The following is a 55,453-nucleotide window of genomic DNA, read 5'->3' as shown; positions in this document are numbered from 1 at the left end:
TGTCCGCCGAACGCGAGCGGCGAAAGCGGCGTGGTCCCCCAGTTCTGGGTGGTCGCCGAACCACATCGCTGCGGGTTCGCGCAAGGTTCAAAGCTGACTCGATCTCTGCGGTGCAACGGAGTCCGGACCGGTTGTAACGTTTGCTCGCCTTTGCTGATCCTCAGAACGTCCGGAGAACCCGACATGCCCGAGACCACCCCCACCGAGCAGCCTCCTGCCTACGTTCCCGCGGCCCCCGAGCCGCGTCCGGCACGAGGCCGCCTCGGCACCGCAGCGGTCGTCCTCGGGATCCTCGGCATCCTCTTCGCCGTGATCCCGCCGACCAACACGTTCGGCATCTTCCTCGGCGTCGTCGCGGTGGTGCTCGGCATCATCGGCATCCGTCGCAAGGGGCGCCGTGCCGTCGCGGGGACCGTCCTCGGCGCTGTCGCAGTGATCCTCGGCAGCATGCTCGCGGGCGTCTACAGCGGCTCCTCCGACGACTCTGCTGCCCCTGACGCTCCCGCCGCCACCGAGGTCGCCGCTGCCAGCCCGGCCGCTGCGACCGAGGAGTCGAAGAAGGCGGCGAAGCCGAAGACCCCCGAGAAGGCCGCCGCAGAGAAGCCTGCCGAGGCATCCGGCACCGTCGGACAGCTCCAGGCAGCTGCCGCTGCGAAGAGCTACCTCGACTCCGGCATGGGCTTCTCCGCCGCCAGCCTGCTCCAGCAGCTGACCTCGAGCGCGGGCAACGGGTTCGCCCAGGCGGACGCACAGTGGGCCATCGACCACTCCGGTGCCGACTGGAACGCGCAGGCACTCGCCGCAGCCAAGGGGTACCTCGACTCGGGCATGGGGTTCTCCGAGGCCAGCCTGAACGGCCAGCTGACGTCGAGCGCCGGCAACCAGTTCACCCCCGAGCAGGCGCAGGACGCCGTCGCGAAGGCCGGGGCCGACTGGAACGCACAGGCGGTCACCGCCGCGGAGGGCTACATGTCCTCGGGCATGGGCTTCTCGCGCGCGAGCCTCATCGCGCAACTCACGTCGTCCGCAGGGAACCAGTTCACGCAGCCGCAGGCCGAGTACGCGGCGACGCAGGTCGGGCTGAACTGACCTGACGACCGCCGCGGATCAGCGCGATCCGCCGAGCAGTTCCAACCAGTCCCCGGGAAGGCGATCCGCCGGCCCGGGGACTGCCTGCGTCACGGGGTGGCTGGTGGGGGCTGCGAGCTCGAGCCCCTCGGAGCGGGTGTCGTCGCGGTAGTCCCAGGCCCAGGTCTCGCCGGGCTCGTAGCTCTGGATGACCGCGTGCCCGGTCTCCTCCCAGTGCCGCGTCGCGTGCGTGTTGAGGGAGTCGTCGCAGCAGCCGACGTGGCCGCACGCCGCGCAGCGGCGCAGGTGCACCCACCACGAACCGGTCGCGTCGCACTCGACGCACCCGTCTCCGCTCGGTGCGATCTCGGGGTGGATCATCTCGGCCTGGTCCGTCATGGCCCCATCATGCCTGTGAAGGGCCACATGCGGTCGGGAGGCACGGGGCGGGCCCGCACCGCGCCTCCCGGCCGTCATCGGGTCGCGTCCAGGGCGAGGCGTGGGGCGGTCGTGCGGGTGGCCGGGCCAGGATGGCCCTGGGGCCGACAGCCGATCGGCTCGCAGAGGGAGGACACCGTGGACACAGCGCCGTACTCGCAGCCGTTGCGGGAGTACATCGAACAGCTGCGGACCGAGGGGTACAGCGTCGCGGACGGTCAGACGGCCGACCCGGAGCTGATCGACCCGCACGGCAACCCGGTGCTCACCTGGCAGGACGACTACCCGTACTCGGAGCGCCTGCCGCGGGACGAGTACGAGTACCAGAAGTACCTGCTGCAGATCGAGCTGCTGAAGTGCCAGTACTGGCTCGAGGACACCGGCCAGAAGGTCGTGGTGCTCTTCGAGGGTCGTGACGCCGCGGGCAAGGGCGGCACGATCAAGCGGTTCACGGAGCACCTCAACCCCCGGACCTCGCGGGTCGTCGCGCTGAGCAAGCCGACCGAGCGCGAGCGTGGTGAGTGGTACTTCCAGCGGTACGTGCAGCACCTGCCGGCCGCGGGTGAGATGGTCCTGTTCGACCGCTCCTGGTACAACCGTGCCGGCGTCGAACGGGTGATGGGCTTCTGCAGCGACGACGAGTACGAGTCGTTCATGACCCAGGTGCCGCAGTTCGAGCGGATGCTCGTCGACTCCGGCATCCACCTGACGAAGTTCTGGTTCTCGGTGACCCGGCGCGAGCAGCGGACCCGGTTCGCGATGCGCCAGCTCGACCCGGTGCGACGGTGGAAGCTGTCCGACATCGACCTGCTGTCGCTCGACCGGTGGGAGGACTACACCGAGGCGAAGACGGCGATGTTCACCCGGACGAGCAAGCGCTACGCGCCGTGGACGATCGTGCGGTCGAACGACAAGAAGCGCGCCCGGCTCAACGCGATGCGGTACTTCCTGACGCAGTTCGACTACCCGGACAAGGCCGCCGACGTCATCGGCAAGCCGGACCCGCTCATCGTGCGCCGCGGCAAGCGGGACGTGGACGTCGAGTGATTGCCCCGCTCACCCGTGATCCCTCGCCGGTGATCCCCCGCCGCTGATCCGCCCGCCGACTCGGAACGTTTACACGCCGGGGCCTGCCGTCACGCACTCGAAACAGACGGGCAACGGCGCCGACACAGGGCCGCAAGACACTTGTCGCACTACCTGTCACCCGACAGGTACTCCGCGAAAGGTCTGCAGTCATGCGTTCTCCGCAAGCACCGCTCCACGCACCGCGCGCCACGTCCGACGTCGACACCCAGGGGCTCGCCCGCCTCGGCTACGAGCAGGAACTCCACCGCGGGGTCGGCTCGTTCTCCTCCTTCGCGGCGGGCTTCTCCTTCGTCTCGATCCTCACCACGGTCTTCCAGCTGTTCGGACTCGGCTTCGGGCTCGGCGGTGCTGCGTTCTTCTGGGCGTGGCCGCTCGTCTTCGGTGGCCAGCTGCTCGTCGCGCTGAACTTCGCGCAGCTCGCGGCCCGCTGGCCCATCTCCGGCGCGATCTTCCAGTGGTCGAGCCGCCTGGCCGGAGCCCGGTTCGGGTGGTTCACCGGCTGGACGATGATCATCGGCCAGATCCTCACCGTCGCGGTGGCGGCCATCGCCGTGCAGGCCGTGCTCCCCGCGATCTGGGACGGGTTCCAGGTCGTCGGCGGTCCGGGCGCGGACCCGTCCGTCGCGTCGCCGACCGGTGCCGCGAACGCGGTGGTCCTCGGGCTGGTGATGCTCGCCGTGACGACGATCGTGAACATCACGAGCGTCCGGCTGATGGCCCGCGTGACGAGCTTCGGCGTGCTCATCGAGATCATCGGCGTGATCGTGCTCATCGGCGCCCTGTTCCTCCTGCCGCACCGCAGCGCCTCCGTGGTGTTCACGACCGCCGGTTCGACGAGCACCGAGCCCTACGTGTGGGCGTTCCTCGCGTCCTCGCTGATGGCCGCGTACGTGATGGTCGGCTTCGACTCGGCCGGTGAGCTCGCGGAGGAGACCCACAACCCGCGCCGGACCACCCCGAAGACGATCGTCCGGGCGCTCACGGTCTCCGGCCTCGGCGGCGGGCTGCTCATCATCGGTGCCCTCGTCGCCGCCCCGAGCCTGACCGACGGCAAGCTCGCCACGCAGGGCCTCGCCTGGGTGATCACCTCGACCCTCGGCGACGTGTTCGGTCGCCTCCTGCTCTGCACCGTCGCCGTCGCGGTCTTCGCCTGCACCCTCGCCGTGCAGACCGCCGGAGCCCGGATGGTCTACTCGATGGCCCGCGAGAAGGCGCTGCCCTTCCACCGCACCCTCGCCCGGGTCTCGCCCCGCACCGGCACCCCGATCGCCGCGTCGATCGTCGTCGGGGTCGGCGCCGGGCTGGCCCTCGCCGTCAACATCGGGCAGTCCGCGATCTTCACCGCCCTGTCGAGCCTGTGCATCGCGATGCTCTACCTGGCGTACCTCGGCGTCACCGGGCCGCTGCTGGTCCAGCGGATCAAGCTCCGTCGTACCGGGCTGCCGACCGGGGTGGACGAGGACGGCAAGCCGCTGTTCACCCTCGGTCGCTGGGGCATCCCGCTCAACGCCCTGGCCGTGGCGTTCCAGATCGGCATGGCGATCAACCTCATCTGGCCCCGGCCGGAGATCTACGACCTGACCGGCACCTCGTGGTGGCTGCAGTACAGCGCCCTGCTCTTCATCGGCGGCGTGCTGCTCGTCGGCTGGGCGTGGTCGAGCTGGCGGCACCGCACACACGGGCCGATCACCCTGGCCGAGGTCCCCACCACCGCGGCGGTGCCCGTCCCCGCAGCCGCGACTGCGGCGAGCCCGACCGCCGCCTCCGTCGAAGCCTGATCCGGAAGGAACCCCATGCGCGACCTCCACCAGACCGACAGCGTGCTCGCCTCCCGGTCCGACGCACGCGCCCAGGCCGGCTCGCAGTCCGAGTACATGCCGTACCTGCCGGCGTCGTCGTCACCGTTCGCCCCCGAGGGCGTCGACCCCGCTCAGCTCGTCTGGGCCGAGACGGTGCCGCCGGGCGGGTACACGCACAAGGTGCTGGCCCGCGGGTCACGGCTGCGGTTCGACGACCCGACAGGTCAGGCCTGCGCCAACGTCCTGGTGTTCAACGCGCTCGAACCGTGGGAGCGGCTCAACGTCGCCGACACCCAGAAGATCCCGTGGCAGGCGTACCTGGGCCAGGGTTCCCCCCTGCTGAGCGGGGACGGCCGGGCACTCGCGACCGTGCTCGAGGACACCTCGGGGCACCACGACGCGTTCTGCGGCACCTCGACCGACGCCTGGAACGAGCGGAAGTACGGTGACGCTGCACCCGAGGGGCGCACCCCGAGCGGTCGGTCGCTGTTCGCGAAGGCCGCCGCGAAGCACGGGCTCACCAAGCGGGACCTGCCGCCGAGCATCTCGTTCTTCCAGGGCGTGCGGATCGACGCCGAGGGGGCGATGACCTTCACCGGTTCGGCGGGCGCGGGCACCCACGTCACGCTCGTCGCCGAGCTGCCGCTGCTCGTGCTGGTCGCGAACGTCGCGCACCCGATCGACCCGCGCCCGGACTACCTGGTCGGACCACTGCGGGTGCACGCCTGGCGCGGGGCCCCGACGACCGCGGCCGACGAGCGGTTCACCGCGACGCCGGAGCTCACCCGCGCCTACCTGAACTCGACCGACCACGCGGAAGCCCGAGGCCTGTGATGACCGACACGACGACCCACACCCCCACCTCCACCGTCCCGGTCGGAGCCGTCCACGACCCGGACGTCGCCCTCGACTGGAGCGAGTCCCTGGTGCCGGGCACCGTGGTCCGCGACGACCGGGTCGCCCCGCTGGCGCCGTGGTCCGCCGTGGTCCGCGCGGGCGAGGTACTCACCATCGTCGACGTCGGCGGCAACCAGAGCGCCGACTGCCTGCTCTACGACGCCCACGACCCCGACGAGCGGTACAGCGTGCCGGACACCCTCGCCGCACAGGGCAACGCGTACGTCCGCACCGGCACCGTGCTGATGTCGAACGAGGGCCACCCGCTGATGACCGTCGTCGCGAACGAGATCGACCGGCAGGACACCATCGGCGGCGCGTGCTCGAAGGAGTCGAACACCCTGCGGTACGGGCACCACACCCAGTACCAGCACGGCTGCCGCGAGAACTTCCTGGCCGAGGCCGGCCGCCACGGACTCGGTGCCCGCGACATCGTGTCGAACCTCAACTGGTTCATGAACGTGCCGGTCGAGGCCGACGGCGCCCTCGGGATCGTCGACGGCATGAGCGCCCCCGGCAAGCGGGTCGCGATCCGGGCCGAGCGGGACGTGCTCGTCGTCGTCTCGAACTGCCCGCAGATGAACAACCCCTGCAACGACTTCTCCTGCACACCGCTGCGCATGATCGTGGTCCAGCCGTGACCGCCGCGCCCGACCCCACCGGGACCGCCACCGTGAACCAGACCCCTGCCCTCAGCACCGACACCGTCCTCGTCGCGAACCGCGGTGAGATCGCCCGTCGCATCATCCGGTCCGCCAAGGCACTCGGCATGCGCACCGTCGCCGTCTACTCCGACGCCGACCGCGCGGCACCCCACGTCCGCGAGGCCGACACCGCCGTCCGGCTCGGACCCGCACCCGCCCGCGACTCCTACCTGCGCATCGACGCGGTGGTGCAGGCCGCGAAGGACACCGGCGCCGGACTCGTGCACCCCGGCTACGGGTTCCTGTCCGAGAACACCGAGTTCGCCCAGGCCTGCGAAGACGCCGGCATCCGGTTCGTCGGGCCGACCGCCGACCAGATCGTCCGGTTCGGCGCGAAGCACACCGCCCGCGAGCTCGCCGCCGCAGCCGGGGTCCCGATGCTCGCCGGCACCGGGCTGCTCGCCAGCGTCGACGACGCCGTGGCCGAGGCCGAGCGCATCGGGCTGCCCGTCATGCTCAAGGCCACCGGGGGCGGCGGCGGGATCGGCATGCAGGCGTGCTCGACCCTCGACGAGGTCCGCGAGGCCTACACGAGCGTCGTGCGCCTGGCGACCGCGAACTTCGGGTCGGCCGGCATCTTCCTCGAGCGCCTCGTGCGGCCCGCACGGCACGTCGAGGTCCAGCTCTTCGGTGACGGCGAAGGCCGCGTCGCGGTGATCGGCGACCGCGACTGCTCCCTGCAGCGCCGCAACCAGAAGGTCATCGAGGAAGCCCCGGCACCGGCGCTCCCCGAGCACGTCCGCGCCGAGCTGCACGAGTCCGCCCGCCGCCTCGCCGAGAGCGTCGGGTACCGCAGCGCCGGCACCGTCGAGTTCGTCTACGACCCGGTGCGCGAGGAGGCGTCGTTCCTCGAGGTGAACACCCGCCTGCAGGTCGAGCACCCGGTCACGGAAGAGGTCTTCGGTGTCGACCTCGTCGAGCTCATGCTCCGCCTGGCCCGCGACGGTGCCGCCGGCATCGACCCCGACGTGTTCGACCGCACCTGGACCCCGAACGGCCACGCCGTCGAGGCCCGCGTCTACGCCGAGGACCCGGCGAAGGGCTCGCTGCCCTCCAGCGGCCTCGTCACCCAGGCCGTGTTCCCGAGCGCGACCACGGCATCCGGCGAGCGCACCGGCATCCGCGTCGACGGCTGGGTCGAGACCGGCTCCGAGGTGTCCGCGTTCTACGACCCGATGCTCGCCAAGGTGATCGCCACCGGGGAGACCCGCGACGACGCCCTCGACCTGCTGCGCGACGGACTCGCGGCCACCCGCATCGACGGCATCGTCACGAACGCCGGGCTGCTCCGCGCGCTGACCGACGACCTCGAGCTCCGCACCGCCACGCACTCCACCTCGACGCTCGACGCGACCGAGGACCCGGACCCGCGCATCGACGTCGTCGCCCCGGGCACCATGACGATGATCCAGGACCTGCCCGGCCGGGTCGGGTACTGGCAGGTGGGCGTCCCGCCGAGCGGCCCGTTCGACGCGGCGTCCTTCGCCGAGGCGAACCGCGCCGTGGGGAACCCGGACGGCGCCCCCGCGCTCGAGGTCACCGCCACCGGCCCGACGCTCCGGTTCTCGGCCGCCGCGGTGGTCGCGCTCACGGGTGCGCCGGCGCCGGTCACCCTCGACGGCGAACCCGTGGCGCTGTGGGAGCCGGTCGAGGTCGGCGCCGGGCAGACCCTGGCGATCGGCACGGCCCCCGGTCCGGGCCTCCGCACCTACCTGGCGGTCCGCGGCGGCTTCGACGTGCCGACCTACCTCGGCTCGACCGCGACCTTCACGCTCGGTGGCTTCGGCGGTCACGCCGGTCGGGCCCTGCTCGCCGGCGACGTCCTGCGCCCGGGCTCCCCGGACTCGGACGCCCCGCACCCGGCGTTCCCGTCCGGGACCCGTCTGGGCCTGGTGGGCGGTCCGACCCCGGCCGACCGCCGCACCGCGCTGACCGACGCGTGGGAGATCGCCGTCACCGAGGGGCCGCACGCCGCACCGGACTTCTTCACCCGCGCCGACCTCGACGTCTTCTACGCCACCGACTACGCCGTGCACCACAACTCGGCACGCACCGGCATCCGGCTCATCGGGCCGCGGCCGGAGTGGGCGCGGACCGACGGCGGCGAGGCCGGTCTGCACCCGTCGAACATCCACGACACCCCCTACGCGGTCGGTGCGATCGACTTCACCGGGGACACCCCGATCATCCTCGGACCGGACGGGCCGTCGCTCGGCGGCTTCGTCTGCCCCGCCGTGGTCGCCAGCGGCGACCTGTGGAAGCTGGGCCAGCTCCGACCGGGTGACACGGTCCGGTTCGTCCCCGTCCGCGAAGCCGACGCCGCCGCGCTCGACGCGCACCGGGCCTCCAGGACGGTGCCGCGCACCGGAGGCGACGGCGACGACGGCGTGATCGCCCGCCTGGACGCGACCGACGTGCGGCCGAGCGTCGCGTACCGACGCGACGGCGACGACAACGTGCTCGTCGAGTACGGCGACATGACCCTCGACATCGCGCTGCGGATGCGCGTGCACGCGCTCATGACGAAGCTGCAGGAGCACACGCCGAAGGGGATCCTCGACATCACGCCGGGCATCCGCTCGCTGCAGGTGCACACCGACGCGTCCGTGCTCAAGGCGCGCGACGTGGCGGGGCTGCTCCGCGAGCTCGAGGACGAGATCCCGCCGACCGACCAGCTCGTCGTGCCGTCGCGCACCGTCAAGCTGCCGCTGTCGTGGGACGACCCGGCCACCCGCCTGGCGATCGAGCGGTACATGAACGGCGTCCGGAACGACGCCCCGTGGACCCCGTGGAACATCGAGTTCATCCGACGCATCAACGGGCTCGAGAGCGTCGACGACGTCTTCCGCACCGTGTTCGACGCAAGCTACCTGGTGCTCGGCCTGGGCGACGTGTACCTCGGTGCCCCGGTCGCGACCCCGCTCGACCCCCGGCACCGCCTGGTCACGACGAAGTACAACCCGGCCCGCACCTGGACCGCCGAGAACTCCGTCGGCATCGGCGGCGCGTACCTGTGCATCTACGGCATGGAGGGTCCGGGCGGCTACCAGTTCGTCGGCCGCACGGTCCAGATCTGGAACCGGTTCCGCCGCGGCGGGCTGTTCCAGGAGAACCCGTGGGCGCTGCGGTTCTTCGACCGGATCGAGTGGTACCCGGTCGGTGCGGACGAGCTGCTCGAGCTGCGCGCCGAGACGGACGCCGGACGGGGCTCGTTCGAGACCGTCGAGGGCGAGTTCTCGATCGCGTCGTACAACCGGTTCCTGGCCGACAACGCCGGGTCCATCGCGGACTTCCGGGCGCAGCAGGCACAGGCGTTCGGCGAGGAGAAGGAGCGGTGGCGGGCATCGGGCGAGTTCGACGTCCGGGACGAACCGGCTGCCGTGGTGGCCGACGCCGTGACCGTGCCCGAGGGGTCGACCGCCGTGTACGCCCCCTTCACCTCGACCGTGTGGCAGGTGGACGTCCGACCGGGTGACCGCGTGGACGAGGGGCAGAAGCTGCTGGCCGTGGAGGCGATGAAGATGGAGTCGATGGTGCACGCACCGGTGCCGGGCCACGTGCTCGAGGTGTACATCAAGCCGGGCGACCAGGTCGCGCCGGGCCAGGTCCTCGCCGCGATCGGAGCGGCAGCGTGAGCGGGACGAGCGCCCCCGCCGGCGGGACCGCCGCCACCGCGGCGAGCGCCCGCGTCCGCGACGCCTTCGCCCGCATCGACGCCGTCGACCGCCCCGAGGTCTGGATCACCCTGCGCGAGCGCGCCGACGTGCTGGCCGATGCCGATGCCGTCGACCCGTCCCTGCCCCTGGCCGGCCTGCTGTTCGCCGTGAAGGACAACATCGACGTCGCCGGCCTGCCCACCACCGCAGCCGCACGCTCCTACGCCCACGACCCCGCCGCCGACGCCACCGCCGTCGCCCGGCTCCGTGCCGCCGGCGCCGTTGTCGTCGGCAAGACGAACCTCGACCAGTTCGCCACCGGCCTGGTCGGCACCCGCTCGCCGTTCGGTGCGGTCCGGAACGCCTGGGACCCGACGCGGATCTCCGGCGGCTCGTCGAGCGGTTCCGCCACGGCGGTCGCCCTGGGCATCGTCGACTTCGCGCTCGGCACCGACACCGCCGGGTCCGGCCGGGTGCCCGCCGCGCTCGGCAACCTGGTCGGGGTGAAGCCGACGAAGGGGCTCGTGCCGAACACCGGGGTCGTCCCCGCCTGCCGCTCGCAGGACTGCGTCACGGTGTTCGCCCGGTCGCTCGACCTGGCGCGCACGGCGGCCGAGCTGATGGCCGGTCCGGACGGCGTCGACCCGCTCGCGCGGCCCGACCTCGCCCTCGCCGACCTGCCGGCCGTCCCGCGCATCGCGGTGCCGCTGCCGTCGCAGCTCGAGTGGCTCGCACCCGGCTGGGCCGAGGCGTTCACCGCGGCCGTCGACCGGTTCCGTGCGCTCGGACACCAGGTGGTCGAGGTCGACATCGCACCCCTGCTCGACGCCGCGTCGCTGCTCTACGACGGCGCGTTCGTCGCGGAGCGGTACGCGGCCGTCGGCGCCCACATCGAGACCCACCGCGACGAGGTCGGTGCCGACCTCGACCCGTCGGTCGCCGCGATCGTGCTCGGTGGCGCACGACCGACCGCCGCGGAGCTCTTCGCCGACCAGGAACGGCTCGACGCGTTCGGGGCAGCGGGTCGCGCTGCACTCGAGGGCACGACCGCCCTGCTCACCCCGACGACGACGTGGCACCCGACACTCGAGCAGGTCGCGGCCGATCCGATCGGCGCGAACAGCCGGATGGGTCGGTACACGAACTTCGCGAACCTGCTCGACATGGCCTCGCTCGCCGTGCCCGCCGGCTTCGTCGACGGCCTGCCGTTCGGCGTCATGCTCACCGGCCCGGCGTTCAGCGACCGGCGCCTGGCGGCGTTGGCGTCCGCGTTCGCCGCCCCGACCGTCGACCTGCTGGTCGTCGGGGCGCACCTGCGCGGTCAGCCGCTGAACGGACAGCTGGTCGCGTCCGGCGGATCGTTCGTCCGGGAGGCCCGCACCGCGTCCGACTACCGGCTGTACGCCCTCGACACGGTGCCGCCCAAGCCCGGGCTGGTCCGCGTGGGTCCGGTCGCGTCCGGCGCTGCTGCGCCGGGGTCGGGCTCGGGCATCGTCGGGGAGGTCTGGCGCCTGCCCGCCGCCGGCTTCGGCACCTTCGTCGCGGCCCTGCCGGCACCGATGGCGATCGGCACCGTGGCACTCGACGACGGCACCGAGGTCACCGGGTTCCTGGTCGAGCCGTTCGCGGTCGAGGGGGCCGAGGACATCACCCACCACGGCGGCTGGCGCGCGTACCGGGAGCAGTCGTGACGGACACCGGCTGTCAGGATGGGGGCATGACCCCCGACGACCGGCCCGTGCGCCCCGGCCGACCGCGGGTCGTGCCGAACGCCGACTCCGCGCTGAGCCCGCGCGACCAGATCCTCGACGCCGCCGCCGCGCTGTTCGTCGAGAACGGCATCAGCGCGACCTCGACCCGGGCGATCGCCGAACGGGTCGGGATCCGGCAAGCCTCGCTGTACTACCACTTCGCCGGCAAGGACGACATGCTCGTCGAGCTGCTCACGACCTCGGTGCGCCCGAGCCTCGAGCTGGTCCGCGGCCTCGAGCAGCTCGTGCCGGAGTCCGCCTCGGCAGCCGGTGCCCTCGCCGCGCTGGTCGTCGCCGACGTGGACACCCTCGCCCGCACGCCGCACAACATCGGCACGCTGTACCTGCTGCCCGAGGTGCAGGGCGAGCGCTACGACGGGTTCCGGGCCGAGCGCGTCGAACTGCAGGAGGCCTACGGGCGCCTCGGCTCGCGCGCTGCCACCCCGGACGTCGCCGCCGGTGTCTCGCCGTCGCGCCTCGGTGCGGTGCTCATCCAGATCACCGAGACCGTCATCCAGCTCCGCCGGTCCGGCCCCGTGCAGGACGCCGACCGCGACGCCCTCGTCGCGACCTGCCTGCGCGCCTGCGGCCTCGACACCGCCGCCGTGGCCGAGGCCCGGCGCGACGCCGAGTCGCTGCTGGCCGCCGTCGCGGTCTGACCCCTCCGTCTCCCCAGCTCCGTCTCCGCCAGCTCCTTCCCCCACAGCGAGGAACACCATGACCACGATCACCCCCGCCGCACACCGTCCGCTCGCCGACGCCCTGCTCCCCCGCACCGCCGTCGTCAGCACCGCCCTGGTCCTCGGCGGCGCACTGCTGACCGCCGGTGCCGCGCAGGTGTCCGTGCCGATCTGGCCCGTCCCGATCACCGGGCAGACCCTGGCCGTGCTGCTCGTCGGCAGTGCCCTCGGTGCCCGTCGCGGTGCCCTGTCGATGCTCGTCTACGCGCTGCTCGGCGTCGTCGGGCTGCCGGTCTTCGCGGACGGTTCGGCCGGGGTCGGCGTGCTCGTCGGCCCCTCTGGCGGGTACATCGCCGGCTTCGTCGCCGCCGCGGCCCTGGTCGGCTGGGTCGCCGAGCGCTTCGGCGACCGCCCGCTGCGGAACGCGCTGCTGTCCTTCGCCCTCGGCACCGTCGTCACCTTCGTCGCCGGGATGGCCTGGCTCGCGGTGGCACTCGGCCTCGACCTGCAGCAGACCCTGCAGTACGGGCTGTACCCGTTCGTCCTCGGTGGTGTGGTGAAGACCCTGATCGGCGCCGGCGTGATCTCGCTCGGGTGGACCGCGGCACTCCGCTCGGCCACCCGCCGGTGAGCGCTCCGTCAGGACTCCGCCGCCGACCGTAGGGGTTCCGTCAGGAGGCCTTCCGCGCTGCTCGAGCCCGCGAGAGCGTGTGGTCGTGACACTGACTGCGATCATGCCGACGCTCCGCGCGTCGCTCCCCGATCCGATGGACCCGTTCCTCTGGCCGGCCCACACCGTCGCGACCACCGACGACCTGCTGGTCTCGGCGATCTCGATGGTCCGGCTCGCCGACCTCACCGGCACCCCGACCGTGCACACCGCCGAGCAGTCCCCGCCCCGGTACCGCCCGCGCGGCTGGACGCCCCGCGACGTGAGCGTCGCCGTCGCGTCGGTCACCCGTGTGCGGCGACCGCGCACCGGGGTGGTGCTCCTGGAACTGGACGCGGTCCTGCCGACCTGCGCCGTGCTCGACCAGGTGCGCCTGATCGGACGCCGGAGCACCGCTCCCCTCGCCCCGATGTACGTCGTCACCCGCTGTGACGGTCAGGCCGACGGTCCGTTCCACCGCCTCCCGGCTCCGTTGCCGGCTGACGTCCGCGAAGGCGACCTGGTCTGCTTCCCGTGCCTGGCGACCGTCCGGCACCGCGACGTCGTCGAGCCGGTCCGGGCGGAACTCGAGCCGGTCCGGGCCGAACTCGCGCCGGTCCGCACCGAACTCGCGCCGGCTGATCGATGACCGTCGCGCTGCCGGTCCGCACCCGGCTGCTCGACGGCACCCACCTGTGGGGCCGGTACACGATCCGCCCCGTCGGGCGGACGCTGTGGAGCTCGCGGACCCTCGTCGTGTTCCCGCCCGGCACGACCACCGGCGAGCGCCTGCTGCTGCGTGCCTGGCATGTCTGGCCGGCCGTCGGGGCGGTCGTCGCCCTCGCCGCCCTGGTGCTCGCCGTCTCGGTCCCCGCCGTCGGCACGACCACCGCGCTGCTCCTCTACGGCGGCGGCTTCGCGGTCCTCGCCCGCGCCACCCGGTCGCTGCGACCACGGGTGCGGTCCGTCACCGTGACGACGTTCCTGGGCGACGGCCGCCGCGAGGTCCACGGCGACGAGCGTCTGCTCACCGGCTCCCTGGACGCGCTGTCGATCCTGGAGCAGGCGCTCCGGGCCGACCGCATCCGCCCCGTCGACTTCGAGCTGATCTGGGCCGACGTGTGGAACGCTCTGGAGTCCCCGGACCCGGACCACCGCGTGCAGCGGTCATCCTGAAGCCGGTTCCCGCGCCGCGCGTTTGTATGGGTCCGGGAAGGAGTACGCGATGAAGCACATCCACTACGACGCCACCACGATCCTGGTCGGTGACGACGTCGCCGACGCCGTGATCGAGTACGCCGCGGCCCTCGCAGGCGGGGACCGAGCGGACACCGTCGACGTGCCCGCCGTCGCCGACGACGGGACGATGACCACCACGAAGATCCTCATCGGACCCTCGAGCGAGATCGTCATCGAGGACGCGGAAGAGGACGAACTCGAGATGGACAACGGGGAGTTCGTCGGGCGGCTGCGCGCCGCCGCGAAGACCTTCGGGCACAGCGAGCCGATCCACGCGAACACGCGGTCGGACCTGGCGGACGCGGCGGAGGCTGCCGAGGAGTCCTGACGCCCGGGCGTCGCGCTTCCGCGACGAAACGGAGAGGGCCTCCTGTACTGTGGTGATTCCGGAGAGCCTCTCCGGTACTCGACACCACAGCCTGGAGGCCCGCCATGCCCGAGCAGACCGCTCCCGCCGGGCGCGCGCCGCGTGCTGACGCGCTGCGGAACCGGGACCACATCCTGCGGGTCGCGGAGCGCGCGTTCGCCGAGCACGGCGTGACCGGCTCGCTCGACGCGATCGCCAAGCAGGCCGGCGTCGGCGCCGGCACCCTGTACCGGCACTTCCCCACGCGCGAGGCCCTGCTCGCCGAGCTCCTCGCCGCGCGCGACGAGCACCTGGTGGCCCGTCGCGAAGCACTGCGTGACGGCTCCGTGGGCGCCGCCGATGCCCTGCACGGCTGGCTCGACGCGGTCACCGAGTGGGCCGGCACGTTCGACGGGCTGCCCGAACCGCTCCGCGCCGCCGCCTCGTCCGACTCGTCGCCGCTCGCCCTGACGTGCCAGGGGTTCATCACCACCACGCACGAGTTCCTCCGCGCCGCCCAGCGTTCCGGTCGTGCGCGTGCCGACGTCCGCGCGCGGGACCTGTTCCTCGCCGCCCTGGCGACCAGCTGGGTCCGGGGTGCCGCGATGGCCGACGGCTCGTCGTCCGCGGCACTCTCCGCCCTGTCTCGGCGGGGCTGGGAAGCCCCGCTACTTCCTTGAGATCCACCTCCCTGAAAGGGCACACCATGAACCGCATCGGCATCATCGGCAGCGGCGCCATCGGCACCGCGATCGCACGCCTGGCCGTCGCCGCCGACCTCGACGTCCTCATCGCGAACTCGCGCGGCCCCGAGTCGCTGCAGGACCTCGTCGCCGAGCTCGGCCCGCACGCCCAGGCCGGCACCGTGCGACAGGCCGTCGAGTTCGGCGACGTGCCCGTGCTCGCGATCCCGCTCACCGCCTACCCGGCACTCGCCCCCGACCTCGACACCTTCGCCGGGCGGACCGTGCTGTCGACGGGCAACTACTACCCCGGTCGCGACGGCCGGATCGAGCAGCTCGACACCCTCGCGACGACGACGGCGGAGTACGAGCAGACGCTCCTGCCCGGCACGCGGATCGTCAAGGCGTTCAACAACATCGTCGCGCACCACATCCCGAACCTCGCCGGTTCCACGCCCCGCACCGCACTGCCGATCGCGGGCGACGACGAGCAGGCCAAGGCCGTGGTCGCCGAGCTCGTGCAGCTGCTCGGGTTCGACACCGTGGACGCCGGGACACTGGCCGACTCGTGGCGCTTCGAGCCGGAGTCCGGGGCGTACACGGGGATCTACGCGGCGAGTGCCGAGGGGTTCGTGGCGGACTACCTGGCGGATCAGGGAGCACCGTTGCCCGCCGCGCGGCTGCGGGACGTACTGGCGGTGTCGCACCGGGCGGATGTGGCGAACCGGCAGTTCTGACGATCGCAGCTCCAGGGGGACACTTGCGACGACGAAACCATCAGCTCCTCACCGCAGCGGCGGGCGTGGTCTGCATCGCAGTGGTCACCGGGTTGTCCGCATGTGCCACGCCTGGGGCTACCTCCGGGCCGGAGCCCGATGCGCTGAGCGCAGCGCGAGCGGAGACCATCCTCGACGCGAATGCCGACCAGGCGTGGCAGCTGGTCGAGTCACGCCATCCAGGGCTCGAGCGGCCGGCGGTCGACCGAGTCCGGACCGTCTCGCACGCCGACTGGGCCCCGACGCAGGAACGCTGCATGAGCGCCGCGGGGTTCCCGCAGGCGAAGGCGATGCCCGACGCGAGCCTCGTCTCCGGGCAGGTGCGGAAGGCGCAGTCCGAGCCGTTCGCGGTCGCCGAGTACACGTGCGGTGTCGAGTACCCCATGGCCGCGAAGTACCAGACTGCCTTCAACGAGTCACAGCTGGAGTGGCTCTACCGCTACTCCACGGGCGAGCTCACGAAGTGCTTGCAGGACCACGGCATCTCGGTGGAGCGTGGCCCGAGCGAGCAGGAGTTCGTCGACAGCGACGGGGCGTGGTCGCCGTACCGGTCGGTCGATCTGCCGCAGTCCCAGTACTACGAGCTCGTCACCGCCTGCCCGGAGATCCCGGACTCGATCTACGGCTGAGTGACTCGGGAGGAAGGCCCCCGAGACCCCGCTTGTCCGAGCTGCCCACCCAGGGAGCCGAGGAGCGCGACGACGAAGCCGACGATCTGCAGCGGCGACAGCGCCTGGCCGAGGACGACCCACCCGAGCACCGCAGCGGTCAACGGACTGAGAACGCCCAACAACGCGATCCGGGCCGACGGCAGCGCCCGTGCGCCTCGGAACCAGACGCTGTAGGCCAGGGCCCCACCGACCAGCGTGAGCCTGGCGTACGCACTCGGAGCCGACCTGACGCGCTCCGCCTCAGGCGGCGCCGTGGCCCCGGCCGTGGCCGGGCTTCGTCGCGTTGGCGTTGACGAGGTGCAGTTCGTTGCCGTGGCGCTGCACCACGGGCTCGTACCCGGCGGGCAGGCCTGCGACGCGGACCCTGCTGAAGCTCGAACCCTTCGCGATCCGCTCCGCCGTGATCAGGACCACGTCGTTCGCCACGGCCGTGCCCTTGGCGACGTGCACCCGCAGCGTCCCACCGAACGACGCCGTGCCCTCGACGCGCAGGGCAGGACGGGGTCCGGAGACACTCAGCGACAGTGCGGCGCGCGAGCGCTGCGTCAGGTTGCCGCCGATGCGGATCACCCTCGTGCTGGCCTCGGCGAGCGTGCCGGAGACAGTGGTCACCGACCCCTTGCCCAGGGCAGCAGCGGAGTTGGCGGCCAGCGTCCCACCGCGGACGACGGTGCCGCCGGTGTAGCGGTTCGAGCCGGCGAGGGTGAGGGTGCCGGTCCCCCGCTTGGTCAGTGACCCGTTCCCGCCGATGTCGTTGCGCCAGGTGTCGGCGGCGTCCAGCCCCTTCTCGGCGGCGTCCATCGAGACCGTCACCGCGCTGTCGAACGCTCCGTAGCCGGACGCTGCCGAGAAGAGGTCGAGGCGCCCCCACCCTTCCGCGTCGTCCAGCAGGGGGTAGCCCGACGGCAGCGCGGTCGTCCGGAGCACCTCTCGGATCTGGTCGTCGCTGAGGTACGGCAGGCGGGTCCGCAGGAGCGCCTCGGCACCCTTCGGCACCGTGGCGGGGATCGTCTTCGTGCCGGTCCGCGTGAACCCGTACGTCAGACGCCCGCGGTAGTCCTTCTTGTCCGCTGCGTAGTCCGCGTACCGATCGACCGCGCTCGAGCTGGTAGCGGCGAGCACCTTCTCCGCCTGCTGGTGCGCCTGCTGTTCGAGCTGCGTGTTGGCCGGGTCGTCCAGGACGGCCGCCGCCAGCGCAGTCGCCAGGACTCGTCCCCCCATGACGTCGAGCGGCGAGTGCATCCCTGCGACGATCCGACTGTTGCCGATCTCCGAGCCGTTGGCGAGGAGCTCGGTGTACTTCTCCGGGTACGCGTACGCGAACGCCAGGGAGGCCAGGTAGCCGGCGTTGGTGTGTCCGCTCGGGAACCCGCCGTCGGTGGCGGGCGTCGGGGACTTCTCGGGGACGAGCTGCGGCAGGACCTGCACGTCCTGGCTCTGCCGGTACGGCCGCGCGTACTGGTAGTACTTCTTCGCGTTGCTGGCAGAGGAGTAGTCGCCACGCAGCGTGTTCACCAGCTGGACGACGTCGCCGAGCTCCGAATCGGTGTCCGCCCACGAGCCCTTCGCGTTGCCCTGGTCGACGTACTGCTTCGTCGTGGCATCCGCCGGGATCTCGTCGGGGATCGTGGTGCCGGCGTTCGTCGCGGTCCGCACCGCGTCGGACAGGTCACCGAACCCCGCGATGGCCGAGTAGCTCTGGTTCCGTCGGTCGATCAGGTACGCCTCGTGCCCCTGCGCCTCCGTGCGGGTCTGCGTGGTCCGCGCTGCCTGCGCGATGTTCGAGTCCAGGATCCGCTGCGCTGCGGCACTGGTTGCGACCCCGTTGTCCCACGACGATCCCGGGCTCCACAGGGTGCCGAACTGCGACAGCACCCCTGTCGCAGCGTTCGTCTCCGGCCTCGTGGCGGCAGGGGTGTTGGTCTTGTAGGTGTCCACGAAGTACCCGTAGGCCCCTGGACGCGGCGCGGTCCCCGATGTCGCCGCGGACGCTCCCGCCGGAGCGATCAAGGACACGGCGCACGCCACCGCCACGACCCCCAGCACCGTGCGGGCCCGACGTCTCGGAACAGCGATCTGGAACCGGCGCATGGCGTTCTCTCCACTCGAAGCGTGGTCACACGACTCGGTGACACAGAGCAGCAGCGTGGCGCAGGCCCGTGAACCGGAAGTGGCAGGTGCGTGAACCGATGCCGTACTCGATGCTGTTGCTCACCACGAAACCGCGCCGGGTCCAGCACTGAATCGCAGAAGAGCCCCAAACCCCAGTCTGGACGGGGATCTGGGGCTCTTCAGGATGGCGGGTTGATCGCGTAGCTCGCCGAGGCCGAAATTTCCGCGCCTTTCAGGCGATTGCGAACCTGGTGTTCCTCCGCGGGGTCTCAGAGTTTGCTCTCGCGTGAATTTGCCTGGCCAAAGGTGGACTGACCGCTGCGGCAGCAGCTTCGGAACGCACGAGCTTGACGCGATTGGAGCCTTCGGTTCAGACCAGCGCGCGCCAGAGCGCCAGCCACAACGGTGCGGGCGCGCCGTAGACGAGCGCCTGGCCCGCCTGGTCCAACTCATTGACCTTGGCACCCTGACCCTCGACCGTTAGCGGGGCGGTGAGGCCGCGGAACTCGACGCTCGAGGTCCGCACCGGAGCGACGGCGGCGAATGGCACGACCTCGGGCTTGAAACGCGTTTCCGCTGCGACACTCGCCTGCACCGCACCCTCGTGCAGGAAGAGGCCGTTGCTGCGCAGCACGGCCCGAGCCGGCAAGGAGATGGACGCGCTGTCGGCGCCGACCGGCAGTACGAGGCGAACGTCCTCGCCGTCCCGGACGTAGCCGCTCACGGTGACCGTCGGAGTCGTGATGAGGAGCCCCGCTGCCGCCACGACACCGACCAGCAGGACGGACGAAGCCGCCGCACGGGCGATGCCCACGCCGGCGTCCATCGCTGTCCGGAGTACTCGACCCACCTCGCGGGCGATCGCGATGATGAACGCGAGGACAGCTACAAGCCCGATCACGCCGCCGACGGCCCCGAAAGCGCGGAGGTCGCCGACCCACAGCCACATCGCCGAGGCGACCAGATAAGCCGGAAAGAGGATACAGCCGACCCCATACCAGCGGAGCCATCGGGCATCGGGGAACGCATACGCGACCCGTCGGGTGAGGAAGGCACGGGCGAGCAGCCGGCGCCCCTCGGCGATGGCGTCGCGCCGCAGGAAGTTGTGGCCCGTAAGCGCCATGAGGGCGATGTACCCGTCGAACTTCACGAACGGGATGGCGTTGACGAGGGCTGCAAGGAACGAAACGACGCCGAACGCCGCGAGCACCTCCTGCCAGGTCGACCCTGCCGGCAGCAGGGCGGCGACGACCTCGGCCAGCCCGGCGAGTGTGACCTGCACGAGGACGCCGCTCGCCGCGACGAGCGCCCGTTGTCGCCGATCCCCCACCCGCCAGGCATCGGAGACGTCGCAGAAGAAGGCAGGCAGGAGGTAGAAGAGCATCACACCGACGCGGCGAGGGCGGCCGCCGAGGCGTGCGAGCGCGGCGGCGTGCCCGGCTTCGTGCAACGCGGTCGCGACGGTGAGCATCGCCACGAGCACCAGGTACTCGGACAACCCCAACGGATGGGTCACGCTCGTGATCACGACGTCCCGGTTGATGACCGCTGCGACCAGACCCGCGACCACTGCCGACGCCGCGACCGCGAACACCGTCCGAGTACTGACCTTGCCGAGCAGTCGCTGCAGGAGCGAGAAGAGCCGTTCCGGGTTGGCGAGCGTCACCTGCACCGTGAGGGGTGGCACGTACCGGACCCGTCGCTTCTGCGACGCAGCAGACCCGGTCTCGTCGTCGAGGAACCCGAGCTGCGCGAGTTGTCCGCGGGCCGCGGACAGGTCCGCGTCGGTCCACTCCTGACCGGTGTCGGCGCGCAACCGACTCCGAAGTTCCTCGTCCGTCCGGACGCTCGCCAGCGCGATCGCGTACAACGCGATGGCCGGACCGAGCCCGTACGCCTTCCCGTGCGGGTTGACCCCCACCCATCCCTCGGCAGTGTGGTTGACGGACGCAGCGGGAGCGAGGGTCGGGGTCGCGCCGATGGGGTCCGTCAACGAAGGTCCTTCGTGCGGGTCAGTTGGAACGCGCCCAGCCCGAGCACGACGAGCCAACCGACGATCACAGCGCTCGCGCTCGGCACCGACAGCAGGTGCTCCTGTGCGTCGATGTAGACCGATGCCATCGCGTTCGTCATGAAGAACTTCCCGACGCTCGGCAGGAATGCCTGCAGGGCCGGTTCGACGAGCATGCACAGCGCGAACACGACGATGATCGCCACGATCGCGTTGCGGGTCAGGAGGCCGATCAGCGTCCCCCACAGGCCGGCGACGGTGTTGACCACTGCGCAGCCGAGCACGATCAGCCACGCCTCCTTCGACATGTGCAACGCCGAGTCGTTCATCGCCAGCAGAATCGCGGCGAACCCGATGGATGCCGCGGCACCGAGGAGCGCGCCGACGAACCCGGTCGACGCGCCGATCGCAGCCTTCCCGGTGAAGTACGCCGTGCGGCTTCCGAGGGCCGTGATCACCCGGCTCGCCACACCCGAGCTGACCTCGCGTGCAGCGTCGAAGGCCGTCGCCATCCCGATGAACAGGGACAGCGCGAACCAGGTGCGGACCATGGTCACGGTGACGTCGACGTCGCCGTCGGGCGTCCGGAGCTGGTCCGTCACACCCGAGAACGTCCCCGCCGCCGACAATGCGGTGAGCAGGACGCCGAACACCAGGAAGTAGGGGACTGCCCGGCCGAGCCAAGCGCGGCGGACCTCGGAACGGAGCATGGTGGCGGTGGTCATCGTGCTCACCGACCCGATCCGGCCGCAGCGGGCGTCGGGACGAGGTCGAAGAACCTGTCCTCGAGTGATGCCCCGCCGACCGTCAGGTCAGCCAGGGTGCCCGAGTAGCGGACCGTCCGGTCGAGTATGACGACGTCGTCCACCGTGTGTTCGACCTCGGCGAGCATGTGGCTGGAGATCAGCACGCTGTTCCCTTGCTGGGCGTAGTGACGGATGAGTTCCCGGAGCCACCGGATGCCCTGTGGGTCCAGGCCGTTCGTCGGCTCGTCCAGGATGAGGAGGCGAGGTTCGGCGAGCAGCGCGATCGCGAGCGCATGGCGCTGCTTCTGTCCCGTCGACAGCTTCTGGACGCGCGTGCGGCGGTGCTCCGTCATGCCGACGATCTCGAGCAGTGACTCGACACGGTCTCGCGAGGCGCCGACGAGCTCCGCCCACGTCCGCAGGTCATCGCCGACCCGGGCATGCTGCAGGGACTGGACGCCGTCGACGCTGTACCCGACGACCTTCGCGGGCTTCGACAACGTCGAGAACGGCACGCCGTGGACGAGCGCTCGTCCCGACGTCGGTCGGACCAGGCCCAGGAGGCCGCGCAACGCGGTGGACTTGCCAGCACCGTTCTTGCCGAGCAACCCGACGACGCGTCCCTCGGGGACGGCGAACGTCAGGTCGGCGACGACCTGTCTGCCGCCGTAGTTCTTGCTGAAGCCGTCGAACTCGGCCAGGTTCATGATGCGTTCCTCTGGGTACTCGGGCAGAAGGGTAGGCGCTGGAGTGCGCGAATGACTGCGGATCGAGGGGCGATCGGCGTTACGTCGATCGCCCCTCGACGGTCATCAGGTGAGGATCAGGACTCCACCGGCAACCATGCCGGCGCCGACAACGGCACCGGCTGCGAAGCCGGCGGCCGTGTCCCAGAATCCGGGCGCCTCGAGGTCCTCGAGCTCGCTCACGGCGAAGTCGAGGGTGCCCACCGAAGTAATCGTCTCGGTCATGTCACACTCCTTTCAGTTCCTTGTCAGATGGTTGTTTGGCCTGCTCGCCCTTGGAAGGGTCGAGGATCAGGTCAGTGCCACGATCGCGGCTGCTGCACCGGCTGCGGCGATGGCCGAGCCGACGCCGAGCGCGAAGCCGCCCCAGAAGTCCGGTGCCTCCATGTCCTCGAGCTCGGTCGCGCCGAGGTTGAGCATGGTGTTCGTCTTGAGTTCCTGCATGTTTGTCCCTCCCTTCAAACAGTTTCGGTCACACGGTCAGTGCGACCGTTCTTCCTTGAGCGAGTGCTGCGTCGATGACCTCGCGGACATCGTCGCGACCCGCCTCCCCCATGAAGGGAAGTCCAGCGCCCCAACGCGCTGTGATGCGCGCGGCGAGGGCGTCGTCACCGAGTCGGGTGAGCTCGTCGTCCGACGGCCGACGGAGCCGCCCGTCGATGATTTGGTCGAGTGCCTCGGCAGGTGACGTTGCCCGCGGCATCGCCTCTGCCCAGAGCTCGCACAGTCTCCGGTACGACCCGAGCCTGCCGTCGCCGTCGCGCATCACGGACCAGTAGCCCGGCAGCACGAGCGAAGCGGCGACGGCCTTGGTGCACGACCACGCGATGGATGCCTCCGTCGTGATGATCCACGGCAGCGTCACCATCGGCGGTCGATCGCGCCCCAGCCAACCGGTGTGACTGAAGGCGCTGATCGAAGCTATCGCGCGGAGGTCAGCCGGTGCGCGTCCACCGTTACGAAGACGCGGGGCCAGCTCCACGAGCTGCCGGAGGCTGGCCCGCGTGACGACGTCTGCGAACGGAGCGGCCTCGCCCGCGGTGTACACGGTAGTGAGCCGGAGGAGCACCTCGACAAGCCCCTCCGTCATCTGCTCGTCGTCGAGGCTGGCGAGCAGATCCGATCGAGCGAGCACGACGTCGGCGCCGAGCACGGCACCCGAGACCAGCCTCTTCCGTCCCCGGGTCGTGACGCAGGCCGACAACGAGAGCTCCGATCCGGTACCGAACGTCGTCGGGGCCAGGGCGACCCGTGTCGAACGCGGCACGTCGGGCAGCACGACACGACTCGACCGGCCCGGCGATGTGACCCGCCGCATGGCATCAGCATCGAGGCTGACCAGCTTCGCTACATCGAGCGCCACCCCGCCCCCGACCCCGATCACGATGTCCCAGGGTCCGGCATCCGCGATGCTCGTGACGAGCTCCTCGCTGTCGTCGGACGCCGCGTGGAGCTGCGCGCCAAGGCGTTCGACGAGCGTGTCGACGAGGTCGGCGATTGTCGGCACAGACGCGTGGTTCCGGTCCGCGACCAGGCAAACCCGGCCGGTGCCGGTCCATTCCCGAAGACGCTGAACGAAGGCGTCCAGCGCGTCGACGGTGAGCGCACCGGGGTGGACGACCCACCCGACCTCCTCAGCGGAGGTTCGCATCGTCGTACTCCTGGAGGCCGACCCGGACGGCGTCGAACAGGGAGCGCACGTCCTCGTCGGTGTAGGTGAGCGCCGGGACGAGCTGGAACCCGTCCGGACCCGGGTGCACGACCGCCCCCGCGCGACGGATCGACCGGCGGAGCGCGGCGAGCGAGGCGGGGTCCCGCTGCGGTTGGCCGTCCCGATCCGCCACGGCGACGGCGCGGAAGTTCCCGGTTCCCCGGGTCACGAGCACCGAGGGATGCTGCGCGGCCAGGGCGGTGAGCTCGGTCTCGAGGGTCGCGGCGAGCTGCTGCGAGCGCTTGATGGCCGAAAGGCGATCGAACTCGTCGATCGTCGCGCTGATCGCCGCTCCGACTACCGGGGTCCCCGCTTGAGTCTCTGCGTGCACGAACACGCTCTCGTTCCCAGTGAACCGATCGGTGATCCGGGTCCCCACCAGGATCGCCGCAGCGGCCTGCGTGCCGTTCGTCAACCCCTTCGACGCGATCAGGATGTCAGGGGCCGACGGCCAGGACTCTGAAGCGAACATCGGGCCGGTCCGACCGAAGCCCGTGGCGACCTCGTCGGCGACGATGAGAAAGCCGTGACGGTTCCGGAGTTCGCAGAGGCGCTGGAGGTACTCGTCGGTGAGGGCGAACGCTCCTGATCCGAGGATCGGCTCGACGATCACCGCCGCGATCCGGTCACCGGTCGCTGCGACCAATCGCTCCAACTCGTCGAGGTCGTTGGGGGTCACGTGACGGACCTGCCGCGAGTCGACTCCGTAGAGCGACTGTCCGAGGTCGTCACCGCTCAGTGCGTGCGCCCCGTAAGTGAGTCCGTGGTAGCTGCCTTTGAGACCTACGACGGTCTTCCGCGACGGTTGGCCGTCGAGGATCGCGAAGTGGCGGGCAAGCTTCATGACGGCGTCGTTCGCAGAGCCACCGGCGGTCGTGAAGAGGACTCGCGCGTACCGGTCGGCGCCCGCGACCTCGCGGAGCCGCACGGCGGCTTGCTCGATGTCCTCGCTCCAGTACCGGAACAGGGACACGTACGACGCCCGGACCATGGCTTCGTGGACGGCGTCCGCGATGCGCTGGTTGCCGTAGCCGAGGTTCACGTTCCACAGCCCGCTCGTTCCGCAGAGGGCCTCGGATCCGTCCGCGAAGGTCAGCGTCGTGCCAGAAGCCGCGACGATCTGCGAGTCGAGGTCGTTGTGCGCCGCGAGTGGCACGAGTGCTGGCCAGACACTGTTCGGCCGCCGGTCAAGCACGCCACACCGCTTCGAGGATGACGATGGGGTGGGCGCCGGGCGGTGTCGCCACTGGTCTGACAGCACGGATGGCCAGGCCAGCGGCGGCGAGCTCCGCCTCCAGGACGAGCGGCGGGATGGCACGGACGTGAGTCAGGAAGACGGTGAGCGATTCGCGGTCCAGATCGTCGAGATCGATCACGCCCACATGCCGGATCGACGCAACTGGGTCGATCTCCTCGAACAGCCGGTAACGCTGGCCCGCCAAGCCGGGGAAGTCCTGGTACCTGCCCGTGGCGTCACCGAGCTTCGTCGTGTCCGTGGTGGACATCAGCAGGACGCCGTCGGCCGCGAGCCAATCAGCCGCGCCGCGGAAGAAACGTGCCCGTTGCACGTCGTCGAGGAGCGAGATGGAGATGCACCCGAGCAGAGCCGTCGAGTAGTGCATCCCGTCGTCGTACGTCGTCATGTCCGACACTGCGGTTCGTACCGACCCACGGAGCGCAGCGTGTCGCCCGGCGAGCTTGCCGTCGAGCAGCGCGACCATCGCCGGTGACAGGTCTACGCCGACGAGCTCGCGGCCCGCGGCGGCGAGCGGCAGGGTGAGGCGCCCGGACCCCGCGGCGAACTCGAGGATCTTGGTGGTGACGCCTCGGGTTGCCCGGATGAGCTCGCGGATCTCGTGGGTGTCGTGGACAGCCGCCGCTTCGTAGACGGTCGACCCCTGGTCGCCGTAGAGGTCGGCGATGTCGACCTGACCGGAGTACCCGTCGAGCAGGCCACGCAGTTCCGTGGGGAGGGCATCGAGCCCGATCGAGCTCACGCGTCAACCCGCTCGGCATCGCGGGTTTGGAGCAGCGGGTCGAGGAACGAGCGCACCTGGGAGAGGGCGGACTCTCGTTCCGGACCGGAGAGGCCGCGGAGCGTGTTCGATTCGTCCGTGTGCTCGAGCGCACGATCGCCGAAGCGGAGCTGGAGTTCGACGAGGGACGCCAGGTCCGGCGTGAGCGAGTAGGTCTTGTGGCGCGCTGAGACGTGGAGCAGCTGCTGCTCACGGTCGAACAGGAGCACCGCGCCGGGAGTCGGCTCCGGACGCTCCGATGCTGGCGAGGTGCCGCTGTCGAGGTAGGCGCCGTACCCCGACACTGACAGCCCGCTGAGGCCGCGGGCGGTGGCGTAGCGAAGCGCTTCCACCGCCTGCAGGAAGTGCAGTGCGCCGTCCGGACCGGACCGTTCCGCCGAATCAGTCTCCGGAGAGAATTCGCCGTCCGCGAGTCGGCCGAACTGCGGACCCCATGGCGACGACGAAACGGTGCCGTCTTCAGCGACGAACACGAAGTCCGGTTCAGGGGGGACGGTCCCGCCCACCCACGCGCACCGGTCGCCGATGACTACCTGCGGGTCCGTGAGGACGTCGGGGAAGACACCGCTGGCACGCGCAGTTGTCAGGTTGGCCGCGAAGGCCTCGAGATCACGACCTGTCTGCGGCACCAGCACGGTCGGCCCCGGAAAGCTCAGGAACTCGGCGACGGCGTAGTTCTGGAACTGGATGATCAGATCGTCGCCGAGTCGGACTTCACCGTCCTCGACGAGCTCGCCGCTGAAGCCCACGATCGGCGCCCCGTCCGTGTCGTGGTCCTCCGCGTCAGATGCGAACACGACATCGAAACCGCGGCCGAATGGCGAGGTCGCGACAGCTTCAGCCAACCCCGCCGACTGCACGAAAGCAACGCGCTGACGCGATCGGGTGGCCTGCGCCCCCTGCATCCAGCTCATCGCGGAACCGTGGATGTCTCCCCCAAGAAAACTCACGCCGTGACTGTAACAGGTTCCACAACGAAACGTTCTACCCCACGGATGGGGTCAAGGAACGAGCCGTGCTCACCGGCGTGTCGCGTGGTCAGGAGCGATCGGGACGGGTCGTGAGAAGTAGACCCACGGGACCGTCCCCCCAGGCACCACGCCCCACCCCTCCTCCAACAGGCGAGACGACTTCCGACTGCCCTGGACCGCCCGTGCGTGCTCCCACGGCTGCGAGTCCTGCACGAGCTCGTGCGACTGGAGGCCTACCCGGATCGCGTGCCAACCGTCTGCACCGAGCTGGGCAAGCTTGCCCATCTCGTCGAACGCCGTCACAGGGAAGAGCGTCAGCACCGCCGGCTCCAGTGGAACCGATGACGCCTCCGGAGCCGTCCGCGGGGCGCCGTAGAGCTGCTGCGCCGCTTGACGGGACGACCCCAGGATCTTCCCGATCTCAGCCCACGATGCACCGTTCTTCCGAGCGCCATCGACTGCCGACTGCGTGACGGTCCGGAGCGAAGCGCGCATCGACAAGCACAACTCGACGGCTCGGAGCGACTGCTCGCGGGCTTCTTCCGGGGTGAGGTCCGGATCATGGTCACCCACCTCCGGCACGTTGCGCGCGAGCAACTCACGCAACTGCGTGGTGAGGCTGCCCTCTTCACCCAAGGTGCTCAGCGCTGGACTCGTGCCGCGTTCACGGCGAACACGGCGAACACGAGACCGAAGACGATCGCACCGATGGCGGCGGCGAGCAGGCCGCCTTGGCGCCCGACGCTCCATGCGTAGCCGGTACCGATGGCGACGAGCCCGAAAGCGAGGGCGATGAGTCCGAGGATCATGGTGTTCCGCATGCCAACAGGATTCCCCTCCGCAGCGCCCGTGTCAACCGCAGATTGACGCCCGGCATCGACGCCCTACGGGCCACGGGAAGATGCTCCGTGAACGAGATACGGTTCGCGGGCCCCGCCTGCGCCCATCATCGACCGTGGATCGCCCGTTGCCTGAGCTTCGCGAGGCAAGCCCTCCGAACTCGCCTAGCACCAGCACCGCAAGAAGCCGTCACGCCGCTTCTGGTCCACCCGTCGACCGGAAGCCAGAGCGCGCCGACGAACGCCCGCGGAACGAGAAGAACCCCCGGCCCGAGCCGGGGGTTCTTCTCGTGAGCCGAGTATCACGGACCATTGAGGTCAGAAACACAATCGGGCCCTTTGGCGGTACCGGTGGGATTTGAACCCACGGTGGAGTTGCCCCCACACATGTTTTCGAGACATGATCCTTCGGCCGCTCGGACACGGTACCGGGAAAGAGTTTACACGATCCGGGAGGCCCGTGATGACACCCCGGGTCGGATCGCCCTCCACAAGCGGTCACCTGCAGGGCTCTCCCCACACCCACAGGTCCCCCTCGTCTCCGGCAAGACCGGCGGGCGTACCGTCCACGGCATGAGATCCCGCACGCTCATCGCACTCCTCACCTCCGTCGTCGGCAGCCTCGGCGTCGTCGGCGCCGCAGCCGTCGGTGCCCGCGCCGGCGTGAAGGGCCAACGGGCAGCGGCGCAACGGGTCGTCGACATGCTCCCGATCCACGCCGACTGGTGGCGAGAACGACAGCAGCACGAGGGGCAGCTGCTCTACGTGGCGATCGGTGACTCGGCAGCGCAGGGCGTCGGTGCGACGGCACCCGGCCGTGGCTACGTGGGGCTGCTCGCACGGCGCATCCGGCACCGTTCCCACATGTCGGTGCGGGTGGTGAACCTCAGCGTCTCCGGCTCGACCACGTGGGGTGCGAAGCGTGACCAGCTGCCGAAGCTCCGGCACTACGCGCCCGACGTCTGCACGGTGTCGATCGGGGCGAACGACATCGCCGACTTCGATCCGGACAAGTTCGAGCGGAACATCCGGGCGATCTACGGCGCGGTGCCGTCGCACGCCGTGGTGGCCGAGCTGCCGTGCATGTTCGTGCCGGACCGGGAGCGCAAGGTGGCGGTGGCGAACGAGATCGTGCACCGGGTGGCCGACGAGTTCGGGCTGACGGTGGCGCCGCTGCACACCATCACGAAGCGCGTCGGTGTCCGCCGCACCTTCTTCAACAGCTACGGCGACCTGTTCCACCCGAACGACCGCGGCTACGAGGTCTGGGCGAGCGCCTTCGAGCCGGCGGTCGACGCGCGGGTCGACACGGTGGCGGCGATCCGGCACTACCTGTCCGTGCGCGAGGCCGAGAACCTCGGTCGCGAAGCCGGGGCGGTCGCGAACGCCCGCGCCGAGCAGGACACCGACGGCGCCGAGGCACTCGACCACGCCTCGCGCCAGGGCCCGGGGCCGGTCGAGCGCCTGCGCCACCGGATGACCGGGTCGATCGCGGTGCCCGATGAACGAGACCAGTCGGACGAACCAAGCGGATCAGACGAGCCGGACGACCGCGCCGGTGATGTCGGCCGTACGGCCTAGCCTCGACGACATGGCGCGCCCGCAGTCCCTCTACCGTTGCACCGAGTGCGGCTGGACCAGCATCAAGTGGGTCGGCCGGTGCGGTGAGTGCCAGACCTGGGGCACTGTCGAAGACAGCTCGGCGGCGTCCGCGAGCACCCGCGGCACGTCGGCGGTCGCCGTCACCGGCGCCCGGGCCGCGCGACCGATCACCGAAGCCCGCGGCACCTCGGTGCAGCGCTGGCAGACCGGCATCGGCGAGTTCGACCGCGTCCTCGGCGGCGGCGTGGTGCCAGGCGCGGCGGTCCTGCTGAGCGGCGAGCCCGGCGTCGGCAAGTCGACCCTGCTGCTCGAGGTCGCCTCCCGAGCCGCAGCCTCGGGCAAGCGCGTCCTCTACGTCAGCGCCGAAGAGTCCGTCGACCAGGTCCGGCTCCGTGCCGAACGCACCGGGGCGATGCACGACGACCTGTACCTGGCGAGCGAGGTCGACCTCGGCGTGATCATCGGCCAGATCGACCAGGTCCAGCCCGACCTGCTCATCGCCGACTCCGTGCAGACCATCTCGTCGAGCTCGATCGACGGCATCGCGGGTGGCACGTCCCAGGTGCGCGAGGTCGCCTCGACCCTGATCCGCATCGCGAAGGACCGTGCCCTGCCCGTCCTCATCGTCGGCCACGTCACGAAGGACGGCACGATCGCCGGCCCGCGGCTCCTGGAGCACCTGGTCGACGTGGTCTGCCACTTCGAGGGCGACCGGCAGACCGCCCTGCGCTTCGTCCGGGCGCTCAAGAACCGCTTCGGCCCCACCGACGAGGTCGGGTGCTTCGACATGGGCGGCGACGGCATCCACGAGGTCCCCGACCCGAGCGGCCTCTTCATGTCGAAGAACGCCACCCCGGTGTCCGGCACCTGCGTCACCGTCGCACTCGAGGGGCGCCGCGCGCTGCCGGTCGAGGTGCAGGCCCTCATCGTCCCGAGCTCGGCACCGCAGCCACGCCGGGTCGTGAACGGTGTCGATGCCTCGCGTGTGGCGATGCTGCTCGCGGTCCTCGAACGCCGTGCCGGCCTCAAGCTGTCCGACGCCGACGTCTACGTGTCCACGGTGGGCGGCATGAAGCTCACCGAGCCCGGCGCCGACCTGGCGATCGCACTGGCCCTCGCGAGCGCCGCACGAGACCGTCCGTACCCGCACACGCTCGCGGCCGTCGGCGAGATCAGCCTCGCCGGCGAGATCCGTCCGGCCACGGGCACGAAGCAGCGCGTGAACGAGGCCACCCGCCTCGGGTTCACGACCGTGCTCGGCTCGGACTCCGGGCACCTGCGCGAGGCCCTGCGTGTGGCGTTCTCGATGACGCAGTCCCCGCGCGAACGCGAGCTCGACCGCGCGTTCTGAGCGGCTACGCGCGCAAAGCGGCCAGCAGGTCCGCCGGCGCGGCCTGCATCGTGTGCGGGCCGGCGATGTCGAAGAACACGCCCTCGAGCATGTCGAGGTGGGCGGCCAGGAACTCCTCGAGCCGCGGCCCGTCGTAGACCATGACCTGCCGGATCTTCTCGTCCGGCACCATCGCCGTGTAGGCGTCCGCCGACGAGAACAGCAGCAGGATGCGCTTGTCCGACCCCTCACGGCCGAACACCCGCACCTGCATGTCCTTCTTGCCGGTGACGAGTCGGGGGACGATCACGATGTCGTGGCGGAGCGCGAACGCCACCGCAGCGACGTCCTGCTTCGCGAGGGCTTCCTCGAGCTGTTCGCTCCGGAAGCGCTGTTCCTTGTCTGCCATCAGCTCAATTCCACCAGATTTTCGTCGTTCCGTGACGCACGGGTAGCCAGTCGGCCCAGAGCACGCTAGCCTGATGGAACCGCTTCGGCGGCGCTCAACGTCCGGGCGAGGTGGTTTGCCCCTCAACCCGGGCCCCAGGGTCACTGGCCGACAGGCCTGGCCCCGAACCCGTCCCGCCGGCACCTGCCCGCGTGGCGCATCACCCCCGTCGACGTACGTCGGGGTCTCCGTCGGTGCATCTGCACCTTGGCGGAAGCAAGAAAGCTAAGGAAACGCCATCATGGCATCTACCGGTACCGTCAAGTGGTTCAACAACGAAAAGGGCTTCGGCTTCATCGCCCCGGACGACGGCAGCGCTGACGTCTTCGCGCACTTCTCTGCGATTGCTGGCAACGGCTACAAGTCGCTCGAGGAGAACCAGAAGGTGGAGTTCGACATCACCGAGGGCCGCAAGGGCCCGCAGGCGGAGAACATCACCGTCCTCGGCTGATCACATCAGCTTGAACAGGCCCCGTCGTCTTCGGACGACGGGGCCTGTTGCTGTTTCCGGCACCTCTGCTCGGCACAGCCCAGCCGGAACGGAACGGAACCGCGAACCGCGCACCGCGCACCGCGCACCCGCCGCCTACTGCAGGATGAACTGCACCGAGGTCTTCGACTCGAGGTTCCCGACGGCGACCTGCAGGTGGTAGCTCGCGCCTCCCGCGGTGACCGCCGGCCGTGACGAGTCGCACGTCGACGTGGACGAGCGGGTCCGGTCCCAGGCGATCGCCGGGGTCGTGAGCGTCTGACCGGACTTGATCGTGACGTCCTGGTTCGTGCCGCCGGTCTGGCAGTCCTTCGACGACCAGTACTGCTCCTGGCCGGAGCTGATCGTCAGCACCTGCTGCGCCGATCCGAGGTCCAGGTGGCAGGAGTTCGTGCCGGAGTTCTTGATCGACATCGCGATCTTCGGGTCCTCGGTGGGGCCGTAGGCCGACTTGTCGAGCACCGGGGTCAGGACGATCTGGTCCTTCGTGCAGGTCGACCCGTCGGCAGCAGCGGGCTTCGACGCAGAAGCCGAGGCAGATGCCGACGGCTTCGGCGCAGCAGACCGCGAGGACCCGGAACCGGCCGCAGACCCGTCCGACGATGCGCCGGCAGCAGACCCGGCACCAGCAGAGGCCGACGCACTCGGCGCCGCCGACGTGGCCCCGCTCCCCCGCCCGACGACGATGAGCACCACGACCAGGACAACGACCAGCAGCGCCCCGAGCACGAGCGCCCGGCGGCGCCAGTAGACGACCGGCTTCTCGGGCCCGACGGGGTGACGCAACGACGACATGCGCACAGGGTAGACAACGGCGCGGGCCGCACACGGCCACCCCGCCGGGCGGCACGGGAAAGCGTCAGAGGTTCTTCAGCATGCGGGTGTTGCCGAGGGTGTTCGGCTTGACCCGGGCGAGGTCGAGGAACTCCGCGACCCCTTCGTCCGACGAGCGGACCAGTTCGGCGTAGACGTCCGGTGACACGACGCTCTCGCCGATCTCCAGGTACCCGTGCTTCGCGAAGAAGTCGACCTCGAAGGTCAGGCAGAAGATCCGGGCGACGCCGAGTTCACGGGCGTCGTGCTCGAGCGCCTCGAGCATCCGGTGCCCGACGCGCTTGTGGATCCACTGCTCGTCGAGGGCGAGCGTGCGCACCTCGGCGATGTCGTCCCAGAACACCGCGAGTGCGCCGCACCCGATCGGGGTGCCGTCAGGGCCCTCAGCGATCCGGAACTGCTGGATCGAGCCGTACAGGGCGACGTTCTCCTTGCCGAGCAGGATGCGCCGGTCGACGTAGGGGGCGATGAGCCGCTGGATGTGCGGGACGTCCGAGGCGAGCGCCGGACGCACGAGGATCCCGTGGTCGTCGCGCTCGTGGAACGCGTGCTTGCCGTGCTCTGTCATCCGCCCCACACTACTGCGCAGCGACGGACGGACCCGCATCCGCCGAAGCCGCAGGGGGACAGCGCTGCTGAGTGCCGCCCAGGTCGATCGGCCTACCGTCCGGTGCATGCCTCAGATCATCGAAACCGTCGACGTCAACGTCCCCGTCCGCCAGGCCTACGACCAGTGGACCCGTTTCGAGGAGTTCCCGCACTTCCTCGACGAGGTCGAGAAGATCGTCCAGGTGGACGACAAGACCACCGACTGGACCGTGAAGATCGCCGGCCAGGAGCGCGAGTTCCGGGCCCTCATCACGGAGCAGCACCCCGACGAGCGTGTCGCCTGGACCGTGAAGGACGGCGAGACCGACCACGCCGGTGTCGTCACCTTCCACAAGCTCTCCGACGCCGAGACCCGCGTCACCGTGCAGATCGACTGGGAGCCCTCCGGCATCCTCGAGAAGCTCGGCTCGGTCGTGGGCGTCGGCGGCCACGCCGTCAAGAAGGACCTGCAGAACTACAAGGAGCGCGTCGAGAACGCACCGACCCAGCCGGGCTGGCGCGGCGACGTGCAGGCGTAGTCCGCACCACACGACGGACGGGAGGCGCGGTGCCAGCTGGCACCGCGCCTCCCGTTCGTTCGTCCCCCGTTCGGCATCCCCCCATCGAAATGCCGACCTGACGAGCGAGCGCGAGCCTTGCAGAGTGGTGACACCGGCCGACGCGCTGGATCAGTTTTATCATGTCTGAGACAGATGTGAGAGTGGGGACACGTGATCGAGTACAACGACGACGACGCACACCGTCGGGAACTGTCGCGCAAACTGCAGCTCCTGATGGACGTCGTCGAGGCCAACTCGGGCCAGCGACCCCCGTACAAGGAGATCGCCGCCGAGATCGAGGCGCAGGGTGCGTCGATGAGTCGACCGCGCTGGGGCTACATGCTCGGCGGCAACGGTCCGGCCGTCCGAGACCAGCGACTCCTGGCCGCCCTGGCGACCTACTTCGGCGTCCCGGCGGAGTACCTGACCGACGCGGCCGGCAACACGGACGTGCCGGAGCGGGTGCAGGCGCAGCTGGAGCTCGTGCTCGAACTCCGCAAGCGCGAGGTGGTGGCGTTCGCCACCCGGCGTCTGGGCGAGTTCGCCTCTGCAGACGAGATCCGCGACTTCACCGACCACCTGCGTCGCCTCGACGAGTCGGGCGGCACCCCGTGAGCGGGTACCGCGACCGCTTCGACGCCCTGCGTCGGCAGACCGAGGCCCGTCGCCGTGTGCAGCGCCTCGGGCTCCCCCGTCGGTTGTCCCTGCCGGAACTGACCGCCCGTGCCGAGGCGGCGCTCGGCAAGCCGATCCACGTGCGCACCACGGAGCTGCCGGGCGACCTGTCCGCGCGGCTCATCCAGCGCACCGACCACGCCCTGCTCGAGACCCGCCCCGGGCTGTCCGAGCGCTCCCGGGTGGCCTGCGTGCTGCACGAGCTCGCCCACGTGTTCATGGACGACACCGGCTGCGACCACCAGGCGTACACGGGGCTGCTCAGCGGCCGGACGGCGTTCACCCGCTCGCTGGACACCCCGCACGAACAGGCCGTCGAGCTCGTCGCCGACCAGCTCGCGCTGCGGATCGGGCTGCTCGACCCCGAGGGCCAGCCCGGGATCTTCCGGTGACGCGGTGACGCTGCACGTCTGGGGGTCGATCCCGGTCTGGCTGATCCTGGCGGTGCTGGTCGCCCGGCTGCTCCTGGTGCGCACCCAGTCGGCCAGTGTCACGTGGCTGATGGTGTGCTGCAGCTGCGTCGCCGTCGGACTCACGATCAACCAGCCCGACGTGACGACGTTCCTCGCCGGGGTGACGCACGTGCCGAACATCGCCGACCTGATCGGCCGCTGCCTGATGGTCTGCGGCATGTTCGCGCTCGCGCAGTCGGTCGAGGCCGCCGCACGCTCCGCCAGGCTCCTGCGCGCCAGCCGCATCATCGGCTGCGTGCTCGTGCTCGTCGCCCTGGTCGTGCTGTTCAGCCTCATCGACGCACCGACGCCCACGGCGCAGTTCATGGTGGCCTATGGCGACCAGCTGCCGACCGCGCTGTACTCGGCGGTCGAGATGACATACATCGCCATCGTGATCGCCCGGTCGGCCGTCGCCGTGCTGCGCGGGTTCCGGAGCGGCGACGGGCTCGGCCGCCTGTACTGGCTCTTCGTCGTCGGTGCCGCCGGCCTCGTGCTGCTCGCCGGCATCGCGATCGCCCTCGACGCCGTGCACGTCGCCGGCGCGGACGGTGCGGTCGGGGTCCTGTCGACGCTCTACACCCCGGTGTTCCTCGGCTCGATGGTCCTGCTCGCCATCGGCGCGGCCGGCGGCGTCCTGCCCGACGCCGCACGGGAGTTCCGCGACTGGCGGGCCGCCCGACGCCGGTTCCGCGTGCTCGAACCGGAACTCCGGCGGCTCGAGACGGCATCGGGCAACACCGGGCTCTACTTCACGATCGTGTGGCAGCGTCGCCAGTGGCGGAGTCGGCAGCACCGACTGTCCGTCGAGATCGAAGACCGCGCGCGCGAGGCCGGGCAGGACGTTCCGGCCGCTGCGACGCTCACCACGGCACGACTCAGGGAGATCACATGACCGGCGCACGCATCACGGCACTCGGTACCGCGGCAGGAGCGGTCGGCACGCTCGGACTCGGTGCCTTCGTCGCACGGCGGCTGCTGTTCCCGACGCCGTACACGGCGACCGCCACGGTCCGCAGCGCCACGGACACCGAGGTCGAGCTGACCGCCACCCGCGACACCCGCCTGCCGGGCACCTACGACCTGCAGCGCGACGACACCCGGGTGCAGGTCGGCGCGATCACCACCGCGAGCACGGCGACCGGAGCCAGCAGTGGCGGCGACACCGTCCGCCGCAGCGTCACCGCCCCCGTGGCGACCGGTGCGTGGGGCTGGGACGCCCTGCGGTACGACGGACCGGACGACGTGCCCGGTACCGAGCCCGAGGCCGCCACGACCCACGTGGTCCACGTGCACGGCCAGTCCCTCGGCCCGCGCCAGGTCCTGCGCGGTGTCGGCGTCTGGCGTGCGCTCGGCGCCTCGTCCGAGATCGTCGACACCACCGACCTGCCGCTCCGCTCCCTCGACGCCGGGGCAGCGGACCGCATCGTCGCCGCCGTGCGCGCCGCCCGGGCCCGCGGCGCTCAGCGCGTCGTGCTGCAGGGCTGGTCCGCCGGTGCGCTCGCCTGCTCCGTCGCCGCCGCACGCGTCGACGTCGACGGACTCGTGGCCGTGTCACCCCTGTTCGACGTCGCCTCGGCACTCCGCGGGGCTGTCCGCGGCGCGCACCTGCCCGCGTTCGTCGGCACCGTCGCCGCCCGCATCGCGACCACGAACGTGCTGTCGCGGCTCGCCGGGGCCCCGACCCCCGTGACGACCACCACGTGGCAGGACTCGTCGACGCCGACGCTGCTGATCCACTCCGAGGCCGACGCCCTGGTCGCGGCCGACGACGTCGCCGACGCCGCGCGGCAGGGCGCCACCACGGTCACGTTCCGCACGGCACCGCACACGCTCGAGTGGAACGAGGCCCCGGAGCGCTGGGAGCGCGCCGTCCGCGACTTCGCCGCGCAGCTGCTCGACGCCGCCTGACGCCACGAGCGCCCGCCCGCACGGACGACCGACACCACCCCGGACGTGCAACGGCCCCGGTCTGCGAACAGACCGGGGCCGGCTGCGTCTCGATCCGTTGGGGGGAACCGATCGAGCGCGACGCGCGAGGAGTTGGGGGGAACGTCTCGCGCGTTGTCATCACAGTACCCCCGGACGGGGGTCCGTGGCCGCAAGGACGCGCAGATCGGCGATGCGGGATCTGAACGCGACCCGAGAACGGACAGGAGGCCCGGTGCCAGCTGGCACCGAGCCTCCTGTCCGTGGGGTGTCAGGTCCTAGGACTCGATCTCGCCCTGGGGCGTGTCGGTCGCGGCCTCGACCGCGGCTGCACCGGCGAGGACCTCTTCGCGGCCCGGCTGACGCCCGGTCTCGAAGTGGAACGCACCGTCGACGAAGTCGACCTTCACGTGGTCGCCGGCGTTGAGCTCACCCTGCAGGATGTGCTCGGACAGCTGGTCCTCGACCTCGTGCTGCATCGCGCGACGCAGGGGACGAGCACCGAGGGACGGGTCGAACCCGACCTTGATGAGCTGCTCCTTGGCCGGCAGCGTGAGCTCGACGGTCATGTCGCGGTCGAGCAGGCGGTCTGCCAGACGCTTCACGAACAGGTCCACGATCTGCAGCAGCTCGGGCTGCGACAGCTGCGGGAACACGATCGTGTCGTCGACACGGTTCAGGAACTCGGGCTTGAAGTGCTTCTTGAGCTCCTCGTTGACCTTGCCGCGCATGCGGTCGTAGCCGACGGCCGAGTCACCCTCGACCTGGAAGCCCACCGGGCCACCGGCGATGCCCTGCGAACCGAGGTTCGTGGTCATGATGATGACGGTGTTCTTGAAGTCGACCACGCGGCCCTGACCGTCGGTGAGACGGCCTTCCTCGAGCACCTGCAGCAGCGAGTTGAAGATGTCCGGGTGGGCCTTCTCGATCTCGTCGAACAGGACCACGGAGAACGGCTTGCGGCGCACCTTCTCGGTGAGCTGGCCGCCCTCCTCGAACCCGACGAACCCGGGAGGGGCACCGAACAGGCGGGACACGGTGTGCTTCTCACCGAACTCCGACATGTCGAGGGAGATCAGCGCACCCTCGTCGTCGAACAGGAACTCGGCGAGGGCCTTGGCGAGCTCGGTCTTCCCGACGCCCGTGGGGCCGGCGAAGATGAACGAGCCGGAGGGACGGTTCGGGTCCTTCAGGCCGGCACGGGTACGGCGGATGGTCTTGGACAGGGCCGAGATGGCCTCTTCCTGACCGATGACGCGCTCGTGCAGTGCCTTCTCCATGAAGACGAGACGCGAGGTCTCCTCTTCGGTGAGCTTGAACACCGGGATGCCCGTGGCCTGGGCCAGGACCTCGGCGATGATGCCCTCGTCGACGGTGCCGGACGCGGCGACGTCACCCGCACGCCACTGCTTCTCGAGGCGGAGACGCTCGCCGAGGAGCTTCTTCTCCTCGTCGCGCAGGCTCGCGGCCTTCTCGAAGTCCTGCTCCTCGATGGCGGCTTCCTTCGATCCGCGGACCGTCGAGATCTTCTCGTCGAACTCGCGGAGCTCCGGCGGTGCCGACAGGATCGACAGACGCAGGCGAGCGCCGGCCTCGTCGATCAGGTCGATGGCCTTGTCCGGCAGGAAGCGGTCCTGCACGTAGCGGTCCGCCAGGTTCGCCGCGGCGACGATCGCGCCGTCGGTGATGGACACCTTGTGGAACGCCTCGTACTTGTCGCGCAGACCCTTGAGGATGTTGATCGCGTGGGGCAGCGACGGCTCGTTGACCTGCACCGGCTGGAAGCGACGCTCGAGTGCGGCGTCCTTCTCGAAGTGCTTGCGGTACTCGTCGAGCGTGGTGGCGCCGATGGTCTGGAGCTCACCGCGGGCGAGGAGCGGCTTGAGGATCGAGGCCGCGTCGATCGCGCCCTCGGCTGCACCGGCACCGACGAGCGTGTGGATCTCGTCGATGAAGACGATGATGTCGCCGCGGGTGCGGATCTCCTTCGTGACCTTCTTCAGGCGCTCCTCGAAGTCACCGCGGTAGCGGGAGCCGGCGATGAGCGATCCGAGGTCGAGCGAGTAGAGCTGCTTGTCCTTCAGCGTCTCGGGCACGTCGCCCTTGACGATCGCCTGAGCGAGGCCCTCGACGACGGCGGTCTTGCCGACGCCGGGCTCACCGATCAGGACGGGGTTGTTCTTGGAGCGGCGGGAGAGGATCTGCATGACCCGCTCCATCTCCTTCTCGCGCCCGATGACGGGGTCGAGCTTGCCGTCGCGCGCGGCCTGGGTGAGGTTCCGACCGAACTGGTCGAGGACCTGCGAACCCTGCTGCGCGTTCTGCTGCTGCTCGCCGCCGACGGCGACCGCTTCCTTGCCCTGGTAGCCGGACAGGAGCTGGATGACCTGCTGGCGCACCCGGTTCAGGTCGGCGCCGAGCTTCACGAGGACCTGGGCTGCGACACCCTCGCCCTCGCGGATCAGGCCGAGCAGGATGTGCTCCGTGCCGATGTAGTTGTGGCCGAGCTGCAGCGCCTCGCGCAGGGACAGCTCGAGCACCTTCTTGGCGCGCGGCGTGAACGGGATGTGCCCGGTCGGCTGCTGCTGGCCCTGCCCGATGATGTCCTGGACCTGCTCGCGCACGGCGTCGAGCGAGATGCCCAGCGACTCCAGCGCCTTGGCGGCGACGCCCTCGCCCTCGTGGATGAGGCCGAGGAGGATGTGCTCGGTGCCGATGTAGTTGTGGTTGAGCATCTTCGCTTCTTCTTGAGCGAGGACGACAACACGACGGGCCCGGTCGGTGAATCTCTCGAACATGTGCTCTCCCTTGGCCCCTGATGAGCGGAGCCGACGCTGTGCCGGTCTCGTGTGAGTCCGGCCAAGTACTTCGAGAGTAACCAGCGCTCCCCCCGGGGGCTGCCCCTGTTCGCCGTGGGCGTGACCAGGGTGCGTCTTGTGCGCAGTGAGCGAACGACGAGACGGGCGAGACGGACTGGAGGCCCGTGGCGGGGTCGCGACGGGCCTCCAGTCCGCTTGTCGGTCGCGCTGGGTCAGGCGCGCCGCACCGCGCGACGCAGGTCACGTCGGAAGCGGCGCGCGTCGACGCCCAGGGCGTCGAGGACGTCGTGCGCCGATCCGGCGAGCGGATCGTCGACCGAGTCGAGCACGGCGAGGACGACGTGCGGCGGTCGGATGCGCTCCGAACGGCCCGCGATCGTCGCGGCTCGGGCGAGCACGCGCATCGCAGCGGGCGTGCACGCGACCCGGTCGTGTTCGCCGGGGCAGGTGGTGTGGGCGCCGACGAAGGCGCGGATGCCGGAGCGGACGGTGTCCGGGGTGATCCGGTGGGCGTCAAGGAGGGGGCGGAAGCGGGGCATGCCGGCGCAGAGCGTGACGGCGGCCAGCAGCAGGTGTTCGGCGTCGACGAAGCCGAAGCCGGACTCGTGGGATTCGAGGTCGGCGAGCAGCACGATCTCGCGGCCGTGCCGGACGGAAGGGAGGGCGACGGAGAGCTGAGCAGTCTGCATGTATTCAGAATATCGCATGCCGCTGCGAAGGGACAGCCCGCATCGGAGGTCCGCTCGGTACGATCCGCTCATGGAGCAGCCCGTCGTCGGCCTCGTCGTCCACCCGACCAAGAACGTGCAGGAGTCCGTGACGACCCTGCAGCGCTGGAACGCGTCCGGCCAGGGCGAGCTGCTCGCCCGGCGTGCGGACGCCCAGCGCATCGGTGGCGGGGTCGACGTGGTCGACGACGACGACTTCACGGACCGCGTCGACCTGGTCGTGGCCCTCGGCGGCGACGGCACCATGCTCGGCGCGATGCGGCTCGTGGCCAAGCGCCCGGTGCCCGTCCTCGGCGTGAACTACGGCAACGTCGGGTTCCTGGTCGAGATCGAGCCGCCCGAACTCGAGAGCGCGCTGGAGCGGTTGTCCGCCGGCGAGTACCAGCTCGAGCCGCACCACGCGCTCGAGGCCCGGTTGTCCTGGGGTGGTGCCCGCACCGACTACCTGGCGTTCAACGACCTGACCATCGTGCGACGGCCGGGCTCCGGGCAGGTGTCGGCCGACCTCAGCGTCGGGGGCCTCGGGTACGGGTACTACCGAGCCGACGCCATCGTGGCCGCCACCCCGGCCGGCTCCACCGCGTACAACTATGCCGCCGGTGGGCCGGTGCTCTCCCCCGCGTTGTCCGGCTCGGTGGTGACGCCGGTCGCGCCGATGGCCGGGATCGACCGCTCGGTGGTGCTCGCCGCACGGGAGCGCTACCGGTTCGACATCGCCGAGGGCACCAGGAGCGCGGCGCTCGAGGTCGACGGGCTCGTGGTCGGCGAGGTGGCCACCGGGGCGCAGATCGACATGCGGCTCCGCAAGGACGCCGGCAGCGTGGTGCGCCTCGACGCCGAGCGGCACGGGCGGACCGGACGTGTGAAGCTCAGCCTGCTCGACCTGCCGGTGCGGCCCGACCAGCTGGTCGAGCTCATCCCGAGCGACCTGCGGCAGAAGCTCCGGCGCGAGATCGACGACTGACGCCGCGCCGGGGCTGGCCCTGGCTATGGCTCCGGCCCCGGCTCCGGCTCCGGCTCCGGCTCCGGCTCCGGGAACGTGAATGGCCCGCTCGAGCAGTGCTCGAGCGGGCCGTCCCATCACCCCACCGGATCGTCTTCCCACAGAACGACCCGGTTTCCCCGCGCCGGCACGGGTGAACGTGCCGGCCGAAGTCCACGGACCTAGTCGGTCAGGTACAGCTGCATGTCCTGCGAGACCGCCTTGGCGAACAGGCGCAGCTTCGCGCGCGACTCCACCCGGCTGACGGCCTGGCGGGTCGTGTGCACGATCTTCGAGATCTCGTCGAGGGTCATCGGCTTGTCGTCGTCCAGGCCGTAGCGCATGCGGATGACGTTCGCCTCGTCGCTGGGCAGCTCGGCGACGATGGAGCGGATGTCGCGGTGCAGCAGCGTCGTCTCGGTGAGCTCGTTCGGGCTCGCGGCGTCCTCGTCCTCGATGAAGTCACCGAGTTCGCTGTCGTCCGAGTCGCCGACCACGGTGTGGATCGACACCGGCTCGTGCGAGCGACCCTTGAGGTCGACGAGTTCCTCGACGCTCATGCTCAGCTCGGCGGCGACCTCGTCCGGCATCGGCGCACGGCCGAGGTCGACGGTCAGGTCACGCTCGGTGCGCGAGATCTTGTTGATGAGCTCGACGGTGTGCACCGGGATGCGGATCGTGCGTGCCTTGTCGGCGAGACCACGCGAGATGGCCTGGCGGATCCACCAGGTGGCGTAGGTCGAGAACTTGTAGCCCTGCGTGAAGTCGAACTTCTCGACCGCACGGACCAGGCCGAGGTTGCCCTCCTGGATGACGTCCATGAAGGGCAGGCCACGCTGCGAGTACCGCTTGGCGATGCTCACGACGAGGCGGAGGTTCGAGGTGATCATGCGCTCCTTGGCGCGCTCACCGTCGCGGACCAGCCAGCGGAGTTCACGCTGCAGGGTCTTCGCGAGACCCTTCTCGGTGGCGAGCTTCTCTTCGGCGAAGAGCCCGACCTCGATGCGGCGTGCGATCTGCGCTTCTTCCTCGGCGGTGAGGAGCGAGAGACGGCCGATGTGACGGAGGTAGTCGCCGACCTGGTCGACCGAGGCGCCGCGGACACCGGCGAGCTGCTCGTCGGCCTCGACCTCGGTGTCGAGGGAGGTGGTGGCGGACTCGGCGGTCGCGGTCTTCGATGCCGATGCCTTCTTGGTGGCGGTGCGGCGGGTGGTGCTGGGTGCAGCCGTTGCGATCGTCATGGTGTTTCTCCCTGCGTTCGACGGTGATGGCTTCGTGGGGCGTTGCCGGGGGGTGCTGATGAGTAAAGCGGCCCGGAGGTGTACCCCACAAATCGTTCGGAGCGATTCTCAGGGTTCTCCGTGCTTCGTCATCGAAAGCGTCCCCCGCGGGGTACAGCCCACCGACAGTCTGGTCCCCCAATCGGCCCTGGATCAAGCGGATAACGCCGTGTTTCCGGCGTTGCTGGCGTGTTTCACCAGCGTTTCCGATCGTGTACCCCAGGCGACTGCGTACTCCGGACATGCAAAAGGGGTACGTCCGACCGGATCAGTGCGATCTGGTCGTCGTACCCCGAATACCGAATGGGTGGGGGTCACCAGGAGGGTTCGAGCCACCCGTCCCGGCGCTTGGAGACCTCGAGGTCTGCGTCTCGGTCGAACTCGTCGTACTCGCTCTCGATGTCACCGACGAGGCTGCGGCCCGTGAAGGGATGTGCGGTGGTTGCCATGCGGACGATGCTCACCCCGGCACGCGTCGGCGAGGTGAACGGTGTGTGACGGTCCGTCGGCGCTCAGACGTCGAGGTCGTCGACGTCGCCCTCGTCGTCGAGGGGTCCGTCGTCGCTGCCGACGGGCGAGACGGACGCCCCGGACGCCGGGTGCCCGAAGGCGTCCTCCACGTCGAGGTCGTCGAGGTCATCGACGCCGGCGGCGGACTCCGGGATGGTGGGCATGCGCGACAGGATCACACCGCGCGGTGAACACGGGGTGAAGTGGATCGTGCGCGCGCGGCTACTCGGCCGACGTCGGAGCCGGTGCGGGGCGACCGTGCTCACGCTCGAAGCGGGCGCGCTCCTCGGCCTCGACCTTGGCGTACGCGGCACGCTCGGTCCGGTCAGCACGCATGATCGCGCGCATCACGAACCAGAAGATCAGGCCGACGACGATGGTCGGCGTCAGGGCGAAGACGATCCCGCTTACGACTCCTTCAGGCACCCGAGCATCGTACCCCGGTGGACCGGGAGCTACTTGACCAGCGGGAACAGGATCGTCTCGCGGATGCCCAGGCCCGTGATGGCCATGAGCAGGCGGTCGATCCCCATGCCCATGCCGCCCGACGGGGGCATCGCGTGCTCCAGGGCCCGCAGGAAGTCCTCGTCGACGCGCATCGCCTCGAGGTCACCACCGGCCGCGAGCTTCGCCTGCTCGACGAACCGCTCCCGCTGCACGACCGGGTCGACGAGCTCGGAGTACGCCGTGCCGAGCTCGAAGCCTCGGACGTACAGGTCCCACTTCTCGACGACGCCCGGACGGGTGCGGTGCTGCCGGGTGAGCGGCGAGGTGTCGACCGGGAAGTTCATCACGAAGGTCGGGCGGTCGAGCGAGTCGATGACGAAGTGCTCCCAGAGCTCCTCGACGTACTTGCCGTGCGTGGCGTGGGCGACCTCGACGCCCTCGGCCTCGGCGAGCGTCTGCAGCTCGGACAGCGGGGTCTCCGGGCTGATCTCGCGCCCCGCGGCCTCGGACAGCGAGCCGTACATGTCGATCCGGGGCCACTCGCCACCCAGGTCGTAGGTGCTGCCGTCGGGCAGGGTGACCTCGAGCGCACCACCGGTGACCGCGCGGGTCGCGTTCTGCACGAGCTCCTGCGTCAGGTCGGCCATCTGCTCGTAGTTGCCGTACGCCTGGTACGCCTCGACCATCGCGAACTCGGGCGAGTGCGACGAGTCGGCGCCCTCGTTCCGGAAGTTCCGGTTGATCTCGAACACCCGGTCGATGCCACCGACGACGGCACGCTTCAGGAACAGCTCGGGTGCGATGCGCAGGAACAGCTCGGTGTCGAAGGCGTTCGAGTGCGTCACGAACGGTCGGGCCGAGGCGCCGCCGTGCTGGGTCTGCAGCATCGGGGTCTCGACCTCGAGGTACTCGTGCGCGGTGAAGGTCTGGCGGAGCGAGGCCATCACGGCAGCGCGGGCACGCACCGTGGCGCGGGCCTCGTCGCGGACGATGAGGTCGAGGTAGCGCTGGCGGACCCGCGTCTCCTCGTTGAGCTCGTTGTGCAGGTTCGGCAGCGGCAGGATCGCCTTCGCCGCGATCGCCCAGTCGTCGACCATGATCGACAGCTCGCCGCGGCGCGAGGAGATCACGCGGCCGTGCACGAACACGTGGTCGCCGAGGTCGACGAACTCCTTCCAGCGGGCGAGGGACTCGTCCCCCACCTCGGCCAGGGAGACCATCGCCTGGATGCGCGAGCCGTCGCCCGACTGCAGGGACGCGAAGCAGAGCTTGCCGGTGTTGCGCGAGAACACCACGCGACCCGCGATGCCCACGACGTCCTGGGTCTCCTCGCCGGTCTCCAGATGCGCGTACTGCTCGCGCACGGCCGGGATCGTCGTGGTGATGGGGAGCTCGGCGGGGTACGCCTCGATGCCCGACTCCAGCAGCTTCGCCCGCTTGTCGAGCCGGACCTGTCGCTGCTCGCTGGTCTCCTGCTCGGCCAGTGCGGCGGCGTCGGCGATCGCGGTGTCGGGGGTGACGGTCTCGTCGGTCATGCGGGTGCGGCTCCGATGGTCGTGGGGGTCGGGGGAAATGCTACCCGCGCCGCGGTCCCGCCCCCGAACCGTGCCCGCCCGAGAGCGCGGTCACAACACCCCGCCCGCACCACGCCCACCGGTCACGATCTGTCGGCTCGAGCACGCGCAACCGACAGGTCGTGACCACTCGGCGGAACTGAACGGGGAGTCTTGACCTCTCGAGCGCCCGGCCCCGACCTCCTACCCGCGCCGCGGTCCCGCCCCCGAACCGCTAGAGCGTCGACTGCCCGTCGGCGGCGGTGAGCGCGTTGTCGACGGCGGAGCGGACGAGCGCACCGAGGACACGTCCCGGGTGTTCGACGCCGATGCCGGACAGGGTGCCCGCCGACTGGTCGACGATCGCGGTCGAGAAGCTCACGGCGGCCCGCACCGCATCGGCGTAGGCGGGCCGGTCGCCCTCGGCCACGACGAACGGTTCGGCGCCCATCTCGACCACGAGCGCCTGCGCGATCGGCAGCACGGGCGCCGGGGCGGTCACCGCGCAGTACGCGTCGCGCAGCCGGGACAGGTCGACGCTCGTGCCCGTGAAGGCCATCGCGGGGTGGATCGCCAACGGGATGGCACCGGCCGCCATCGCCGGGGCGAGGATGCCGACGCCGTGGTCCGGGCTGGTGTGCACGACGAGCTGCCCCGGCTGCCAGATCCCGGCATCCGCCAGCCCCTGCACGAGCGAGGCGAGCTGGTCGTCCGGCACCGCGAGCAGCACGAGTTCGCTCCGCTCGACCAGGTCGGGCGTCGCGAGCACCGGGGCGCCGGGCAGCATCGCCTCGGCGCGGTCACGACCCTCGTCGGACACGGCGGTCACCCCGACGACGGCGTGCTCCGCGTTCGCCAGGGCTGCTCCGAGGACGGGTCCGACCCGTCCGGCGCCGACGATGCCGACCCCGAGACGCCCGGCCCTCATCGTGCGGCTCCGGTCGGTGGGACGTCGTCCCAGCCGGTAGGGACGGCGCCGGACCGGTGGTCCGCCGTCGGTCCGGCAGGGGCTCCGGACCCGGGCACGGTGTCGGCCGCAGCGTGCGTGGCGGCCGCGGGACGGGCCTCCCGTTCGCGCCAGCGGTGGGTCGTGTCGACCGCGGCCGCCTCGACGGCACGCTGCGTCGTCTCCGACCACAGGCGCTGCGCGTCACGCGCGTCGAGCGCGCCGACGCGGGCCGAGACCGGGCCGGCCACGGTGTGGACGTGGACGGCTGCGAGCCGCAGGGCACGCTCGAGGGGACCCTGCTCGACCTTGACGCTCTGCACCCGGGGCAGCGGCACGATGACGAGCGAGCGCCACACGGCACCGAGCCGCAACAGCACCGCACCCTGCACGAACCGGTAGCCGTTGCGCCGGAACGCGAACGGACGGAGCCACGCGCCACGGCGTGGGGAGTGCACGAAGCCGCCGCGGTCGCCCGAGGTGGTGAGGCTGTCGTCGACGACGTCGACGGCTTCGGCCGCCCCCTCGCGCAGGGCTTCCTGCGACGCCTCGGGGCCGGCGACGACGGTGCCGACGAGCCCGGGCAGGATGATGTCGAGGACCTCGCGGACGTCCGCCGTGGTACCGACGGGCAGCACGATCGAGGACACCTGCTGGTTGCTCGACGCCCCGTTGCCGGCGCTCGTCGCACGGTTGATGCGGATGTCCCACCAGCCGAACGGACGCCACAGCAGCGGCTGCGCGACGCTGACGGCGTGGATGCGGCCGGGCGGCAGCGTCTCGTTCGACGTCGAGACCAGCCCGAAGCCGATCCGGATGCCGTCGCGGGTCTCGGCGATCGTGTACTGCAGCGAACGGGAGAACTTGCGGACGTAGTAGCCGCCGGCACCGAGCACGGCGGGGAACAGCCCGAACAGCACCGCGAACTCGCCGGTGAGGGCGACGCTGACGATCATGCCGGCGATGACGAGCAGCAGGAACAGCGTCGTGCCGGACAGCAGCATCGAGGCGATGAGCCGACCGGGGCGCACCTTGACGATGCGGGTCGCGTGCACGGCTGCCGGATCGAGCTCGGGCGAGAACATCTCGTCGACGCGGTCCTGCAGTGCCCCGTGCGACTGCCGCGACGGACCGCCGTGGCCGTCGTCGTCCTTCGCGCCGGACGCCAGCACCAGGATCCGCTGCCGCAGGTCGTCGGCGGCGCGGGCCCCGAGGTAGGCGAGCTGCACGTTGGCGTCGTTGCCGGCCTGCGCGATCTCGAGCTTGGCGGTGCCGAACACCCGGGGCACGAGCGGCCGCTGGATGTTGATGCCCTGGATCCGGTCGAGCCGGGCCTTGCGGTGGTTCCGGAACAGCACGCCCGAGCGCACCTCGACGATCTCACCGGTGACGCGGAACTCGTGCATGCGCCAGGACAGGTAGAACAACCCGATCAGCACCAGGAGCAGCACCACGATGCCGAGCAGGACCCAGCCGACGACGCCGTGCTCGTACACGTACCGGACCGGGTCACCGTCCTCCTGCTGCTCGCCCGGGATGAAGAACTCGACGAGCTGGTCGCGCAGGCTGTTCAGCACGTAGCCGAGGATGACGATGAGGAAGATCCCGCCCTTGAGCAGCGGGGTCAGCGGGTGCAGGCGGTGCCACTCGCCGTCGGTCAGGGGTGCCGCAGCGGCCGCGTTGCCCCGGGTGGGCGGGGCGGGCGGAGCGGGTGGCGGGGTGCCCGGTCGGAAGGTCACGGACGACCCCTACAGTCCGGCGCGACGGGACTCGGCGAGCTCGACGAGGCGGTCGCGCAGCTCGTCGGCGTCCGCTGCCGGGACGCCCGGGATCCGGACGTTCGTCGCGGCCGCGGCGGTGACGAACTTGAGCTCGCTCATGCCGAGCGCCCGGTCGAGCGGCCCGCGGGCGACGTCGACGAGCTGCATCCGGCCGTACGGCACGGCCGTGAACCGCTGCCACATGAGGCCGCGGCGCACGACCAGGTCGTCGTCGCGGAGCGCGTAGCCGATGGCCCGGACCCGTCGGGGCGTGAGCGCGGCGGTGATCGCTGTGGTGACGGCGACGACGATGCCGATGGAGAGCCACACGGTGCCGGCCCCGGAACCGAAGCCGTCGGTGACGATCCCGATGAGCACGCAGCCAGCGGTGAGCACGACACCGATCACGAGCGTGGTGACGAGTTCGGTCCACACGAGCTTCGCGGACACCCGCTGCCAGGCGATCCCACCGAGGCCGAGGCCGGGCTCGTCGAGTCGTTCACGCGGCATCGCGGGCCTCCTGGGGTTGCTCGGTCAGTTCACCGTCGTCGAACCGTTGCGGGGATCGTCACGGTCGTCGTCGTCACCCGGAGGTGCGATGCACATGCGCTCCGCCACGAGTGCGCAGACCGTCAGGACGATCCCGCCCCCGACGGCGATCACGTTCGGCAGGGTCGAGCCTAGCGAAGGCGTCGCGGAACGGGTCAGCAGGTACAGCACGAGGCCGAGGGCGAACCCGCCGAGCAGCGTGCCGCAGATGCTGGACGCCTTCGCGAGCACGACGACCCGCGTCGCGTAGAGCGGGTCGACCGGCCGCTGGCGTCCGGCGCCGTCGCGCGCGTGCCGGCGCACCGGGCGCGCCATGAGCACGACGGCGACGCCGATGAACGCGAGCGTCACGCCGAGCGGGATCGAGAACAGGAACGTCGGCAGCTGGCGCGACGCCAGGACGGCGTCGAGTGCGAAGCCGGCGACCGCCGTGACGACGGCGATGCTGATCAGCGTGGAGGCGCGGGTGGGCTTCATGCGCTGGTCGCGCTCCCCGTCGGCCGGGAGGCCCGTGCCGGCTCCGCGAACAGGCGCGGCTCGTCGACGCGCTCGGTGTCGTCCCCCACGGCGGTGAGCAGGTCGGCCACCGGTCCGGCACCGGGCAGGACGGCCTCGGGGTCGGCGTCGAGCCACGGGGCGAGCACGAACGCGCGCTCCGCTGCCCGGGGGTGGGGCACGACCAGGGTGTCCGTGGCGATCCGCAGGTCGTCCACGGCGAGGACGTCGAGGTCGAGGGTGCGGTCGCCCCACCTGACCTCGCGCGTGCGGCCGTGGGCGTCCTCGATGCCGTGCAGGGCGTCGAGGAAGGCCTGCGGCTCGAGGTCGGTGTCGACGACCACGACGGCGTTCCGGTAGCGGGGCTTCGACGTGTCGAGGCCGTCGAGGGTCACGGCGACCGACTCGACCTCGCGGCTCGAGGCCACCGGCACGACTCCGGGCAGGGCGGCGATCGCGGTGGCGGCGGCACGGAGCGTGCTCCCCCGGTCGCCGAGGTTCGCTCCGAGGGCGACGACGACCCGGTGGGTCATTCTTCTTCCTCGTCCCGCACCGTGGCGCCGCGGGCACGCCGGATGGTGATCGAGACGTCGGTGAACGGCACGGTGATCGGGGCCTGCGGCTTGTGCACCGTGACCTCGGTCGCCAATGCGGCACGGTGGGTGAGCACGGCCGCGGCGATGCGCTCGGCCAGCGTCTCGATCAGGTCGACCGGGTCGCGTTCGATCTCGGCGACGACCTGCTCGGCGAGGACGCCGTAGTGCACGGTGGCGTCGAGGTCGTCGCTGCCCGAGGCGGCGCGGGCGTCGAGCTCCACGGCGACGTCGACGACGAAGTCCTGGCCGTCCTCACGCTCGTGGTCGAAGACGCCGTGGTGTCCGCGGGCGCGGACTCCGGTGAGTCGGATGGTGTCGTTCACGATCGAGCTGCCCTCCAGGCGTCCCAGACGTCGAGCACGGCACGGGTCGGTGCCGGGTCGTGCACGCGCACACCCCACGCGCCGCGTTCGGCGGCGAGCAGGCTGATGGCGGCGGTGGCGAGGTCGCGCTCCCTGGGCGGGGCACCCTCGGGGCTCCCGACACCGTCGAGGAACCGCTTGCGTGAGGCGGCGACGAGCACCGGCAGGCCGATCGAGGCGAAGCGCTCGTAGCCGGCCAGGATCTCCCAGTTCTGCACGCCGTGCTTGGCGAAGCCGAGGCCCGGGTCGATCACGACCTGCTCCTGCCGGACGCCGAGCACGATGAGTTCGGCGACCCGGAGTTCGACCTCGCGCCGGACCTCCTCGACCGCGTGGGTGTACTCGGCGTTGCGGTACATCCGGTCGCTGTGGCCGCGCCAGTGCATGACGACGAAGCCGACGCCCGTCGACGCCACGACCCGGGCCATGTCGGGGTCGGCGAGCCCACCGGAGACGTCGTTGACGATGGCGGCACCGAGGTCGACGGCACGCTCGGCCGTTGCGGCGTTCATCGTGTCGACGCTGACCGGGATGCCCTCGGCGACGAGCTGCTGCACGACCGGCAGCACCCGTTCCTGCTCGACCGGCACGGGCACGCGCTCGGAACCGGGGCGGGTGGACTCGCCACCGACGTCGATGACGTCCGCGCCGGCGGCGACGAGGTCCCGAGCGTGCTGCACAGCGGCGTCGTAGGCCTGGTGCAGTCCGCCGTCGCTGAACGAGTCGGGGGTGACGTTGAGGATGCCGAGCACCCGGGTGCGCTCCTCGGCCGGACCACCGCGGTCACGGCGACGGCCGGTCACGACCTCGGGCACCGGCTGGGGTGCTCGGAGGTCGATCGCGACCGTCGCCGGTTCGGCGGCGGCGGCGCGGGCACGACTCACCTCGGCGAGTCGACGCTCTCGTCGCGTCGGCAGCTCGGTCATGCCGGCCTACGCGGGGGCGATACCCGGGTTGCCGAACGGGCGACGACGGGTCTTCGAGGTCGACTCGGAATCCGACGGGTCCGCTGCGGTCGAGGCGGCCTTGCCGGGCACGTCGATCGCGGGCAGGTTGCTGACCGGGCGCTTGTCGCTGGAGAGCCACTGCGGGCGCTCCGGCAGCTTGCGGACGTCCTTGAAGATCTCCACGAGCTCCGGGGCGTCGAGCGTCTCCTTCTCGAGGAGCTCGCCGGCCAGGCGGTCGAGGATGTCGCGGTTGTCGTTGAGCACCTGGTAGGCCTCGTCGTGCGCGGCCTCGAGCAGGGCGCGGGTCTCGGCGTCGACCGTCTGGGCGATGGTCTCCGAGTAGTCGCGACCGGTGCCACCGCTCATGTCACGGCCGACGAACGGCTCGCTCGAACCGGACCCGAGCTTGACGGACCCGACGGCCTGGCTCATGCCGTACTCGGTCACCATCTTGCGGGCGGTGCCGGTGGCCTTCTCGATGTCGTTCGAGGCGCCCGTGGTCGGGTCGTGGAAGACGATCTCCTCGGCGACGCGACCACCCATGGCGTAGGTGAGCTGGTCGAGGAGCTCGTTGCGGGTGACCGAGTACTTGTCCTCGAGCGGGAGCACCATCGTGTAGCCGAGGGCACGGCCGCGGGGCAGGATCGTGATCTTCGTGACCGGGTCGGTGTGCCGCATCGCCGCTGCCGCCAGGGCGTGGCCGCCCTCGTGGTACGCGGTGATCAGGCGTTCCTGGTCGGACATGATCCGGGTCCGGCGCTGCGGGCCGGCCATCACGCGGTCGACTGCCTCGTCGAGGGCACGGTTGTCGATGAGCTGCGCGTTCGAGCGGGCGGTCAGCAGGGCCGCCTCGTTCAGGACGTTCGCCAGGTCGGCACCGGTGAAGCCCGGCGTCTTGCGGGCGAGCAGCTCGAGGTCGACGCTCGCGGCGAGCGGCTTGCCCTTCGCGTGCACCTCGAGGATCTGCTTGCGGCCGGCGAGACCCGGGGCGTCGACACCGATCTGGCGGTCGAAACGGCCGGGACGCAGGAGCGCGGGGTCGAGCACGTCGGGACGGTTCGTCGCGGCGATGAGGATGACGTTCGTCTTGCCGTCGAAGCCGTCCATCTCGACGAGGAGCTGGTTCAGCGTCTGCTCGCGCTCGTCGTTGCCACCGCCGATGCCGGCACCACGGTGACGACCGACGGCGTCGATCTCGTCGATGAAGACGATGGCCGGCGAGTTCGCCTTGGCCTGCTCGAAGAGGTCGCGGACACGGCTCGCACCGACACCGACGAACATCTCGACGAAGTCCGAACCGGAGATCGAGTAGAACGGCACGCCGGCTTCACCTGCGACGGCGCGGGCGAGCAGGGTCTTGCCGGTTCCGGGAGGGCCGTAGAGCAGCACGCCCTTCGGGATCTTCGCCCCGACGGCCTGGAACTTCGCGGGCTCCTTGAGGAACTCCTTGATCTCGTGGAGTTCTTCGATCGCCTCGTCGGCACCCGCGACGTCGGCGAACGACACCTGCGGGTTCTCCTTGTTGTTGATCTTGGCCTTCGACTTGCCGAACTGCATGACCTTCGAGCCGCCACCCTGGGCGCTCGAGAGCAGGAACCAGAACAGGGCACCGATGATCAGGAACGGCAGCAGGATGCCGAGCAGCGACAGGAACCAGTTGCCCTGGGCGACGCGGTCGTTGTAGCCGTCCGGCAGGTTGGCGTCGTTGACGGCCTGGACGACCTCTTCGCCGCGTGGCGTGGAGTAGTAGAACTGCTCCTGCTTGTCGCCGTCCTTCAGGACGAGGTCGACCCGCTGCTCGGTGGAGTTGATGGTCGCGGACGAGACCTTGTCATCGGAGAGCTGCTCGAGACCCTTCTGGGTGTCGATCTCTTGCGTGCTGCCCTGGCTGATGACGCTCCAGCCGATGAAGATGCCCGCCAGCGCGATCAGCACGTAGAGGTACGGGCCGCGGAAGATGCGCTTGAAGTTCATGTGATCCGGGCGCGAGTGCCCGACACCTTTCTCTGCCGAAGTTGCGTGCAGGTCAGCATACGGCCGCGATTCTGTGGCGAGAATGGGTGTCCTCTGCGGGCGAACTCACCCCCGGGCCAGAGTCGGCCGAGTGCGACCCGAGCGCGGCGGGCCGCCCGTCAGGAGTAGACGTGCGGAGCGAGGACGCCGACGCCGCGCAGGTTGCGGTAGCGCTCGTCGTAGTCCAGGCCGTACCCGACCACGAAGGCGTCGGGGATGTCGAAGCCCACGTACTTCACGTCGACCTCGACCTTGGCGGCCTCGGGCTTGCGCAGCAGGGCGACGATCTCGACGCTCGCGGCACCACGGGACTGCAGGTTCTGCTTGAGCCACGACAGGGTCAGACCGGAGTCGATGATGTCCTCGACGATCAGGACGTCGCGCCCGTGCAGGTCGGTGTCGAGGTCCTTGAGGATCCGCACCACGCCGGACGACTTCGTGCCGGAGCCGTACGACGACACCGCCATCCAGTCCATCCGCGCCTGCATCTTGAGGTGGCGCGAGAAGTCCGCCATCACCATGACGGCACCCTTGAGCACCCCGACGAGCAGCGGGTCGCGGCCCGCGTAGTCGGCGTCGACGACCGCCGCGAGCTCAGCGAGCTTCTCGTCGATCTGCTCGGGGGTGAAGAGCACTTCGGACAGGTCTGCCTGGACGTCGGAGAGTTCCACCACGCCAGCCTAACCGGCGCTGAACTCGATGCGGTCGCCGGTCCGCGTGGCACGGACGCCCGGCAGGTCGATCGGGCCCTGTCCGCTCCAGTCCGTGACCAGCCGGCAGACCTCGAGCGTCTGCACGCGCGACAGCGTCACCCCGAACTCGCTCTCCACCGCCAGGCGCACGAGTCGCTGCCGGAGCGCCGGTGGGTTCGCCCCGAGCGCCCGCACCGACAGCGAGATGCCCGCCTCGGAGTGCTCGGCGATGTCCTCCGCGATCTCCTCGGCGAAGTGGTCCAGCGCCGCGGAGTCCTCGCGCAGCTGGTCGGCCGTGCGGGCCAGGGCCTCGGGCACCCCGGCGCCGAGCTCCCGTTCGAGCACCGGCAGCAGGGTGTTCCGCACCCGCACCCGTGCGTACGCGGGGTCGTCGTTCTGCGGGTCGCGCCACGGCGCCAGCCCCGCCGCGGCGCACGCCTGCCGGGTCGCGTGGCGCCGGACCGACAGGAGCGGCCGGCCGTAGGCCGGACCGCCGTCACGGCGGGCGAGCGGCTGCATGCCGGACAGGCTGTCCGGCCCGCTGCCGCGCAGCAGGCCGAGCAGCACGGTCTCGGCCTGGTCGTCCAGGGTGTGGCCCAGCAGCACCAGGGGCGACCCGGTGGCGGCCGCGACCTCGGCGATCGACGCGTGGCGGGCCTCCCGGGCGGCGCCTTCCGGACCACCGTCAGAGCCGACCGTGACCCTGCGGACCGTCACCGGGTCGAGTCCCAGCTCGGATGCCTGCCGGGAGGCGCGGCTCGCCACCGCCTCGGAACCCGCCTGGAGCGCGTGGTCGACGACCACTGCCCCGGCCCGCAGACCCTGCTTGCCCGCTTCGAACGCGGTGGCCGCCGCCAGGGCGAGGGAGTCCGGTCCGCCGCTCAGTGCGACGAGCACCAGGTCGCCTGCGGCGACCACGCCGTCGTCGACGGCTGCGGCGAGCAGGTCGCGGACCGCCAGGCGGGTCTCGGCGACGGCGGGGTCGAGCCGGGGACGCGGAGAGTTCACCCGGTAACGTTAGCCGCGCTTTCGCAACACACGACAGTCCCCGAAGCAGACACAGGAGCGCAACATGGCCGCGTACGACGTCGTCGTCGAGATCCCCAAGGGCAGCCGCAACAAGTACGAGGTGGACCACGAGACCGGTCGCGTCTACCTCGACCGCGTGCTGTTCACCTCGTTCGTCTACCCCACCGACTACGGGTTCTTCGAGAAGACCCTGGCCGACGACGGTGACCCCGTGGACGCGCTGCTGCTGCTCGAGTTCCCGACGTTCCCCGGCGTCGGCGTCAAGGTCCGCCCCGTCGGCGTCTTCAAGATGAGCGACGAGGCCGGCAACGACGAGAAGGTCCTCGTCGTCCCCGCCAAGGACCCGCGCTGGGCGCACATCCAGGACATCTCGGACGTGCCGGAGCAGACGAAGGCCGAGATCGCGCACTTCTTCGAGCGCTACAAGGACCTCGAGCCGAACAAGTGGGTCAAGGCCGAGGGCTGGGGCGACGCCGCCGAGGCCGAGCGCATCGTGCAGGCCGGTCAGGCCGCGTACGTGCCCGGCTCGCACTGACGATCCCCTGACGACGAACGGCGCCCGCTCTCCTTCCGGAGGGCGGGCGCCGTTCTGTGTCGTGCGTGGTGGCTGGGCGGGGCCGGGGTGTGCGGCGCGTGCGCGGGCGCGCCTGGTGGAAACGGGCGTTCCTGGTGCGTTGATCCGTGCAGGTACGCCCGATCTCGCTTGGTACCGCAGCCGCTCTGGGAAAGAACGGGCAGACCGGGAGCGGGTTACAGGGAACCGCTCGGGCGGGCGACGTACGGCATGAGCTGGTTCGGCAGCCAGATCGCGCGCTCGACGACGCCGACGCCGGGACGCGCGGCCTCGACCATGGTGCCGTAGCTCGTCACGATCGAGTCGTGGTACGCCCCCGAGGCCGTGCCGTTCGACGAGTAGAACAGGATGTCGCCGGGCTGGCGCTGGGACAGCGGGACGAGGCGGCCGATCGACTTGAAGTAGTTGTACTGCCAGACCACGTTGTGTCCGCCGGTCGCGATGCCCTGCGAGCTGTAGGCCATCATCACGAGGCCGGAGCAGTCCCAGGTGTTCGGGCCGGCGCCGGTCAGGACGTACGGCTCGCCGAGCTGGGCACGGGCGAACGCGATGGCGCCGGCCCGAACACCTGGGACTGCTCCGGCCTCGTGATGATGGCCTACAGCTCGCAGGGCATCGCGACCGGCGGACACAACGTGGTCTGGC

General features: G+C 70.7%; 59 protein-coding genes and 1 tRNA gene. 25 read left to right on the top strand and 35 right to left on the bottom strand.

What is annotated here, in order from left to right; translation table 11 throughout:
- The first annotated feature begins 183 nt into the window (after window positions 1–183).
- On the top strand, window positions 184–1,089 hold the full coding sequence (locus tag DEJ09_RS18385) for an Ltp family lipoprotein (protein ID WP_258373850.1): 906 nt from the start codon (window positions 184–186) through the stop codon (window positions 1,087–1,089).
- 18 nt (window positions 1,090–1,107) lie between these two features.
- Here the strand turns inward: DEJ09_RS18385 and DEJ09_RS09550 are convergent, their stop codons facing one another.
- Window positions 1,108–1,467: a UBP-type zinc finger domain-containing protein gene (locus DEJ09_RS09550; protein ID WP_071404761.1), complete on the bottom strand. Its 360-nt coding sequence runs from the start codon at window positions 1,465–1,467 to the stop codon at window positions 1,108–1,110.
- Between the two features lie 177 nt (window positions 1,468–1,644).
- On the opposite strand from DEJ09_RS09550, the gene ppk2 reads away from it, so the two are divergent.
- The 14 genes from ppk2 (at window position 1,645) to DEJ09_RS09480 (ending at window position 16,404) form a co-directional block, all read left to right on the top strand.
- Window positions 1,645–2,553, top strand: coding sequence for a polyphosphate kinase 2 (gene ppk2 / locus DEJ09_RS09545; protein WP_027467245.1), 909 nt, complete (start codon window positions 1,645–1,647; stop codon window positions 2,551–2,553).
- A 191-nt stretch (window positions 2,554–2,744) separates the two neighbouring features.
- The gene (locus DEJ09_RS09540; RefSeq protein WP_111088294.1) at window positions 2,745–4,373 is read left to right on the top strand and encodes an APC family permease; all 1,629 of its coding nucleotides are present in this window, start codon (window positions 2,745–2,747) and stop codon (window positions 4,371–4,373) included.
- A 15-nt stretch (window positions 4,374–4,388) separates the two neighbouring features.
- Window positions 4,389–5,228 carry an urea amidolyase associated protein UAAP1 gene (locus DEJ09_RS09535; protein ID WP_111088293.1) on the top strand — a complete coding sequence of 280 codons (840 nt, stop codon included), beginning with the start codon at window positions 4,389–4,391 and terminating at the stop codon, window positions 5,226–5,228.
- Complete coding sequence (locus tag DEJ09_RS09530) at window positions 5,228–5,932, top strand: urea amidolyase associated protein UAAP2 (RefSeq protein ID WP_111024044.1); 705 nt, start codon at window positions 5,228–5,230, stop codon at window positions 5,930–5,932. The genes DEJ09_RS09535 and DEJ09_RS09530 overlap by 1 nt, the downstream gene beginning before the upstream one ends.
- Window positions 5,929–9,630 (top strand): urea carboxylase, encoded by a 3,702-nt coding sequence (gene uca / locus DEJ09_RS09525; RefSeq protein WP_375537955.1) that lies wholly within the window; start codon window positions 5,929–5,931, stop codon window positions 9,628–9,630. The genes DEJ09_RS09530 and uca overlap by 4 nt, the downstream gene beginning before the upstream one ends.
- Window positions 9,627–11,342 (top strand): allophanate hydrolase, encoded by a 1,716-nt coding sequence (gene atzF, locus DEJ09_RS09520; protein ID WP_111088291.1) that lies wholly within the window; start codon window positions 9,627–9,629, stop codon window positions 11,340–11,342. The genes uca and atzF overlap by 4 nt, the downstream gene beginning before the upstream one ends.
- 26 nt (window positions 11,343–11,368) lie before the next feature.
- Window positions 11,369–12,061: a TetR/AcrR family transcriptional regulator gene (locus DEJ09_RS09515; protein WP_111047564.1), complete on the top strand. Its 693-nt coding sequence runs from the start codon at window positions 11,369–11,371 to the stop codon at window positions 12,059–12,061.
- Between the two features lie 58 nt (window positions 12,062–12,119).
- Window positions 12,120–12,713, top strand: coding sequence for a biotin transporter BioY (locus DEJ09_RS09510; protein WP_111088289.1), 594 nt, complete (start codon window positions 12,120–12,122; stop codon window positions 12,711–12,713).
- A gap of 85 nt (window positions 12,714–12,798) precedes the next feature.
- Window positions 12,799–13,380: a hypothetical protein gene (locus tag DEJ09_RS09505; protein ID WP_146245699.1), complete on the top strand. Its 582-nt coding sequence runs from the start codon at window positions 12,799–12,801 to the stop codon at window positions 13,378–13,380.
- A complete protein-coding gene (locus tag DEJ09_RS09500) occupies window positions 13,377–13,907 on the top strand; it encodes a DUF6611 family protein (RefSeq protein ID WP_111047567.1) in 531 nt (176 codons plus the stop codon). The genes DEJ09_RS09505 and DEJ09_RS09500 overlap by 4 nt, the downstream gene beginning before the upstream one ends.
- Before the next feature lie 49 nt (window positions 13,908–13,956).
- Entirely contained in the window at window positions 13,957–14,298 is a 342-nt protein-coding gene (locus tag DEJ09_RS09495) for a hypothetical protein (RefSeq protein WP_071404752.1), read from the top strand.
- A gap of 104 nt (window positions 14,299–14,402) precedes the next feature.
- On the top strand, window positions 14,403–14,996 hold the full coding sequence (locus DEJ09_RS09490) for a TetR/AcrR family transcriptional regulator (RefSeq protein ID WP_111088287.1): 594 nt from the start codon (window positions 14,403–14,405) through the stop codon (window positions 14,994–14,996).
- A 26-nt stretch (window positions 14,997–15,022) separates the two neighbouring features.
- A complete protein-coding gene (locus DEJ09_RS09485; protein ID WP_111088286.1) occupies window positions 15,023–15,736 on the top strand; it encodes an NADPH-dependent F420 reductase in 714 nt (237 codons plus the stop codon).
- A gap of 296 nt (window positions 15,737–16,032) precedes the next feature.
- Complete coding sequence (locus DEJ09_RS09480) at window positions 16,033–16,404, top strand: hypothetical protein (protein WP_111088285.1); 372 nt, start codon at window positions 16,033–16,035, stop codon at window positions 16,402–16,404.
- Here DEJ09_RS09480 and DEJ09_RS18510 read toward each other — a convergent pair.
- The 13 genes from DEJ09_RS18510 to DEJ09_RS09420 all read right to left on the bottom strand — a co-directional run bounded on the left by DEJ09_RS18510 (window position 16,395) and on the right by DEJ09_RS09420 (window position 28,048).
- On the bottom strand, window positions 16,395–16,589 hold the full coding sequence (locus DEJ09_RS18510) for a hypothetical protein (RefSeq protein ID WP_375537956.1): 195 nt from the start codon (window positions 16,587–16,589) through the stop codon (window positions 16,395–16,397). The genes DEJ09_RS09480 and DEJ09_RS18510 overlap by 10 nt on opposite strands.
- Before the next feature lie 97 nt (window positions 16,590–16,686).
- On the bottom strand, window positions 16,687–18,384 hold the full coding sequence (locus DEJ09_RS18475) for a phosphatase PAP2 family protein (protein WP_111088283.1): 1,698 nt from the start codon (window positions 18,382–18,384) through the stop codon (window positions 16,687–16,689).
- Between the two features lie 544 nt (window positions 18,385–18,928).
- Window positions 18,929–20,551, bottom strand: a complete 1,623-nt coding sequence (gene mpaP, locus DEJ09_RS09465; protein ID WP_111088282.1) for a daptide biosynthesis intramembrane metalloprotease — start codon at window positions 20,549–20,551, stop codon at window positions 18,929–18,931.
- A complete protein-coding gene (locus DEJ09_RS09460) occupies window positions 20,548–21,303 on the bottom strand; it encodes a hypothetical protein (RefSeq protein WP_111088281.1) in 756 nt (251 codons plus the stop codon). Before DEJ09_RS09460 ends, mpaP begins: the two co-directional genes overlap by 4 nt.
- A complete protein-coding gene (locus tag DEJ09_RS09455) occupies window positions 21,300–22,022 on the bottom strand; it encodes an ABC transporter ATP-binding protein (RefSeq protein WP_111088280.1) in 723 nt (240 codons plus the stop codon). The genes DEJ09_RS09460 and DEJ09_RS09455 overlap by 4 nt, the downstream gene beginning before the upstream one ends.
- Window positions 22,023–22,127: 105 nt before the next feature.
- On the bottom strand, window positions 22,128–22,286 hold the full coding sequence (locus tag DEJ09_RS18115) for a hypothetical protein (RefSeq protein WP_181433321.1): 159 nt from the start codon (window positions 22,284–22,286) through the stop codon (window positions 22,128–22,130).
- 66 nt (window positions 22,287–22,352) lie between these two features.
- The gene (locus tag DEJ09_RS18110; RefSeq protein ID WP_181433320.1) at window positions 22,353–22,505 is read right to left on the bottom strand and encodes a hypothetical protein; all 153 of its coding nucleotides are present in this window, start codon (window positions 22,503–22,505) and stop codon (window positions 22,353–22,355) included.
- Between the two features lie 28 nt (window positions 22,506–22,533).
- A complete protein-coding gene (locus DEJ09_RS09450) occupies window positions 22,534–23,712 on the bottom strand; it encodes an iron-containing alcohol dehydrogenase (RefSeq protein ID WP_111088279.1) in 1,179 nt (392 codons plus the stop codon).
- Window positions 23,696–24,967 (bottom strand): daptide-type RiPP biosynthesis aminotransferase, encoded by a 1,272-nt coding sequence (gene mpaD / locus DEJ09_RS09445; RefSeq protein WP_111088278.1) that lies wholly within the window; start codon window positions 24,965–24,967, stop codon window positions 23,696–23,698. The genes DEJ09_RS09450 and mpaD overlap by 17 nt, the downstream gene beginning before the upstream one ends.
- Window positions 24,960–25,769, bottom strand: coding sequence for a daptide-type RiPP biosynthesis methyltransferase (gene mpaM / locus DEJ09_RS09440; RefSeq protein ID WP_111088277.1), 810 nt, complete (start codon window positions 25,767–25,769; stop codon window positions 24,960–24,962). The genes mpaD and mpaM overlap by 8 nt, the downstream gene beginning before the upstream one ends.
- A complete protein-coding gene (locus DEJ09_RS09435; protein ID WP_111088276.1) occupies window positions 25,766–26,722 on the bottom strand; it encodes a hypothetical protein in 957 nt (318 codons plus the stop codon). Before DEJ09_RS09435 ends, mpaM begins: the two co-directional genes overlap by 4 nt.
- Before the next feature lie 698 nt (window positions 26,723–27,420).
- Complete coding sequence (locus tag DEJ09_RS09425) at window positions 27,421–27,600, bottom strand: hypothetical protein (RefSeq protein ID WP_111088274.1); 180 nt, start codon at window positions 27,598–27,600, stop codon at window positions 27,421–27,423.
- A gap of 358 nt (window positions 27,601–27,958) precedes the next feature.
- A tRNA-Ser gene (locus DEJ09_RS09420) sits at window positions 27,959–28,048 on the bottom strand.
- A 143-nt stretch (window positions 28,049–28,191) separates the two neighbouring features.
- Here DEJ09_RS09420 and DEJ09_RS09415 point away from each other — a divergent pair.
- A complete protein-coding gene (locus DEJ09_RS09415; protein WP_111039681.1) occupies window positions 28,192–29,199 on the top strand; it encodes an SGNH/GDSL hydrolase family protein in 1,008 nt (335 codons plus the stop codon).
- A gap of 10 nt (window positions 29,200–29,209) precedes the next feature.
- On the top strand, window positions 29,210–30,571 hold the full coding sequence (radA, locus tag DEJ09_RS09410) for a DNA repair protein RadA (protein ID WP_027467076.1): 1,362 nt from the start codon (window positions 29,210–29,212) through the stop codon (window positions 30,569–30,571).
- Window positions 30,572–30,575: 4 nt separating this feature from the next.
- Here radA and DEJ09_RS09405 read toward each other — a convergent pair whose 3' ends face one another.
- The gene (locus tag DEJ09_RS09405; protein ID WP_017887661.1) at window positions 30,576–30,959 is read right to left on the bottom strand and encodes an SseB family protein; all 384 of its coding nucleotides are present in this window, start codon (window positions 30,957–30,959) and stop codon (window positions 30,576–30,578) included.
- Between the two features lie 280 nt (window positions 30,960–31,239).
- Here DEJ09_RS09405 and DEJ09_RS09400 point away from each other — a divergent pair, with 280 nt between their 5' ends.
- Complete coding sequence (locus DEJ09_RS09400) at window positions 31,240–31,449, top strand: cold-shock protein (RefSeq protein WP_017887662.1); 210 nt, start codon at window positions 31,240–31,242, stop codon at window positions 31,447–31,449.
- A 135-nt stretch (window positions 31,450–31,584) separates the two neighbouring features.
- Here the strand turns inward: DEJ09_RS09400 and DEJ09_RS09395 are convergent, their stop codons facing one another.
- Both DEJ09_RS09395 and DEJ09_RS09390 read right to left on the bottom strand, forming a co-directional pair.
- Complete coding sequence (locus DEJ09_RS09395; protein WP_111039680.1) at window positions 31,585–32,283, bottom strand: hypothetical protein; 699 nt, start codon at window positions 32,281–32,283, stop codon at window positions 31,585–31,587.
- Between the two features lie 64 nt (window positions 32,284–32,347).
- The gene (locus DEJ09_RS09390) at window positions 32,348–32,890 is read right to left on the bottom strand and encodes an amino-acid N-acetyltransferase (protein ID WP_071245253.1); all 543 of its coding nucleotides are present in this window, start codon (window positions 32,888–32,890) and stop codon (window positions 32,348–32,350) included.
- Between the two features lie 106 nt (window positions 32,891–32,996).
- Between DEJ09_RS09390 and DEJ09_RS09385 the strand changes: the two genes are divergently transcribed.
- The 5 genes from DEJ09_RS09385 to DEJ09_RS09365 all read left to right on the top strand — a co-directional run bounded on the left by DEJ09_RS09385 (window position 32,997) and on the right by DEJ09_RS09365 (window position 36,508).
- The gene (locus DEJ09_RS09385; RefSeq protein ID WP_071245255.1) at window positions 32,997–33,449 is read left to right on the top strand and encodes an SRPBCC family protein; all 453 of its coding nucleotides are present in this window, start codon (window positions 32,997–32,999) and stop codon (window positions 33,447–33,449) included.
- A 192-nt stretch (window positions 33,450–33,641) separates the two neighbouring features.
- On the top strand, window positions 33,642–34,085 hold the full coding sequence (locus tag DEJ09_RS09380) for a hypothetical protein (RefSeq protein ID WP_035809351.1): 444 nt from the start codon (window positions 33,642–33,644) through the stop codon (window positions 34,083–34,085).
- Complete coding sequence (locus DEJ09_RS09375; RefSeq protein WP_111024020.1) at window positions 34,082–34,537, top strand: hypothetical protein; 456 nt, start codon at window positions 34,082–34,084, stop codon at window positions 34,535–34,537. The genes DEJ09_RS09380 and DEJ09_RS09375 overlap by 4 nt, the downstream gene beginning before the upstream one ends.
- Window positions 34,538–34,541: 4 nt before the next feature.
- Window positions 34,542–35,492: a hypothetical protein gene (locus tag DEJ09_RS09370; RefSeq protein ID WP_111088273.1), complete on the top strand. Its 951-nt coding sequence runs from the start codon at window positions 34,542–34,544 to the stop codon at window positions 35,490–35,492.
- Complete coding sequence (locus tag DEJ09_RS09365; RefSeq protein ID WP_111088272.1) at window positions 35,489–36,508, top strand: alpha/beta fold hydrolase; 1,020 nt, start codon at window positions 35,489–35,491, stop codon at window positions 36,506–36,508. The genes DEJ09_RS09370 and DEJ09_RS09365 overlap by 4 nt, the downstream gene beginning before the upstream one ends.
- Before the next feature lie 296 nt (window positions 36,509–36,804).
- On the opposite strand, the gene DEJ09_RS09360 is transcribed toward DEJ09_RS09365, so the two are convergent.
- Together DEJ09_RS09360 and DEJ09_RS09355 are read right to left on the bottom strand one after the other, a co-directional pair.
- Window positions 36,805–39,324 (bottom strand): ATP-dependent Clp protease ATP-binding subunit, encoded by a 2,520-nt coding sequence (locus DEJ09_RS09360; protein WP_027467068.1) that lies wholly within the window; start codon window positions 39,322–39,324, stop codon window positions 36,805–36,807.
- Window positions 39,325–39,557: 233 nt separating this feature from the next.
- Complete coding sequence (locus DEJ09_RS09355) at window positions 39,558–40,034, bottom strand: Clp protease N-terminal domain-containing protein (protein WP_181433073.1); 477 nt, start codon at window positions 40,032–40,034, stop codon at window positions 39,558–39,560.
- A 70-nt stretch (window positions 40,035–40,104) separates the two neighbouring features.
- Here DEJ09_RS09355 and DEJ09_RS09350 point away from each other — a divergent pair, with 70 nt between their 5' ends.
- Window positions 40,105–41,037, top strand: coding sequence for an NAD(+)/NADH kinase (locus tag DEJ09_RS09350; RefSeq protein ID WP_071404515.1), 933 nt, complete (start codon window positions 40,105–40,107; stop codon window positions 41,035–41,037).
- A 200-nt stretch (window positions 41,038–41,237) separates the two neighbouring features.
- On the opposite strand, the gene DEJ09_RS09345 is transcribed toward DEJ09_RS09350, so the two are convergent.
- The 15 genes from DEJ09_RS09345 to tilS all read right to left on the bottom strand — a co-directional run bounded on the left by DEJ09_RS09345 (window position 41,238) and on the right by tilS (window position 54,213).
- Window positions 41,238–42,296: a sigma-70 family RNA polymerase sigma factor gene (locus DEJ09_RS09345; RefSeq protein ID WP_111028721.1), complete on the bottom strand. Its 1,059-nt coding sequence runs from the start codon at window positions 42,294–42,296 to the stop codon at window positions 41,238–41,240.
- 353 nt (window positions 42,297–42,649) lie between these two features.
- Entirely contained in the window at window positions 42,650–42,784 is a 135-nt protein-coding gene (locus DEJ09_RS18370) for a hypothetical protein (protein ID WP_258320880.1), read from the bottom strand.
- A 63-nt stretch (window positions 42,785–42,847) separates the two neighbouring features.
- Complete coding sequence (locus DEJ09_RS18105; RefSeq protein ID WP_163343079.1) at window positions 42,848–43,009, bottom strand: hypothetical protein; 162 nt, start codon at window positions 43,007–43,009, stop codon at window positions 42,848–42,850.
- A 58-nt stretch (window positions 43,010–43,067) separates the two neighbouring features.
- Window positions 43,068–43,271: a hypothetical protein gene (locus DEJ09_RS09335; protein WP_071245264.1), complete on the bottom strand. Its 204-nt coding sequence runs from the start codon at window positions 43,269–43,271 to the stop codon at window positions 43,068–43,070.
- Between the two features lie 29 nt (window positions 43,272–43,300).
- Window positions 43,301–44,827, bottom strand: a complete 1,527-nt coding sequence (gene lysS, locus DEJ09_RS09330; protein WP_111088270.1) for a lysine--tRNA ligase — start codon at window positions 44,825–44,827, stop codon at window positions 43,301–43,303.
- 253 nt (window positions 44,828–45,080) lie between these two features.
- Window positions 45,081–45,773, bottom strand: coding sequence for a Rossmann-like and DUF2520 domain-containing protein (locus DEJ09_RS09325; RefSeq protein ID WP_181421243.1), 693 nt, complete (start codon window positions 45,771–45,773; stop codon window positions 45,081–45,083).
- Window positions 45,770–47,530 (bottom strand): PH domain-containing protein, encoded by a 1,761-nt coding sequence (locus DEJ09_RS09320; RefSeq protein WP_111088269.1) that lies wholly within the window; start codon window positions 47,528–47,530, stop codon window positions 45,770–45,772. The genes DEJ09_RS09325 and DEJ09_RS09320 overlap by 4 nt, the downstream gene beginning before the upstream one ends.
- 9 nt (window positions 47,531–47,539) lie before the next feature.
- Entirely contained in the window at window positions 47,540–48,061 is a 522-nt protein-coding gene (locus tag DEJ09_RS09315; RefSeq protein ID WP_111088268.1) for a PH domain-containing protein, read from the bottom strand.
- A 24-nt stretch (window positions 48,062–48,085) separates the two neighbouring features.
- Entirely contained in the window at window positions 48,086–48,577 is a 492-nt protein-coding gene (locus DEJ09_RS09310) for a DUF3180 domain-containing protein (RefSeq protein WP_111088267.1), read from the bottom strand.
- Window positions 48,574–49,128, bottom strand: a complete 555-nt coding sequence (folK, locus tag DEJ09_RS09305) for a 2-amino-4-hydroxy-6-hydroxymethyldihydropteridine diphosphokinase (protein WP_111088266.1) — start codon at window positions 49,126–49,128, stop codon at window positions 48,574–48,576. Before folK ends, DEJ09_RS09310 begins: the two co-directional genes overlap by 4 nt.
- Window positions 49,125–49,514, bottom strand: coding sequence for a dihydroneopterin aldolase (gene folB, locus DEJ09_RS09300; RefSeq protein WP_111088265.1), 390 nt, complete (start codon window positions 49,512–49,514; stop codon window positions 49,125–49,127). Before folB ends, folK begins: the two co-directional genes overlap by 4 nt.
- Complete coding sequence (folP, locus tag DEJ09_RS09295; protein WP_173032459.1) at window positions 49,511–50,479, bottom strand: dihydropteroate synthase; 969 nt, start codon at window positions 50,477–50,479, stop codon at window positions 49,511–49,513. Before folP ends, folB begins: the two co-directional genes overlap by 4 nt.
- A 6-nt stretch (window positions 50,480–50,485) precedes the next feature.
- On the bottom strand, window positions 50,486–52,474 hold the full coding sequence (ftsH, locus tag DEJ09_RS09290; protein WP_027467057.1) for an ATP-dependent zinc metalloprotease FtsH: 1,989 nt from the start codon (window positions 52,472–52,474) through the stop codon (window positions 50,486–50,488).
- Window positions 52,475–52,632: 158 nt separating this feature from the next.
- Window positions 52,633–53,184 (bottom strand): hypoxanthine phosphoribosyltransferase, encoded by a 552-nt coding sequence (gene hpt, locus DEJ09_RS09285; protein ID WP_017887686.1) that lies wholly within the window; start codon window positions 53,182–53,184, stop codon window positions 52,633–52,635.
- Between the two features lie 9 nt (window positions 53,185–53,193).
- Window positions 53,194–54,213 (bottom strand): tRNA lysidine(34) synthetase TilS, encoded by a 1,020-nt coding sequence (tilS, locus tag DEJ09_RS09280; protein ID WP_111047997.1) that lies wholly within the window; start codon window positions 54,211–54,213, stop codon window positions 53,194–53,196.
- A gap of 64 nt (window positions 54,214–54,277) precedes the next feature.
- Here tilS and DEJ09_RS09275 point away from each other — a divergent pair, with 64 nt between their 5' ends.
- Window positions 54,278–54,769 carry an inorganic diphosphatase gene (locus tag DEJ09_RS09275; RefSeq protein WP_027467055.1) on the top strand — a complete coding sequence of 164 codons (492 nt, stop codon included), beginning with the start codon at window positions 54,278–54,280 and terminating at the stop codon, window positions 54,767–54,769.
- 215 nt (window positions 54,770–54,984) lie between these two features.
- Here the strand turns inward: DEJ09_RS09275 and DEJ09_RS18100 are convergent.
- A partial coding sequence (locus DEJ09_RS18100; protein ID WP_220034922.1) for a C40 family peptidase occupies window positions 54,985–55,453 on the bottom strand: 469 nt, incomplete at its 5' end.

The organism is Curtobacterium sp. MCLR17_055 (assembly GCF_003234305.1).
Lineage (GTDB): Bacteria > Actinomycetota > Actinomycetes > Actinomycetales > Microbacteriaceae > Curtobacterium > Curtobacterium flaccumfaciens.
Note: the sequence above shows the minus strand (reverse complement) of the source record. Positions and strands in the feature narration are given on the sequence as shown.

What these genes read in the sequence shown, in the direction of transcription:
- lysS (WP_111088270.1), bottom strand. Translation starts at nt 44,827, where the DNA reads ATGACCGACGAGACCGTCACCCCCGACACCGCGATCGCCGACGCCGCC.
- ftsH (WP_027467057.1), bottom strand. Translation starts at nt 52,474, where the DNA reads ATGAACTTCAAGCGCATCTTCCGCGGCCCGTACCTCTACGTGCTGATC.
- DEJ09_RS09450 (WP_111088279.1), bottom strand. Translation starts at nt 23,712, where the DNA reads ATGCGAACCTCCGCTGAGGAGGTCGGGTGGGTCGTCCACCCCGGTGCG.
- DEJ09_RS09535 (WP_111088293.1), top strand. Translation starts at nt 4,389, where the DNA reads ATGCGCGACCTCCACCAGACCGACAGCGTGCTCGCCTCCCGGTCCGAC.
- DEJ09_RS09515 (WP_111047564.1), top strand. Translation starts at nt 11,369, where the DNA reads ATGACCCCCGACGACCGGCCCGTGCGCCCCGGCCGACCGCGGGTCGTG.
- DEJ09_RS09315 (WP_111088268.1), bottom strand. Translation starts at nt 48,061, where the DNA reads ATGCCGCGTGAACGACTCGACGAGCCCGGCCTCGGCCTCGGTGGGATC.
- DEJ09_RS09415 (WP_111039681.1), top strand. Translation starts at nt 28,192, where the DNA reads ATGAGATCCCGCACGCTCATCGCACTCCTCACCTCCGTCGTCGGCAGC.
- DEJ09_RS09310 (WP_111088267.1), bottom strand. Translation starts at nt 48,577, where the DNA reads ATGAAGCCCACCCGCGCCTCCACGCTGATCAGCATCGCCGTCGTCACG.
- DEJ09_RS09355 (WP_181433073.1), bottom strand. Translation starts at nt 40,034, where the DNA reads ATGCAGACTGCTCAGCTCTCCGTCGCCCTCCCTTCCGTCCGGCACGGC.
- DEJ09_RS09365 (WP_111088272.1), top strand. Translation starts at nt 35,489, where the DNA reads ATGACCGGCGCACGCATCACGGCACTCGGTACCGCGGCAGGAGCGGTC.
- DEJ09_RS09510 (WP_111088289.1), top strand. Translation starts at nt 12,120, where the DNA reads ATGACCACGATCACCCCCGCCGCACACCGTCCGCTCGCCGACGCCCTG.
- folK (WP_111088266.1), bottom strand. Translation starts at nt 49,128, where the DNA reads ATGACCCACCGGGTCGTCGTCGCCCTCGGAGCGAACCTCGGCGACCGG.
- DEJ09_RS09425 (WP_111088274.1), bottom strand. Translation starts at nt 27,600, where the DNA reads ATGCGGAACACCATGATCCTCGGACTCATCGCCCTCGCTTTCGGGCTC.
- DEJ09_RS09455 (WP_111088280.1), bottom strand. Translation starts at nt 22,022, where the DNA reads ATGAACCTGGCCGAGTTCGACGGCTTCAGCAAGAACTACGGCGGCAGA.
- DEJ09_RS18115 (WP_181433321.1), bottom strand. Translation starts at nt 22,286, where the DNA reads ATGACCGAGACGATTACTTCGGTGGGCACCCTCGACTTCGCCGTGAGC.
- DEJ09_RS18385 (WP_258373850.1), top strand. Translation starts at nt 184, where the DNA reads ATGCCCGAGACCACCCCCACCGAGCAGCCTCCTGCCTACGTTCCCGCG.
- DEJ09_RS09480 (WP_111088285.1), top strand. Translation starts at nt 16,033, where the DNA reads ATGAGCGCCGCGGGGTTCCCGCAGGCGAAGGCGATGCCCGACGCGAGC.
- DEJ09_RS09325 (WP_181421243.1), bottom strand. Translation starts at nt 45,773, where the DNA reads ATGAGGGCCGGGCGTCTCGGGGTCGGCATCGTCGGCGCCGGACGGGTC.
- DEJ09_RS09385 (WP_071245255.1), top strand. Translation starts at nt 32,997, where the DNA reads ATGCCTCAGATCATCGAAACCGTCGACGTCAACGTCCCCGTCCGCCAG.
- DEJ09_RS09500 (WP_111047567.1), top strand. Translation starts at nt 13,377, where the DNA reads ATGACCGTCGCGCTGCCGGTCCGCACCCGGCTGCTCGACGGCACCCAC.
- DEJ09_RS09405 (WP_017887661.1), bottom strand. Translation starts at nt 30,959, where the DNA reads ATGGCAGACAAGGAACAGCGCTTCCGGAGCGAACAGCTCGAGGAAGCC.
- DEJ09_RS09530 (WP_111024044.1), top strand. Translation starts at nt 5,228, where the DNA reads ATGACCGACACGACGACCCACACCCCCACCTCCACCGTCCCGGTCGGA.
- DEJ09_RS09400 (WP_017887662.1), top strand. Translation starts at nt 31,240, where the DNA reads ATGGCATCTACCGGTACCGTCAAGTGGTTCAACAACGAAAAGGGCTTC.
- DEJ09_RS09495 (WP_071404752.1), top strand. Translation starts at nt 13,957, where the DNA reads ATGAAGCACATCCACTACGACGCCACCACGATCCTGGTCGGTGACGAC.
- DEJ09_RS18105 (WP_163343079.1), bottom strand. Translation starts at nt 43,009, where the DNA reads ATGCCCACCATCCCGGAGTCCGCCGCCGGCGTCGATGACCTCGACGAC.
- DEJ09_RS09360 (WP_027467068.1), bottom strand. Translation starts at nt 39,324, where the DNA reads ATGTTCGAGAGATTCACCGACCGGGCCCGTCGTGTTGTCGTCCTCGCT.
- DEJ09_RS09485 (WP_111088286.1), top strand. Translation starts at nt 15,023, where the DNA reads ATGAACCGCATCGGCATCATCGGCAGCGGCGCCATCGGCACCGCGATC.
- DEJ09_RS09390 (WP_071245253.1), bottom strand. Translation starts at nt 32,890, where the DNA reads ATGACAGAGCACGGCAAGCACGCGTTCCACGAGCGCGACGACCACGGG.
- DEJ09_RS09350 (WP_071404515.1), top strand. Translation starts at nt 40,105, where the DNA reads ATGGAGCAGCCCGTCGTCGGCCTCGTCGTCCACCCGACCAAGAACGTG.
- DEJ09_RS09275 (WP_027467055.1), top strand. Translation starts at nt 54,278, where the DNA reads ATGGCCGCGTACGACGTCGTCGTCGAGATCCCCAAGGGCAGCCGCAAC.
- DEJ09_RS18110 (WP_181433320.1), bottom strand. Translation starts at nt 22,505, where the DNA reads ATGCAGGAACTCAAGACGAACACCATGCTCAACCTCGGCGCGACCGAG.
- DEJ09_RS09550 (WP_071404761.1), bottom strand. Translation starts at nt 1,467, where the DNA reads ATGACGGACCAGGCCGAGATGATCCACCCCGAGATCGCACCGAGCGGA.
- folP (WP_173032459.1), bottom strand. Translation starts at nt 50,479, where the DNA reads ATGACCGAGCTGCCGACGCGACGAGAGCGTCGACTCGCCGAGGTGAGT.
- DEJ09_RS09435 (WP_111088276.1), bottom strand. Translation starts at nt 26,722, where the DNA reads ATGAGCTGGATGCAGGGGGCGCAGGCCACCCGATCGCGTCAGCGCGTT.
- DEJ09_RS18370 (WP_258320880.1), bottom strand. Translation starts at nt 42,784, where the DNA reads ATGGCAACCACCGCACATCCCTTCACGGGCCGCAGCCTCGTCGGTGAC.
- DEJ09_RS09490 (WP_111088287.1), top strand. Translation starts at nt 14,403, where the DNA reads ATGCCCGAGCAGACCGCTCCCGCCGGGCGCGCGCCGCGTGCTGACGCG.
- DEJ09_RS09345 (WP_111028721.1), bottom strand. Translation starts at nt 42,296, where the DNA reads ATGACGATCGCAACGGCTGCACCCAGCACCACCCGCCGCACCGCCACC.
- DEJ09_RS09540 (WP_111088294.1), top strand. Translation starts at nt 2,745, where the DNA reads ATGCGTTCTCCGCAAGCACCGCTCCACGCACCGCGCGCCACGTCCGAC.
- DEJ09_RS09395 (WP_111039680.1), bottom strand. Translation starts at nt 32,283, where the DNA reads ATGTCGTCGTTGCGTCACCCCGTCGGGCCCGAGAAGCCGGTCGTCTAC.
- radA (WP_027467076.1), top strand. Translation starts at nt 29,210, where the DNA reads ATGGCGCGCCCGCAGTCCCTCTACCGTTGCACCGAGTGCGGCTGGACC.